We start from the raw sequence: 54,171 nt of genomic DNA on the forward strand, positions 1-54,171 counted from the left end.
TCCCGACCCGGCGGACCCGGACCCGTGGATCGGCCTGTTGATGGTGGGCGAGCACCGCAAGGGCCACGGACGCCGTATCGCACAGGTCGTCGAGGACACCTTCCGGGACGCCGGACGCGCAGCCGTCCGCCTCGCCGTCCTCGACGACAACCCGAACGGCATGGCCTTCTGGACGTCCCTCGGCTACGAGGTCATCGACCACCGCAGGGACCGCCAACGGGACCGCCCCTGCGCGGTGTTGCGCAAGCAGCTCACCAACTGACCTACGGACGAGCGGGCCTGCCCTCCCCGAACACCCACTCGTCCCACACCGCGTCCCAGTCCTCCTCCGGCGCCAGTCTCTCCAGGTGGCCCTTCAACTGGCCGGTGTCGGCGACGAGATGACGATGCTCGCCGGTCCACCCCTGGAGGAACTCGTAGAACAGGTCGTCCCCGAGAAGCTGACGGATCTTGTGGACGGCCATGGCGCCCCGGAAGTAGACGGGCGGGTCGGAGATGCGGTCGGCGCCCGGCGGGTCGCCCGGCGGGAACTCCCAGACGGCGTCGTTGTCCTCGGCGTCCTCGTAGTAGTCCCCGGCGTACACGGCGTCGAAGATCTCCTGAGCGGACTCCCCGTCGTGGTCCTCGGACCACAGCCACTCCGCGTACGTCGCGAACCCCTCGTTGAGCCACATGTCGCGCCAACTCCGGGGCGTCACCGAGTTCCCGAACCACTGATGGGCCAACTCATGGACGAACGTCCCGAGTTCGGGCGGCCCGGCGAAGAACGGCCGGGTCTGCGTCTCCAGCGCGTACCCCGCGTCACCGGGCCGCTCCACGATCGCCCCCGCCGAACGGAACGGATACGCCCCGAAGTTCTCGACACCCCACTCCAGCACCTCGTCAAGCCGCCCCAGCACAGCCCGACTTGCCGCGGCCTGCGTCGGATCGACAGCGACGTACGTGGGCAACTCCCCGCCGGTACGCCGCACTTCGAACCGTCCGATCGCCAGCGTCGCCAGATAGCTCGCCATCGGCTCCCCGCTGTGCCACACGAACGTACGCCCGCCCGCCACCGCCTTCTCGCTCCGCAACTCCCCGTTGGACACGGCCGTCAGCCCCTCCGGCACGGTCACCGTGAGGTCGTACGTCGCCTTGTCGGAGGGGTGATGGTTGCCCGGGAACCACGCCATGGACCCCACGGGCTCGCCGAGCGCGATCGCGCCGTCCGCCGTCGGCAGCCAGCCCTCCTTCGACCCGTCGGGATCGGTCAGGGTCCGCGGAACGCCGGAGTAGCGGACGGTCGTCGTGAAGACGTCCCCCTCGCCGACGCCGCCGCGCGGCCGGACCGTCAGCTCCTGACCCGCCCGGCTCGTGCGCGCGGGCTCCCCGTCCACCGTGACCTCTTCGACGTCCAGGCCCGTCAAGTCCAGGTTGTACGAGGTGAGTTGACGAGTCGCGCGCGCCGAGATCACGGCTGTGCCGGTGAGTTGACGCGTCGCGGGGGTGTAGCCGAGCGTCAGGCCGTAGTGCGTGACGTCGTACCCGCCGTTGCCGGCCCGCGGGAAGTACGGGTCGCCCACACCGTCCGCGCCCACGCCGTCGTCCCCGCCCGAGTCGCAGCCCGCCAGCAGCAGGAGGACGGCGAGGGCGGCGGCGCGGGTTCGTCTGGGCACGCCGTCGATCCTAGGCGCGCCGTGCCGGGCCGCCCCGGGAGAAGGGGGCATGACACCATCAGGGCGTGCTCGACATCGGCTATGCCCTCTCCAACCGGTTCCCGGACCCGCCGCAGACCGACTACCGGCGCGCGGACGTCCGCGCGCTACGCCACGACCTGTTCTGCGGGGACGTCTACCTCGCCGACACCAAGGCGGACCGCGAGGTGGCGACGGCGTGGGGGTGGGTGCCGGTGCTGGACTTCGCGTGGGCGCTGTGCGACATCGTCGAACGCGTCGACCAGGACCCGGCGGGCTCCCGCGCCTCCCGGCCCCAGTACGCCGAGCTGGACTTCACCGAGTCCACCGACCGGATGCTCTTCGAGCGGCGCTTCGGCTGGGTCGACATCGAGGCGGACTGGATGCGCGCCGACGAGCCCCCGCTCACCTTCTCCCACACCGAACTCCGCCGCGAGGCCCGCGACTTCCTCCACGACCTCCTCGCCGACCTCACGGACCTCCACGAGGACCTGGCCGAAAACCCGGCGATCTGGACCCTCCAGGCGAAGTTTCCTCGGGTGAGCTGAGGGGGGGCGGGCCGGGGGCGCGTATGGGGCGCCGGCCCGACGGCGGCTTCCGCACGGGGCGACGGCTCGACGGTGGCTTCCGCACGGGGCGACGGCTCGACGGTGGCTTCCGCACGGGGCGACGGCTCGACGGTGGCTTCCGCACGGGGCGACGGCTCGACGGTGGCTTCCGCACGGGGCGACGACCCGCCGGTGGCTCCCACACAGGGCTACGGCTCGACGGTGGCTTCCGCACGGGGCGACGACCCGCCGGTGGCTCCCACACAGGGCTACGGCTCGACGGTGGCTTCCGCACGGGGCGCTGCACCTCGCGGGCGGCGACGCGAGGGCTCTCGCACAGGGCTCGGCGTCGGCTTCCGCGCCGGGCTCGGCACCAGAGGGGGGCGCCCACAGAACTCGGCACCGGCGAGGGTTCTCCCACTGGGCTCGGCGTCGGCGGTGGGTTCCGCGCCGGGCGCGGTACCGGCAGTGGTTCCGGAGCCGGGCTCGGCACCGGCGGCGGCTTGCCCACCGGGCCCGGTGTAGGCGACGGCTCCCGTACCGGTGCCGGCACCGGCGACCCGTTCCGGACCCCCGCCCGACAACCCGCACCCGCCCACCGCCGCCCACCCAGCTACGGGCAGCAGCGCCACCACCCCCACCCACCCGCACCCGACCACTCCCTCCACCCCAGCTGCGGGCAGTCGTGCCTCCCCCAAGCTCTTCGAGCAGGGGGTACCCCCAGGCGGCACGGGTGGGCGCAGCGGCACCCCGCCAGCGCGGGCGGGCGACAAGGCCCCCACCCCAGCCCCCCACCAACCCGCAGACACCCACACCCCAGCCCGGCACGCTGAGCCAGCCAGCCTCAGCCCCGCGCGCTGAGCCGGCCTCACGCCCAGTCCCAGCCCCGTGTCCCTGAGCCAGCCCCGAGCCCTGGGTCAGCCTTACGCCCAGTCCCAGCCCCAGCCCGCGACCCGAGCCGGCTCAGCCCTCGAGCAACGTGCCCCTGATGCCCCGCCCTCAACGCCCCGCGCCCCTGAACGACGCGCCGCTGAAGAACCCGGCACCCGCACCCCCCGTCACACCCCCGAGGCCCCCGCCGGCGCACCCCCCGCCCAGAACGTCGCCCCGCCCAGCAGCCACAGCTCCGTGAGGGCCGTCCCCGGCGGCAGGTACCCCTGGGACAGCGCCCCGTACCCCGTGTTGAGCCGGGGCGCGGACAGCCCGAGCAGCGCCATGACGTCGTAGTGCTGCGCGTCCGCGAAGACGTACCGCCCGTCCTTGCCGTCCTCGCGCGCCAGCGGCACGCAGCGCAGGACCGACTCCAGGGCCGGCAGGTCGACCGGCGCGGCGGCGAAGGGGAGCAGCGCGGTCGGCGCGGCGCCGAGCGGTTCGGGCCAGCCGGGGGAGGGGTCGGACCAGGCGTCCGCACGCTCCTCGACGCTGAAGTAGCCCGGCCACGAGTCGTAGATGTGGCGCAGCTCGCCGCCGTCGTACACCTGCATGACCAGTACGTCCGAGTCGAAGACGTACATGCCCAGCGTCGGGACGGACAGGCGGCGGCTCACCGCTTCCGCGAGGGTCAGCGCCTCCGTCTCCTCGGCGGGATGAATCACGGTGTGCCGAGGGCCCACCGCGAGTGCGTAGCCGCGTATCGAGGGGCGGCCCGCCGCCGTCTCCTCGGAGAGCAGCGGCACCACTTCGTGGCACGGCCGCGCCACCAGTACGTTCCCGTAAAACGTGCCCATCCGGTCACTCCTCCACCCTGATCCCCAGTTCCCCCGCGAACACCGGCGCCAGATCGAGCAGCTGCGCCGTGCTGATCACGGCGCCGCGCAGTCGGTCGAGCCCGGCGGTGATACCCAGTTCGACGGCCCCCCTCAGATCGACGTCCGACAGAGTCGCCGCGCTGAAGTCCGCGCCCCTGAGGGCGCAGCCGACGAACTCCACCCGTTCCATACGCGCGCCCGCGAAGTCCGGTTCGACGAGAACGCAGTTTTCGAAAACGACATCTTTGAGCCGGGCCTGCCGGAGGTTCAGGTAGTCGATCTTCCCGCCCCTCACCACCACCCTCTCCAGCACGCTCCCGAACATCTGCGTGCCGCCCAGCCGCGCGTCGGTCACCTCCACGTCCCGCAGGGTCGCGTCCGCCAGATCCGTCCCCACCCCCCGGGGCGCGGTCAGCCGCGAGTCGAGGAAACGCGCGTTGCGCAACCGCGTCTCGTCCAGCGCGCACCCCGTCAGCGCGCAGTCCATGAACCGCGACCCCGCTCCGTCCTGCCCCGCGAGATCCAGCTCCCGCAGCTCGACCCCGTCGTAGTCCCCGTCCGGCTCCACCTCCCCGCCCTCGAACCCCCTCAACTCCGGCAACCGCACCTCGGGCCGCCGAGCCGCCTTGACCCCACCCTGCTTCCCGCCACCCTGCCGAGTCTTCGCCATGCCCCCATCCTGCACCCCACCACTGACAATCCCCCTGACCTGCACATTCCCCCGCGAGACCCCGCTCAGGCCGCCCCCGGAAGAAACCCGCCCGCACCCGGAATCCGCGCCGAGCGCGGGGCGGCGTTCCGCGTCCCCGGGGCGCTGCGGACGTGCCTCCGGACCGCCCGGGTTACGCGCTTAATTCACGTGAGCGGATGCGCGGAGGTCAGTATCGTCCGAGGGGTGATCGACATTCCGCGCGCGTTGGTGAAGTCGCAGCAGAGGGCGAACGGAGCGGCCGGGGTCGCTTTCCTGGAGGGGCTGCCGGGGCTGGCGGAAGGGTTCCTCGACCGGTGGGACCTGCGGCTGGACGGGCCGTCGATGCACGGCATGTGCGCGCTGATCCTGCCCGTCGTCCGTACGGACGGCCTGCGCGCCGTCCTGAAGCTCCAGTTGCTCGACGAGGAGAGCGAGGGCGAGGCGGTCGCCCTGCGGCTGTGGGACGGGGACGGGGCGGTCCGCCTCCTCGACCACGACGAGGACACCGGGACGATGCTCCTGGAACGCCTCGACCCCGCGCGCATGCTCGCGCACGTGGCCGACGTCCACACCTCCGTCGAGGTCATCGCCGGCCTCCTCGCGCACCTCACCGCGGGCCCCGCGCCGCAGGGCATGCGCAGCCTCGCGGACATCGCCGCGTCCATGCTGGAACGCACCCCGGCCGCCCTCGCGCGCGTCCCCGACGCCGAGCACCGCCGGATCATCACGGACTGCGCGTCCGCCGTCGCCGAGGTCCTGGACGAGCCCGGCGACCGTCTCCTGCACTGGGACCTCCACGACGAGAACGTCCTCGCCGCCGACCGCGCGCCCTGGCTCGCCATCGACCCCAAGCCCCTCGCCGGCGACCCCGGCTACGACCTCTGGCCCGCGATCGCCAACCGCTTCGACCCCGACGACATCCGCTGGCGCTTCGACGCCCTCACCGCCGGCCTCTCCCTCGACCGCGACCGCGCCCTCGCCTGGACCCTCGGCCGCCTCCTCGAGAACAGCCTCTGGAACATCGAGGACGGCGAACCCCTCGACGAAGAGGACCTGGAAATCGCCCGCCGCCTCAGGAACTCCTGAGGAATCCGGCACGTTGGACCGACAACAGACCGCACCTTGACACGACAAGAGAGCAACAGCCCTCCCCACACCACCCGCGTCACCCCCACCCCCCGAACACCCCGGCGTTGGCTTGCGCGTGGCAGATGTTGTAGCCCCCGGAGGCGTGCGCCTTCTCGGTGTGACCGTCGACGGTGACAGAGCAGTCGATGTCCCCGGCCCCCTGGAGCTGGGCGGTGACCGTGTAGTAGAGGGCGTCCCCGTCGAAGGGGAGGGTCGCGGTGAACTCGCCGTTCCTGAACCTGCCTTGGCGGTTGTCACTGTCGGAGCCGTAGGTGATGTCGAGCGGCCCGAGCGCACCAGCGGGCGCAGTGCCCCACACCTTGAAGGTGACGACCTTCTGCCCGGACCCCTCGCTCCTGCTCTTCCCCGGAGCCGCAGCGGAACCGCCCGACTCCACAGCACCAGCAGGACGCCCGGCCCGCGAGGCAGCAGAACCACCCCCGACGGAACCCCCGCTCTCCTCGCCGCCCCCACCCTCGCTGACCAGCGCGCCGAGCACGCCGAGGACGACGAGAAGACCGACGGCGCCCCCGCACCCGATACCGGCGATCTTCCCGAGGGACGTCTTCTTCGGCGGCTGCGGAGGCAGGCCGGGCTGCTGGGGGTTGCCCCAACCGGGCTGCTGCTGCGGATGCTGGTAGCTCATGGAATCCCCGAGGCGTTCGTCGTGATGTGTGGAGGGATGACACGGGGAGACCATGTGCGGTTGCGGCCGTCGGGGGGATTCACCAGAACGTGGCGTACCGGGCGTACGTGCGATGCGAGCCCGCCGTCGAAGGGGAGGCGGACACCCACCCGTACGACGCAAAGCGGCGGCCCGGTGAGTGGATCACTCGCCGGGCCGTGGGAGGGCCTGGGCGGGCCCTGGGAAAGCCCCCTGTCGGATTCGAACCGACGACCTACGCATTACAAGTGCGTTGCTCTGGCCAGCTGAGCTAAGGAGGCGTGGCGTACATGACCGCGTACGCGACCCGTGCAGTGTACCCAAGCCCCCACCCCGCCCTGTCGAAAATTTCCGCGAAGTTCACAGTCCTCCAGGTACTGACATACCGGAAAACGCGAGGTAGCGTCCTGAGGCAGTCCACCCGTGGACTACACCACCACCTTCCTACAACGGATCGTCCGGCACGTTCCTGCCGGTAGAAGGGGGCCTAGCACCATGGCCACTGTGTCTTTCGACAAGGCGACCCGGATCTACCCGGGTTCCGAGAAGCCCGCCGTCGACGCGCTCGACATCCAGATCGAGGACGGGGAGTTCCTGGTCCTCGTCGGCCCGTCCGGCTGCGGCAAGTCGACCTCCCTGCGGATGCTGGCGGGTCTTGAGGACGTCAACGGCGGAGCCATCCGCATCGGCGACCGCGACGTCACGCACCTGCCGCCCAAGGACCGGGACATCGCCATGGTGTTCCAGAACTACGCGCTCTACCCGCACATGTCGGTCGCCGACAACATGGGCTTCGCCCTGAAGATCGCCGGCGTCCCGAAGGCGGAGATCCGCGCGAAGGTCGAGGAGGCCGCGAAGATCCTCGACCTCACGGAGTACCTGGACCGCAAGCCGAAGGCGCTCTCCGGCGGTCAGCGCCAGCGTGTCGCGATGGGCCGCGCGATCGTCCGTGAGCCGCAGGTCTTCCTCATGGACGAGCCGCTGTCGAACCTCGACGCCAAGCTCCGTGTCTCGACGCGTACGCAGATCGCGTCCCTCCAGCGCCGCCTCGGCATCACGACCGTCTACGTCACCCACGACCAGGTCGAGGCCATGACGATGGGCGACCGCGTCGCCGTCCTCAAGGACGGTCTGCTCCAGCAGGTCGACACCCCGCGCAACATGTACGACCGCCCGGCGAACCTCTTCGTCGCCGGCTTCATCGGCTCCCCGGCGATGAATCTCGTCGAGGTCCCGATCGCGGACGGCGGCGTGAAGTTCGGCGCCTCGGTCGTCCCGGTCCAGCGCGACGCCCTCGCCGGCACCACCGACAAGACAGTCACCGTCGGTGTCCGCCCCGAGCACTTCGACGTCACCACCGAGGCCGGCAAGGGCCTCGCGGTCACCGTCAACGTGGTCGAGGAGCTCGGCGCCGACGCGTACGTCTACGGCACCGCCAAGGTCGGCGACGAGTCGAAGGACCTGGTCGTCCGCGTCAGCGGCCGCGAGGTCCCGGAGAAGGGCTCCACCCTCTCCGTCGTCCCGCGCGCGGGCGAGACCCACGTCTTCTCCACCTCGACGGGCGCCCGCCTGTCCGACTGACACAGGTCACCGCGAGGGCCCCGCAGCCGAGAGGGTGCGGGGCCCTTTCGCGTACGCCGCCGGAGCGCGGGGAGCGCACCTCGCGGGCACCCCGAAAACCCCGGCAATCCCGGCTTTTCGGGCGGCAGCGTCAACCCCCTACCCAAAAAACGCCACTCCATCGTCCCCCATTCGGGTGACTAAATGTCTCCAAATCATTACTGGGCGCTACCATCTGTCGCGTGAAGCACTCGAAGCGCTCCGTGGAGCACACCACCACGCGGACGCGACGCGGCGGCCGGGGTCCCGCCCGCCGGATCGGTCGCTCCCTCGCACTCGTCCTGCCCGTCGTCATGGTGCTCTCCGGGACCCTCGCGGTGACCCGGGTCAACTGGACCGGAGACCCGTCGGAGTCGGTGCTCACCGCGTCCGACGTCTCCGCCCCCCGCACCGGCCACGGCGGCGCCGCCCGCGCCCCCCAGGACGTCCTGCGCGACCAGCTCCTCACCGAGCTGCAGCAGAAGGACCCCGGCATCGCCCTGACCCACCTCCAGCAGGCGGTCAACGGCAAGCCGGCGCTCGCCAAGCACTGCGCGTCCATCGCCCGCGCCCTCGGCCGCGCCGCCGTTCGCGTCTACGGCCCGAGCCGCGCCCAGTCTTTCTCCCGCCCGGTCTGCGACACGTCCTTCGCCTCCGGCGTCCTGGCGGCCCACACGAGCTGACGACCGGCACCAAGACACCGACGACCGGCCCCGGGGACACGAACCCCGGGGCCGGTCCCGTATGCCACCCCTCACTCCCCGCCCTCTCACCCCCGTCTCGTACAGTGCCGTCCATGACCCACCCGCACGCCGCGTCGCGCCCCACGCAAGCCGTCATCCTGGCCGGAGGCCAAGGCTCACGGCTGCGTCCGTACACCGATGACCGGCCGAAGCCCATGGTCGAGATCCCCGGCACGGGCACGCCGATCATCGGGCACCAGCTGAACTGGCTCGCGGAGGAGGGCGTCACGGACGTCGTCGTCTCCTGCGGACACCTCGCGGACGTGCTCCAGCGGTGGCTGGACGAGACGGAGCTGCCGGTCTCCGTCACCACGGTCGTCGAGCACGAACCGCTCGGACGCGGCGGCGGCCTCAAGTACGCGGCGGCGCGTCTGCCGCACCCCGACCGCCCCTGGTACGCGACCAACGGCGACATCTGGACCCGGTTCTCGCTGCGCGAGATGGCCGACTTCCACACCGAGCGGGACGCCGTCGCGACCCTCGCGCTCGCCCGGCCCCGGATCCCCTGGGGCGCCGTGCAGACCGACGGGTTCGGGCACATCACCGACTTCATCGAGTCGCCGCCGTCCACGTTCGAGATCAACGCGGGCGTGTACGTGTTCTCGCCCGGCTTCGCCGGCCTCCTGCCGGAGCGGGGCGACCACGAGCGCACGACGTTCCCCCAGCTCGCCCGCGAGCTGCGCCTCGCCGGGTTCCCGCTGCCGCAGGGCGCGTACTGGCGGGCCATCGACACGGCGAAGGACCTGACCGAGGCGGCCAAGGAGCTTGCGGCACTGGCCCGTTGAGCCAACACGCCGTTGGGGCCCCCTCCCTGAAGAAGGGGGCCCCAACGGCGTACCAAAAGTGACCCCTACCCCAGCAGCCCGCCCACCAGGTTCTCCTCCCCGCCCGACGACTCCCCACCGGACCCGCTCGACGAGCTGCCGCCCGACGACGGCCCCGAGGACGTCGTACTGGGCGCCTCCTCCACCGAAGACGTGTCCTTGGACGGCGACTTGTCGGACGAGGACGAGGACGACGACCCGCCCGTCCCGTCCGTCCGGCTGGACGACCCGGACGTCGACGAGTCACGCGTGGACGACGGCGACGACTCACGGGACTCGGCCGGCGCCGAGGACGCGTCGCCGGACGGTGTCGCCGACGCCTCCGCGCTCGGCTCACCGGACCGCTCACCCTTGCCGGAGGCACTGGGCAGCGGCGACCCCGGCAGCTCGTTGCGCGGCGCCTCCCCGGGCCCGGGAACGACCACCCGGTCGGCGTCACGGACGGCCGCGCCGAGGAGCGAACCGAACAGCAGGGTCAGCCCGACGACGATCGCGGTGACCAGCGCCCCCCTGCGCAGCACGTACCGCCGCAGCTGCCACAGCGGCACGCGCGGACCGAGCCGCCGCCAGGCCCCGGACGCGAGCCGCCCGTCCACCGAGTACACCGGCGCACCCGCGATGATCAGCGGCGACCAGGCGGCGAGGTTGATGATGTCGGGGGTGTCGTAGACGGGGACGGTCTTCCAGCTGACGGTGACGATCAGCGCCGCCGACAGCAGCGCCCCCAGCGCCGCCGCGACCCGCTGCCAGCAGCCGAGGATCGTCAGGACGCCGACGACGACCTGGAGGAAGGCGATGACGAGGCCGGAGCCGACCGGGTGGTGCAGCGCGAACTGGCGCAGTGGCTCAGCCACTTCCCACGGGTGCAGCGTGTTCAGCCACTTCACCATCGAGCCCCGCTTGCCGCCGTCGAAGTAGACGGGGTCGCAGAGCTTGCCCATCCCCGCGTACACCGCGAGGAAGCCGAGGAAGATGCGCAGCGGGAGCAGCACGACGCCGAGGTTGAGCCGGCGGCCCGGGTAGTAGGCGTGGCGCGCGGGGTCGCCGGGGACCCGGCGGCGGGGCGCGTCGCCGTACCCGTCCTCGTACGCCGGAGCCGCGTACTCCGCCGCGTACCCCGCGTACTCCGGCTCGTCGTAGACGCTGTCGACGGACCGCATGTGGGGCAACAGCCGGTTGTCACGCGTGCGTTGGGCGCCGACGAGCGGGGTCTCCACCGTCCGCTCGGGCAGGTCCTCGACCTCGACGCGGGGGATGACCTGGGTGGCGCCCGCGTCGGCGGACGGCTGCTCGGCGTGGCCCACGCTGCCGGCCCGGACCGCCTGGAGGAGGCGGTGCGCGCCCGTGTCGTCCGGCGCGGAGTGCCCGCTCCAGACGACGGCCCGGCGCCGGGGCGCGGCGGAGCCCGCCGACACCCGTGCCGAGTCCTCGGCGGGGTTCAGGTGGCGGGCGACGCGCGGGGACTGGGCGCGTCGCGCCGACGCGCCCAACTGCACGCGGAAGGAGGCGTGCGTGACGATGACCTGGGCCGGATCGCTCGGCACCTTCACCATGCTCAGCGCGGGACCGTCGTCGAGTCCTGAGGCGAATCCCGACTGGCGGTCCCCCGTGGGTGTACGGGGTGTTCTGGTGTCCACACTCATCTAACCGAGTGACTTGTGTTTAGGACACTGCTTTGACTCGCCGGATGTGTCCGGACCCCGTCAAACCCCAGAACTACCCCGTACGGGTGAGCCCGTCACGCCCTGCGGCGCGCCACCTCGTACAGCACGATCCCCGCGGCCACACCGGCGTTCAGCGACTCCGCCCCGCCGGGCATCGGGATCCGTACCCGTACGTCGCAGGTCTCACCGACCAGCCGCGACAGCCCCTTGCCCTCACTGCCGACGACGATGACGACCGGGCCCTCGAGCGCTTCCAGGGCGCCGACCTCGGCCTCCCCGTCGGCCGCGAGCCCCACGACCGTGACGCCGGCCTTCTTGTACGCCTCCAGCGCCCGCGTCAGGTTCGTCGCCCGCGCCACCGGCGTGCGGGCCGCCGTCCCCGCCGACGTCTTCCACGCGCCCGCCGTCATCCCGGCCGCGCGCCGCTCAGGCACGACCACGCCGTGCCCGCCGAACGCGGAGACCGAGCGGACGACCGCGCCGAGGTTGCGGGGGTCGGTGACGCCGTCGAGGGCGACGATCAGGGGGTCCTCGCCGGCGTCGTACGCGGCGGCGGCCAGGTCCTCGGGGTGCGCGTACTCGTACGGCGGGACCTGGAGGACGAGGCCCTGGTGGTTCAGGCCGTTCGTCATGCGGTCCAGCTCGGGGCGGGGCGCCTCCATGAGGTTGATGCCGCCCCGGTCGGCCGCGAGCTGCAGCGCCTCGCGGACGCGCTCGTCGTTGTCGATGAACTGCTGGACGTACAGCGTCGACGCCGGCACGCCCTCGCGCAGCGCCTCGACGACCGGGTTGCGGCCGACGACCATCTCGGACGTGCCCTTGCCGCCGCGCCCGCGCGGAGTCGCCGGGCGGCCCTGGGCCTTGCGCGCCTGCGCGGTGGCGATGCGGTTCTTCTTGTGGCCCTTGCGCATCTCGGCGGGCGGGGTCGGACCCTTGCCCTCCAGGCCCCGGCGCCGCTGGCCGCCACTGCCGACCTGCGCGCCCTTCTTGCCGGACATGCGGCGGTTGTTGGCTGCCATGACCTACCAGTCCTTAAAAGGTTCCACTGCTCAAACAGCAGTACGTCTTATGAAGTGTGCCGCCCGGAGAGCCGGGCGGCACAATCGATCTTCGCGAAGCGGAAGCCCGGAAGCCCGCTACCGGGGTCCCAGCGTCCAGCGCGGGCCCTGCGGCCCGTCCTCGATGACCAGCCCCGCCTGCCCGAGCTGGTCGCGGATCGCGTCCGCCGTCGCCCAGTCCTTGCGCGCCCGCGCCGACTCCCGCTGGTCGAGGACCAGACGGACGAGGCTGTCGACGACGCCGTGGAGGTCTTCGCCCCGGTCCGACTCACCGGCCCAGTGCGGGTCGAGGGGGTCGAGCCCCAGGATGCCCAGCATCGCGCGCACCTCCGCGAGGCGGGCGACCGCGCCCTCCTTGTCGTCGGCGGCGAGCGCGCTGTTGCCCTGGCGGACGGTGGTGTGGACGATCGCGAGGGCCTGCGGGACGCCGAAGTCGTCGTCCATGGCCTCGGCGAAGGCGGGCGGTACCTCGGCGGCCGGCGCGACCGCCTCTCCCGCCAGTTCGACGACCCGCTGCACGAACCCCTCGATCCGCGCGAACGCGGACTCGGCCTCGCGCAGCGACTCCTCGCTGTACTCGATCATGGATCGGTAGTGCGGGGTACCCAGGTAGTACCTGAGGACGATGGGCCGCCACTGCTTGACCATCTCGGAGACGAGGACGCTGTTGCCCAGCGACTTCGACATCTTCTCGCCGCTCATGGTGACCCACGCGTTGTGCAGCCAGTACGTCGCGAAGTCGTCGCCGGCCGCCTTCGACTGGGCGATCTCGTTCTCGTGGTGCGGGAAGATCAGGTCGAGGCCGCCGCCGTGGATGTCGAACGCGGCGCCCAGGTACTTGCGGACCATCGCCGAGCACTCCAGGTGCCAGCCGGGCCGACCCCGGCCCCACGGCGTCTCCCAGTCGGGCTCGCCGGGCTTCGTCGCCTTCCACAGGGCGAAGTCGCGGGGGTCGCGCTTGCCGGTGATGCCGTCCTCGGCGGGCTGGCGCATCTCGTCGAGGTCCTGCCGGGACAACTCCAGGTAGGAGGGCCAGGAGCGGACGTCGAAGTAGACGCTGCCGTCGGCCTCGTACGCGTGCCCGCGCTCCATGAGCGTGCGGATCATCTCGACCATCTCGGTGACGTGGCCGGTCGCGCGGGGCTCGTAGGTGGGCGGGAGGCAGCCGAGCGCGCGGTAGCCGTCGTTGAACGCGCGCTCGTTCTCGAAGCCGATGGACCACCAGGGGCGGCCCTGCTCGCCGGCCTTCGCGATGATCTTGTCGTCGATGTCGGTGACGTTCCGCACGAACGTCACGTCGTAGCCCCGGTAGGTGAACCACCTGCGGATGATGTCGAAGTTGAGGTTCGACCGGACGTGCCCGATGTGCGGGGCCGCCTGCACGGTGGCGCCACAGAGGTAGATCGAGACACAGCCCGGCGTGAGCGGGGAGAAGTCACGGATCTGCCGGGCGCTGGTGTCGTACAGGCGAATAGTCACGGGTCCAAGGGTAGTGGGAGAAGGCGGCGGAAAAACACCGCTGTTGTTCAGGGTTTACGGACCACCAGCGCCGTCGCGATCGCCATCAGGCCCTCGTCCCGCCCCGGGAATCCCAGCCCGTCCGTCGTCGCCCCGGACACCGACACCGGCGCCCCGACCGCGTCCGACAGGACCTTCTGGGCCTCCTCGCGCCGCTTGCCGATCTTCGGGCGGGGCCCGACGACCTGGACGGCGACGTTCCCGATGACGAAACCGGCGTCCCGCACGATCCGCGCGGCCTCCGTCAACAGCGTGACGCCGGATGCACCCGACCACTCCGGGCGTCCGGTGCCGAAGTGTTGGCCGAGGTCGCCGAGGCCCGCCGCCGAGAAGAGGGCGTTGCAGGCGGCGTGCGCGACGACGTCCGCGTCGGAGTGGCCCGCGAGGCCGGTGCCGTCCCACTTGAGGCCGGCGCACCACAGCTCGCGGCCCTCCTCGAAGGCGTGGATGTCGGTGCCGATGCCGACCTGGGGCAGCACGAACTCAGAAGCCATCGTTGGCCCTCCTGCGCGCCAGGACCGCCTCCGCGAGGACCAGGTCCAGCGGGCGCGTCACCTTGAACGCCTCCTCGTGCCCGGGGACGACGACGACCGTCCCGCCGAGCTGTTCGATCATGCTCGCGTCGTCCGTGACGTCCTCGGTGACCGTCTCGTGCGCGTGCACCAGCGCCTTGCGGTCGAACCCCTGCGGCGTCTGCACGGCCCGCAGGCGCGCGCGCACGGGCGTGGCGACGACGGGCTCGGGCGCGCCCTCAGCCGGCTCGACCTCCTTGACCGTGTCGGCGAGGGGCAGCGCGGGCACGACGGCGACGGCGCCCTCGCGGACGGCCTCGACGACCGAGTCGACGGTGTCGACGGGGACGAGGGGGCGGGCCGCGTCGTGGACGAGGACGATGTCGTAGCCGTCCGGCAGCGCGTCGAGGCCCAGCTTCACGGACTCCTGGCGGGTCTCGCCGCCCGGCACGACCACGAACTCCGTCCGCTCGGGCAGCGCGTGCGCGTCGAGCAGGGAGCGGACCTCGGGGGCGCCGTCGGGCGGGGCCACGACGACGACCAGGGAGACCGCGCGGGACGCGGCCATCGCGCGCACGGCGTGGATCAGCATCGGGGTGCCGTTCAGCGCGCGCAGCGCCTTGGGGGCGCCGGGGCCGAGCCGGACGCCGCGTCCGGCGGCCGGAATCACCGCGGCGGTGCGGACGGCCGCCCTGGGGGAGTGTGATTCGTCAGACATGTTTCCTGTCAGGTTTGTGTGCTCGACCTACGTGGGTATGGCCTGGGAGGAGTGCCGGGTACCCCCCACCTCGACCTGCCCCTTCCGTGACGCGCGGGCCGGGAGCGGGAGCCCGGGACCTCGACAGGTACCGGATCCTTCCGGAGTCTTTTACGGGACCCGTTTTTCAGGGACCCCGGGGTTCGGCGTACGGCGCTGGGGACACGAACATGCCGCAGCGCCCGGCGACGGGAAATACGTCATCGGGCACCGCGGCATGTCGATGGGAGAGTCACTCCGGACGGAGGGGCTCAGTGCTCAGGAGGCGAGCACCTCGTCGAGCAGGGCTTCGGCCTTGTCCTCGTTGGTGTTCTCGGCGAGGGCCAGCTCGCTCACCAGGATCTGGCGGGCCTTGGCGAGCATGCGCTTCTCACCGGCGGAGAGTCCGCGCTCGCGCTCGCGGCGCCACAGGTCACGGACGACTTCCGCGACCTTGATGACGTCGCCGGAGGCGAGCTTCTCCAGATTTGCCTTGTAACGGCGCGACCAGTTCGTGGGCTCCTCGGCATACGGTGCGCGCAGGACCTCGAAGACCCGGTCCAGCCCGTCCTGACCGACCACATCACGTACGCCGACGAACTCCGCATTGTCCGCTGGCACACGTACCGTCAGGTCACCCTGGGCGACCTTCAGCACCAAGTAGGTCTTGTCCACGCCTTTGATCTGGCGAGTTTCGATGGCCTCGATCAGCGCGGCCCCGTGATGGGGATAGACCACGGTGTCGCCAACCTTGAACGTCATGTGACAGGTACCCCTTCCGTGGCTATCCAGGGTAACACGGAAACGACGGTTCCTGAATGGCGTTTTCGCAGGTCAGGGCATATCTCGGGGCTTGACAACAGCAACAGGAACGTGCTGGGGAAGGGGTCCGGAAGCGGGTATTCGCAGGTCGGAGCGGCTGTCCGGCGGGGGTGAAACGCGTACGTTACACGCATCCGGAACCGCGTCAACGCGGCCTAACGTCCCGATATGTCCCCTTCCTGGTGTGCGACTTCCGCTACTCCGTTCGGCGTCACGTGGCCGGTCTTCGACGTTTCCGGAATTGATCATCGAACATCCCCGCCCACCCCGATGATCGAATTCCCGCCCCCGCGCATTCGGAGTTCCAAAATCCATCGCGCGGGCCCCGAGGGGGTTATGTGAATGCGAGGGGTACACGAAGTGGCCAATGCGACCCAGGGGGCGAGTGGGGCGGGGGTGGCTGGTGGGGCGGACGGGTCCTTCGGGGGGTCGGGGCGCTCAAGGGGCGGGTCGGGTGTGGGGCGTTGTGCGTGGGTGGATACGCTGAGGGCGCTGACTGACCCTTAGGGCGGCTTTATATGGAGAGTCGCCCGTGCGTTCAAGGAGTTGCCGCCGCCGTGAGCAGCAGCCTTCGACGCGGCGCCCTCGCCGCTTCCGCCCTCGCGTTCTCGATCGCCACGCTCGCCGGCTGTGCGGCCGGAAACAACAGCCAGACCCTGGAGATCAAGCCGGACAACGCGGCTGTCACCGTGGGCGTGATCAAGATCCAGAACGCGGTTGTCATCACGCAGCCCGAGCGGGGCGCCGAGGGCCCGGCGGCGATCGCCGCGACCGTCTTCAACACCGGCACCACCGCGCAGACCCTCACCGGTGTCACCGTGGACGGCACGAGCCTGTCCGCCGTGCTGACGCCGGGCAAGGACGACACCGCGAGCAAGAAGGGCAGCCTGGTCGTGCCGGCCGGCGGCTCGGTCGTCATCGGCGGCCCGAACAACGCCTCCGCCGTCCTGGACAAGCCCGGTGACGCCGTCAAGAACGGCGACGCCCAGAAGATCACCTTCACCTTCAGCGACGCCGGTGACGTGAGCCTCCAGGCGTTCGTCGTCCCCGCGACCGGCTTCTACAGCGACTGGGGTCCGACGTCCGTCCCGAAGCCGTCCGCCTCCGGTGACTCCGGCAGCGCCTCCGCCGGCCCCTCGGAGTCCCCGAACCCGTCCGAGTCCCCGGCGTCGGGCAGCTCCGAGTCCTCCCACGCCCCGGCGACCTCGGAGTCCCCCTCCACGGGCACCGGCCACTGAGCCGCCCCGGACACGCCTGAGGGCGGCACCCCCGAGCTGGGGGTGCCGCCCTCGTCGTCGTGGTGGGGCTTTCTACGGCTCGAACTTGTAGCCGAGGCCCCGGACCGTCACCAGGTAGCGAGGCGCACCCGGGTCGGGTTCGATCTTGGCGCGCAGGCGCTTGACGTGGACGTCGAGGGTCTTCGTGTCGCCGACGTAGTCGGCGCCCCAGACGCGGTCGATGAGCTGCATGCGGGTGAGGACGCGGCCGGCGTTGCGGAGCAGCATCTCCAGGAGGTCGAACTCCTTGAGGGGGAGGTCGACCTTGGAGCCGGAGACGGTGACGACGTGCCGGTCGACGTCCATGCGGACCGGGCCCGCCTCCAGGGCCGCCGGGGTGACCTCCTCCGGCTCGCCCCGGCGGCGCAGCACCGCGCGGATGCGGGCGACCAGCTCGCGGGAGGAGAAGGGCTTGGTGACGTAGTCGTCGGCCCCTATCTCCAGGCCGACGACCTTGTCGATCTCGCTGTCCTTCGCGGTGACCATGATCACCGGGACGTTGGAGCGGCCGCGCAGCTGGCGGCAGACCTCCGTGCCGGGCAGGCCCGGCAGCATCAGGTCGAGCAGGACGAGGTCGGCGCCGTTGCGCTCGAACTCGTCGAGTCCGTCGGGGCCCGTGGCCGCCACGGCGACCTCGAAGCCCTCTTTGCGAAGCATGTACGACAGGGCGTCCGAGAAGGACTCCTCGTCCTCGACGACGAGCACACGGGTCACGGAAGGACCTCCGGGGCGGGAAGCGGTTCGTAAGGTGATTCAGAGGGAGCGGCCCGGTCCTCGGGGTCGGCTTCGTCGCCGTCCAGGTCGGGGTGCTGGTGCGCCCGGTCGCGGGCCGAGCCCGCCTCCGGCAGTCGCAGGGTGAAGGTGGAGCCCTGGCCCTCGGCGCTCCAGACCGTGACCTCCCCGCCGTGCGAGGCGGCCACGTGCTTGACGATCGCGAGGCCCAGACCGGTGCCTCCCGTGGCGCGGGAGCGGGCCGGGTCGACGCGGTAGAAGCGCTCGAAGATGCGCTCCTTGTCCTTGTCCGAGATCCCGATCCCCTGGTCGGTGACGGCGATCTCGATCAGGTCTCCGCCGGGCGCGGACACCCGGCGGGCGGCTATCCCGACGCGGGTGCGGGCGGGAGAGTAGTTGACGGCGTTCTCGACGAGGTTGCCGAGCGCCGCCGCGAGCTGGCCCCGGTTGCCCCAGACCCGCAGGTCGGCGGCGCCCCCGGCGGCCATCGTGATCTGTTTCGTGCCCGCCTGGTGCCGGCACCGGTCGACGGCCTCGGCGACGAGTTCGTCCACCCGGACCGGCTCGGAGTCCTCCAGCGGGTCGTCGTTCTGCACCCGGGAGAGGTCGATCAGCTCCTGCACGAGGTTGGTCAGCCGGGTCGCCTCGATCTGCATGCGGCCCGCGAAGCGCTGGACGGCCTCGGGGTCGTCGGAGGCGTCCATGACGGCCTCGGAGAGCAGGGAGAGGGCGCCGACCGGGGTCTTCAGCTCATGGCTGACGTTCGCCACGAAGTCCCGGCGGACCGCCTCGATCCTGCGGGCCTCCGTCAGGTCCTCGACCAGGAGCAGCACCAGCCGGGAGCCGAGCGGGGCGACCCGCGCGGAGACGGCCAGGGCCTCGCCCCGCCCGGTCCCGCGCCGCGGGAGGTCCAGCTCGACCTGGCGTATCTCGCCGTCGCGGCGGGTGTCGCGGGCCATCAGGAGCATCGGCTCCACGGCCAGCTTCCCGCCCCGGACCAGTCCCAGCGCGTAGGCGGCCGAGCTGGCCTTCACCACGGCGTCCGCCTCGTCGAGGACGACGGCCGAGGAGCGCAGGACCGACAGCACCGTGTCCACACCCGGGGGGAGGACCGGGTCCGTGTGCAGGGAGGTGCGGGTGGGGCGCTTCTGGTCGCGCTCGCTCCAGCGGAACGCCAGCATGGCGATGACGCCGGTGAGTACCCCGGCGATCGCTGCCGCTGCGGCGACCGCCGCGTTCACGTCCATGTCCTCAGGTTAGGCACGAGGTGCGACATCGCCACAGTCGTCGAGGGGTGACCTGCGAGACTCGTCGCCCAGAGTTCACCTTGGAGCCAGTAGTGATTCATTTGGGATGACGGAAACCGACGCGTGAGCGGCCGAACGTGTCACTGTAAGCGCGCGAGACTGAGGCACGAGAGGGAACGAGGGAACGCAGATGCGGGACGCGTACCACGAGGAACTGGATTCGATCGGCGACGGTCTGGTGGAGATGGCCAGGCTGGTCGGCTCGGCCATCGGGCGCGCCACGACCGCGATCCTCGACGCCGATCTGAACCTGGCCGAGAACGTGATCGAGGGCGACAAGAAGGTCGACGAGCTCCACCACGACCTGGAGGCCAAGGCGATAGCGCTGCTGGCCAGGCAGCAGCCCGTCGCGACCGACCTGCGGATCGTCGTGACGTCGCTCAGGATGTCCGCCGACCTGGAGCGCTCGGGTGACCTCGCCCAGCACGTCGCCAAGCTGGCGCGGCTGCGCTTCCCCGAGCGGGCCGTGCCGCGCGACCTGCACGCGACCATCCTGGAGATGGGCCAGCTCGCCCAGCGCCTGATGGCCAAGGCCGCCGAGTGCATCATCACCAAGGACGTCGACCTCGCGCTCCAGCTCGAAGCGGACGACGACGCGATGGACCTGCTGCACCGGACGCTGTTCCAGCACCTGATCGACGACCGCTGGAAGCACGGCATCGAGACCGCCGTCGACGTCACCCTGCTGGGCCGCTACTACGAGCGGTTCGCCGATCACGCGGTCGCCGTCGCCAAGCGCGTCGTCTTCCTCGTCACCGGGGAGCACGCGGACGAGATCCAGCAGGACCTGCCGCCGGAGATCCAGGCGTAGCCGTACTCTCGTGCGCCCTCGGCGCGCCCTTGTGCGCGGGGTGAGCGGTCCGTTGCCATGGGTGTACCTGCGTCGAGGAGGGACCCATGGCCGAATCCCCCAGCACGTCGCCCGACCCCACCCAGGAAACGCCCACCGAGCAGCCCGCCGAGATCAGGAACCTGATGCTGATCGGGGCGTGCGGGTGCGGTTCGGGGTGCGGGTGCGGGTGCCAGTCCGGCAGTCCGTGCCAGTGCGGTTGAGCTGAGCGGAGGGGCCCGGCTCTCGGTGGATGCCGAGGGCCGGGCCCCGCGCGCGTTCAGTGCACCAGGAACGCGACGCCGACGAACGTGGCGACGAACGACGCCATGAACAGGAGCACCTGAGGGGTGGTCGCGTTCTCCATGGGCTCGCCCGCGTCGCGCAGCCGGAACTGGCGTTTGAACCAGGGGTGGTAGACCGCCCGCAGGATCACCAGGCTGAGGCTGATCAGGGTGTAGAAGAACAGCGCCTGCCCGCTGTCCAGGGAGCTGAACGACGCCTGCGCCCACAGGTAGAGCGCCATGCCGCCGGGCACCAGCACGCCGATGACGCGGTGGGCCGGCTTGCGCCGGTCGGCCAGGGTCAGGGACGCCAGGCCCAGGGCCGCGCCCGAGGCGACGGCGAGGATCCACCAGCCGGTCATGGACAGGTGCTCGGTCAGCATGGGTGGATCCTCGCCCTCTCGTGCCGGGATTACCAGGTCAGCAGGCCGACGACCGTGGTCGTCACGTCACCGGCCAGACCGGCGATCTTGCCACCCACCGTGTCGGCGAGCTTCACCGCGTCGTCGGCGTAGTTGAGCCCCACGCGCGCGAGGGACGAGCCGATGCCGAGGCTGATGCCGCCGAGGGCGAACAGGCCGAACGCGGACAGGAACTGCTTGCTCTGCCAGTTCCAGTCGTTGCCCGCGAGCGCGAGGAACGCGCTCGCGCCCTGGAAGACCACGGAGGCGACGCCGACGCCGAAGGCGACCGGGGCCAACGGCGGGAAGAACAGCGAGGCGACGCCGAGGGCGACCGCGCCGCCGCCGGCGATGGTCGACCAGTGGCCGGTGACCGTCGACCACTCCTTGGCGCTGGTGACGTCGTCCGGCCAGATCCCGAGGTCGACGTACCAGGGCTTGTCGCTGTCGGCCGTCTGCGACGGGTTGGTGCCGCCGCTCTCGTAGCCCCGGGCCTTGTCGGCCGCGTCCATGGCCCGCTGCTTGGCCTCGGCGGCGACCTTCGCCGTGTAGATCCGCTGGGCCTCGGAGGAGGCGGCGGCAGCGGCGGCGGCGTCCTTGCCGGCCTGGATGGCGGAGGCGCGGGCGGCGCTCGCGGACGCCTGCGCGGAGGACGCCGAGAGGACGGCCTGGCGCGCGGAGGCGGTGGCCCGGCGCGCCGAGTAGTTCGCCGTGCGGGCCGCCGTACGGGCGACGGCGGCGGCCTGCTGGGCGGTGGCCGCCGAGCGCGCGGCGTCGGCGGCCGACTTGTCCGCCGCGTCCGCGTTGGTCTTGGCCTCGGCGGCGGAGTTCAGCGCGTCGGCGGCGTACCCGTCGGCCTTGTTCTTCCACTCGGTCGCCTCGGCGGCGGCCTGGCGGGCCTCGGCGGCGGCCTTGGAGGCGAGGGCGGCGTCCTGCTGGGCCTTCGCCGCGACCTTCGCGGCGTGCGCGATGGCCGCCCGAATCGCCGCGATGTGCGCGGCGGCGTCCTGGTCGAGGCGGGCCACGTCGTACTGGTCGTGGCTGACGAAGTTGCGCTGCATCCGCGCCGGGCCTTCGAGCACGATCTGCGCGGCCGACTTCATGTACTGCCCGCCGTTGGCCAGCAGCCGGAAGATCTCGACCCGGTCGTCCTCCTTGATCGCCTCCGGGAGGCCGATCTGCAGGAAGCGGTGCAGGGCGACGGCGCTGCCGTCGTCCAGGGCGGCCTGGGCCTTGGCCTTGACGGAGGCGCCCGGGTTGTCGCCGAGGAGGTTGAAGACCAGGACGCGGTTGTCGGCGCGGGCGGCCTCGACGGCGCCGGTCGCCAGGAAGGTGCGGCAGGCGTCCGGGGCGGCGGAGGAGAGCGCGTCGGCGGCGGCCTGGGCGACGGAGGAGCGGGAGATCTCGGCGACGCTGACGACGGTCTCCCGGTCGTCCTGGCCCTCGGCGAGGGCACGGTCGGCGTTGATCCAGTTCAGGACGTCGTACTCGGTGCCGGACAGGGCGTACTCGGCGGCCTGCCGGGTCCAGGAGCCGCCCGAGTCCAGCAGGAGCAGGGCGGCCCGGCGGCCCTTGTCGACGGCCGTGGCGGTGTCCCCGGCGGCGACGGCGGCCTCGGCGGCGGCGACCAGGTCCTTGATCTCGGACGAGGTGCGGTCGGCCTGGGTGCGCTCGCGGTCCACCTTGGCGAGGTCGGCGGCCTCCTCCTTGGCGGCCTGGCGGGCGAGTTCGACGCCGATCGCGGTGTCGGCCTCGATGCGGGCGGTCTCGGCGGCGCGGGCGGCCTTCTCGACCTCCTGGGCCTCCTTGACGGCGTTCGCGGCGGTGTTGGCGGCGTCGACGGCGGCGTTCGCGTACTCCGTGGAGCGCTTGGCGTACTCGACGGCCTGACCGGCGTGCGCGGCGGCGTCGTCGGCCGCGGCTGCCGCCTTCTCGGCGTGCGCGGCGGCGGAGTTGGCGGCGTCGCGGGCCACGGCGGCGGCTGCGGCGGCGCGTCCGGCGAGGGTGGAGGCGGTGTTCGCGGCGGCCGTCGCGCGCGCGGCGGCGGCATTCGCCTCGGCGGCCGCCGCGCGGGCGCGGGCGGCCTGCGCCTGGGCGACGCCGGAGGACGCGGCGGCCTGGGCGGCGGCGTTCGCGGCGGCGGCCGCGTTGTTCGCGGCGGACTTGGCGGCGGCCCCGGCCGAGTCGCACGCGGCGGCTGCCGCCCGCGCCTGGTCGGCGGCCTTCGCGGCGGTCCTGGCCTTGCTCGCCGCGTTGCGGGCGCCCTCGGCGGCCTGCCGGGCGGCGGACGCCTTCGAGGCGTCCTTGGACGCGGCGATCGCGGCGCCGTACGCGCGCGAGGCGGCGCTGCCGGCGGAGGCGGCGGCCGAGGCGGCGGCCTGGGCGGCGGTCGTGGCGCGGCCGGCGGCGGCCTGGGCGACACGGGACGCCGAGATCGCCGTCGCTGCGGCGCTGGCGGCGCCCTTCGCGGCGGACGCGGCGGCGTTGGCGGCGCGGGCCGACTTCGCGACGTCGTCCTTGGCGGCGGCGGCCTCGTCGGCGGCCCGCAGCGCGGCGGCCTTGGCCTTCTCGGCGGCCTCCTTCGCCTTGTCGGAGGCGGCGACGGCCTGCTCGGTCTGCAACTGGGCGCGCTTGCCCTCGCGTTCGACGATCGCGACGAGCTGGTCGATCGTCGCCGACTCCTCGTCACGGGCGCGCGCGATGTACTGACCCGAGATCAGGAACTGGCGGATCGCGGCCGGCGAGCCGTCGTCCAGGGCCCGCTGGGCGTACTTGGCGACCTCGGGGGAGGCGGTGGACAGGATCGAGAAGACGGCGACGCGCTCGTCCTCGGCCTGCGCGGTGAACTGGCCGTCGTCCAGGAAGGTGTGCAGCGCGGTGTCGGTGCCCGTGTCGAGGGCCTTGGTGCCGGCGCGCTTGACCGCCGCGCCGCTGTTGTTCATGACCGTGAGCACCGAGGCGCGCAGGTCGGAGCTGACGGCGGCCGTGTAGCTGCCGTCCAGGAAGGCCGATACCGCGTCATCCCCCGCCGACAACGCCGTATTGGCCGAACTCTGGACCGACCTGCCCGCGTAGGGGAGGGCCGACAGCAGGCCCACGCGGTTGTCCTCCGCACGCCGGGTGGGGAGTTCGGTGGTGAGGAACGCGGTGACCGCGGCCGTGTTGCCGAGCAGCGCCGCAGCGGCGGCCTCGCGGACACCGCGCCCGCCGGTCTTGTACGCCCACACGGCCCTGCCCCGGTCGGTGTCCGGGAGCCCGGTGTCGGCCGGTTCGTCGGCAGCGGCGGCCGGGGTGGCGGTCAGCGTGAGGATCGAGGGGAGGGCCGGTACGGCGGCCACGCCCGCGACGGCGGTGAGGACTCGGCGTCTGCTCCACAAAGAAGAGGGAGGCAAAAGGAATCACCCTTCCGGTGTTTTTGAGTTTTCCGGCATAGGTAAAGCACGCGCCATGATCGAAGTCAATGCCGGGCTCGCATATCGGACGTCGATTGCCGCTTGTTTACCAAACTTGCACAAACGGACCTTCACATTTCTTTGAGCGTGCCGAACGTCACATCCCGTGCTCTGGACAGGGGTTCGGCGTGCGGTCTTGGATGACATCCGCCGTGGGTGCGAGTTCTGACGGGGAGGACTCGTGCGTTTTCGCCGCCTTTTCCATGTCCTCCCCGGGGAACTTGCATTCACCCGGAAACCAAACACGAGGACATTAATGAAGTTGCAAAGAACCATCAGGCGCATCGTGGGCGCCGCCATGGCGGCGGGGGCTGTGGCGTGGCTCGCGATCGGCGCCTCGGCGCACTCCGGAGAGGCCGGCGAGGCGGGCCCCTCGGTCGCCTCCGTGGCCGACGAGGCCCCCGGATACGCGGTCGAGAAGTACGCCTATCCGCAGGCGGACAAGATCCTCGCGGAGAAGAACATCGTCCTGAAGCGCGGCGACGGGCACATCACCCTCGCCGACTGCGCCACGGACACCGGGCAGCTCGAGGTCTGGGCGCACGACAAGGACAAGATCTGCTTCGACGTCAAGGGCACCTCCGGCTGGCTCACCCTGGAGATCCCGGCCGTCTACGGCGTGCGCGGCAACGACTACACCACCCAGGTCGACATGACCGTCGGCACGGAGGAGAAGTCCTTCGACGTCGAGAAGAACACCTGGACCCCGGTCGGGCAGAGCGCGGACGAGCAGGGGCGGGAGCACATGCTCGTGGAGATCAGGAGCTCGAAGTAACCGCACCACCCCTGTACTCCAGTCCTTCTCGAGCTCTGAGGAAACACACGCCATGACACGACCCAGACCCCTCTCCCTGCGCATGACCGCGCTCGCCGCGGGCCTGCTCGCGGGCCCGGTCGCGCTGTGCGCCGCGCCCACCGCGTCGGCCGTCGGCGGCACGCCCGCGACCGGCACCACGTACGGCTACACCGCCCAGATCCTCGTCGGCGACTACGCGCGCGGCTGCTCCGGCGTCCTCGTCGACACCGAGTGGCTGCTCACCGCGGCCAGTTGCTTCGCCGCCGACCCGGCGTCCGCGCTGACCGTGCCCGCGGGCAAGCCCGCGCAGAAGACGGTCGCGACGATCGGCCGCACCGACCTCTCCGGCACCGACGGCGCCGTCCGCGAGGTCGTCGAACTCGTCCCGCGCACCGACCGGGACGTCGTCCTCGCCCGCCTGAACAAGCCCGTCGCCGGGGTCACACCGGCCGTCGTCTCGACCGCCGCGCCCACGGCCGGCGAGCAGCTGACGTACGCCGGGTACGGGCGGACCAAGTCCGAGTGGGTGCCGCTGAAGCTGCACACGGGGACGCTGACGGTTGACTCTGCTGGCAGCGGTACCGCTTCCGTCACCGGTGTCGGCGGTGCCGCCTGCCAGGGTGACTCCGGCGGTCCCGTCGTCCGGGGCGGACAGCTCGTCGGTCTCAACAGCCGCTCCTTCCAAGGCGGTTGCTTCGGTGTCGACGCCGCCGAGACCCGCACCGGCGGGATCGTCGCGCGCGTCGACGACATCGCCGCCTGGGTGACGTCGACCGTCGGCGCGCCGCGCGCCACCGACTTCAACTGCGACGGCGTCGAGGACATCGCGATCGCCGACCCCGGCGCGACCGTCGGCGGGGACGCGGGCGCGGGGTCCGTGCGGATCGTCTACGGCGGGGGCAAGGGCACCGCCGAGATCCAGCAGGACCTCGACTGGGTCAACGGCGGCGCCGAGGCGGGCGACGGCTTCGGCGACGCCCTCGCCACCGTCGACTACAACGCGGACGGCTGCACCGACCTCGTCGTCGGCACGCCCGGGGAAGACCTCGGGGACGCCACCGACGCCGGTATGACCGACCTCCTCTACGGCGCGCCCGGCGGGCTCGGCACCGGGGCCCTGAAGGACGCCAACTACCAGCAGGGCGCCGGGAACGGGTCCATCAAGGCGTCCGCGCCCGAGACCGGGGACCGGATGGGCGACGCCGTGGCCGCCGCCGTCACCAACGCCGGTGAGCCGTACGTCCTCATCGGCAACCCGGGCGAGGCGCTGGCGGGCGCCGCGAAGGCCGGTTCGGTCTTCTACCTCCAGGGCTCGACCAACGTCTCCGTCCACCAGGACAGCCTCGGCGTGCCGGGGGCCATCGAGGCGAACGACGCGTTCGGCAGCACGCTCGCCGCCGGCTCCAACCACTTCGCGGTCGGCGCGCCGAACGAGACGATCGGGGCGGACGCCAACGCGGGCAACCTGGCCGTGTTCAACCCGAACGTCCTCAACGCCGAGAAGCGGCCGACCGCGCTGTTCGGGCTCGACCAGGACCTCGACACCGTCGGCGGCGGCGCCGAGCCCGGGGACCTCTTCGGGAAGGCCCTCGCGATCGTCTCCTACCGGCCGTCCGGGGCCGCCTCCGCGACCGACTCCATCCTCGCGGTGGGCTCGCCCGGGGAAGACCTCGACATCAGCGGCACCAACAGCGTCGACACCGGGGGCGTGCTGACGTTCCGGATCACCCCCGCCGGTACCTACACGCAGCTCAACGGGTACTCCTCCGGGACCGCCGACGACGACGTCTCCGGCACCTCCGAGTCCGGCGACCTCTTCGGGTCCACGCTGACCGCCGTCAACACCGCGCCCAAGGCCGTCAGTTCGGCGGCGACGCTGAAGCTGGCCGTCGGCGTTCCCGGCGAGGCGATCGGCTCCACCGCCAAGGCGGGCGCCGTCCAGACCTTCTCCCTCCTCGGCGCCCCCGGCGCCGCCGACCGCTGGCTCGAAGTCGGCGACGGCGACGGCATCCCCGGCACGCCGGGTGCCAACCAGCAGCTCGGCTCCAGCCTCTGGTACACCGGCACGAACCTCTACGTCGGCCTGCCGTTCGGGCCCTCCACCCACGGCACCCTCTACTCCCTGCCGCTCTCCAACGTGACCGCGGGCGGAACCGTCGCTCCGGCCACGGTCTACCAGCCGGGGGCGGGCGGCCTCCCGGCCACGGGCGACCGCTTCGGCCACGCGGCTCGGTGAGTGAGCCTCCGCTCGTCTTGAGGTAGCTGTGTCGAACGCCCTCGCCCAGGGAATGCCGGGCGGGGGCGTTCGGCGTGTGCGGGTTGGGGCGACGGCTGCGGGGCGGGCTTCTTAAGGACGCCTGGGACGCGATACTGACGTGGACCGACCGACCAGGAGCCCCCATGACCCTGCCCCGCAAAGGCACCCGCCGGATCGTGGTCGCCGGGGTGTCCTACCGATGGCATCTGCGGCGCAGGCCGACGTACGCCCGGGGGCTCCTGTGGACGCCCTGCACGTACGTCGTGGAGCACGCCGATTCCCCGGGCGCGGTGTTGGTGGTGACGACGGGGCGACCGCACCCCGGCAACTGGCTCGGCGCCGAGGCCGTCGGCGTACGGCCGTCCGATGTCGCCGGTGCCGTGGAACGCGCACTGGACCAGGGCTGGGCCCCGACAACTCCGGGAGCGCCCTTCCACCTGCGCATGTCTCAGCCGTGATCGCTTCAAGGGGGCTCTGCCTCAGGGGCGGGAAAGAAAGGGTCACATGGACGCCGAGAAGCATCGACGCGCGCTCGAATTCGTCGAGTCGCACAAGAAGGACGGCTGCTTCCTGTTGCCGAACGCGTGGGATGTCGGTAGCGCACGTCTGTTGGAGTCCGCAGGTTTTCCGGCGATCGCGACGACGAGTGCGGGGATCGCGTTCTCGTTGGGCAGGCCGGATCATGGGTATGGCGGGGGGCGTTTGGGGCGGGCGGCGGTGCTGGGGCGGGTTGGGGAGATGGCGGCCGGGGTTGGGGTGCCGGTGAGTGCGGATCTGGAGGATGGGTACGGGCGGGCGCCTCAAGTTGTCGCGGAGACCGTTGAGTTGGCGTTGGGGGCTGGTGCGGCGGGCGGGAATATCGAGGACTTCACGGGGGACCGGCGCGCCCCGTTGTATGACGCGGCGCTCGCGGTGGACCGCATTCGTGCGGCTCGCGGGGCGATCGACGCGAGTGGTAGGCCGTTCGCGTTGGTCGGGCGGACGGACGTCCTACTCACCGGCGGCACTCTCGATGAGGCGGTGCGTCGGGCGAACGCGTATCTCGGGGCGGGGGCGGACTGCGCGTTCGTGCCGGGTGCGGCGGATGGGGCGACCATCGGTGCGTTGGTGAAGAGGATCGACGGCCCGTTGAACGTCGTGATGGGCCTGACCGGCGGGGAGTTGACGATGGCGGAGCTGCGGGAACTGGGGGTGCGGAGGGTCACGGTGGGCGGCAGTATCGTCCGCGCGATGTACCGGCAACTGGCCGATGCCGCGCGGGAGTTGATGGAACAGGGCACTTTCACCTACGCCGCGAACCAGCTTCCGCAGGACGAGATCAACGCGCTCTACCGGGGCGGGGCCGAGCGCCAGTAACGCGCCCACTCCCCGGCGGCCCGCGCCACCCCCTCGCGTCCGCTTCTCGCGTTCTCCACACGGGAGTTGGCCTCGGAGAACACGCCCACACCGGCGCGCGGCGCCGCAGCCCAGGACGCGAACTGCTCCCGCGCCCAGGCGTCGGCGTCCCGCGCGCCGTGCCCGGCCTCCATGAGGCGGAGGATCAGCAGCGCGGGGTCGATCCACGCGGCCCCGACGGTGGCCTGCGTCCAGTCGACGAGGTGGGCGCGCCCGCCGGTGACGAGGACGTCGTCCGGGGCGAGGTCGGTGTGCAACAGGGTGGTTCCGGCGAGGAGTTGGACGTCGCCGTCGCGGACCCACGCGGCCCAGCGCCGTTCGGCACGACGCAACTCGACGCCGGGGCGGGGCAGTTCTGGAGTTCCCGCAACGCCTGTGCCGCCGGCGGGAGATCGGGGGAGCCGGGGGTGTACGCGGCCGGGCGGCCGTCGATGTGGTCGTACCCGAGGAGGTCCCAACCCCCGGCCCGCACCCGCCACTTGAGGCGGGGGCAGAGGGCCGGGAGCCAGGGGTTGACGGCGGCTTCGCGGTCGTGGAGGTGGACCTGGACGCGGTCGTCCGGAACTCCCTTGATGAACACGGGAGTTGTCGCGGTGAGCGCCAGGACGCCGGACCGCTCCGGGGTCGCGCTCAGGACTGGGCCGGTGTGCCGCTCCACCGCTTCACGGGCGGCGCCGGGAAGGTCGTGCCAGCGGAGGTGGAACACGGATGCTCCCGTCAGACGGACGTCGTCCTGTCACTGCTGTGCCCCGCGTCGGCGGATCGCTCAACTCCCTTGTCCTCCAGGGGCATTCGCCGCATCAGCAGCCAATATCCCACCCCCGCGGCCGTCCCCACCACCGCGCACACCCCCCACAGCCAGTCCGCCCCGAAGTGGTCGATGACGAGGCCGGACATCAGGGGGGCGACGAGGGCGGCGGCGGACCAGGAGAGGGAGTACATGCCCTGGTAGCGGCCACGGCCGTGGGCGGGGGAGAAGCGGACGACGAGGCTGGTCTGGGTGGGGGCGTTGACGATCTCGGCGAGGGTCCAGACGCAGACCGTCAGCGCGAAGACCCCCACGGACCCGGCGAACGCCGTGAGGCCGAAGCCGTACCCCGCGAGGAGCGAGGAGATGACCAACAGGCGCATGGGATCGCGGTGTTCGATGAAGCGGGTGACCGGGATCTGGAGGACGACGATCAGGATGCCGTTCATCGCGATCGCCAACCCGTAGTCGGACGGCGAGAATCCGGCCTCGCCCATCGCCACCGGCAGCCCCACGGAGCCCTGTTGGAAGATCAGCGCGACCAGGAACGACAGCCCGACCAGCGCCATGAACCGCCGGTCGCGGACGACCGTGGCGAGCGAGACGTTCTCCTCGGCCGCCGTCTTCGTCCGAGTCGGCCGGGACTCGGGCAGCTTGACGAAGACGACGATCGCGCAGGCGAACGTCATCCCCGCCTCGATGAGGAACCCGGCGAGGTAGCTGGCCTCGGCGATCAGCCCCGCGGCCATCGAGGAGACCGCGAACCCCAGGTTCAGCGCCCAGTAGTTGAGGGAGAACGCCCGGACCCGGTCCTCCGGGCGCACGATGTCCGCCATCATCGCCTGCACCGCCGGGCGCGAGGCGTTGCTCGCGGCGCCGACGAGGAAGGCGACGGCGGCGATGGCGACCGGATCGGTGACGAAGCCGAGCAGGGCGACCGAGAAGGCCGTCGAGAGCTGGGCGATCAGCAGGGTCGGGCGGCGCCCCAGGCGGTCCGCCATCACCCCGCCCCCGAGGGACGAGACCACGCCGCCGAGGCCGTGCAGCGCCGCGACCAGGCCGGCGTACGAGGCGGAGTAGCCGCGGTCCAGGGTCAGGTACAGGGCCATGAACGTGGCGACGAACGCGCCGAGGCGGTTGACCAGCGTGCTGATCCACAGCCACCAGAACGCGCTGGGGAGACCGGAGACGCTCTCGCGGGTGGCGCGTCTGAGGGAGGCGAGCGACATGCGGGGACCCCTGGTGTAAGTGGTGCGGGCGGTATCCGTACGTTACGAAGGGAGGCGGGGCGGGGGCCACTCGATTAACAGATCCCGTCAATGCGGAGGGATGCGCGATGGATGCGCGGCGGATGCGTGACGGGTGCGCGGCGGTTCAAACCCTTCGATTACGCTCATACGCATGGCCGACGCACCGTACAAGCTGATCCTCCTCCGCCACGGCGAGAGCGAATGGAACGCGAAGAACCTGTTCACCGGCTGGGTGGACGTCAACCTCAACGAGAAGGGCGAGAAGGAGGCGGTCCGCGGTGGCGAGCTCCTGAAGTCCGCCGGTCTCCTGCCCGACGTGGTCCACACGTCGCTCCAGAAGCGCGCCATCCGCACCGCGCAGCTCGCGCTGGAGTCCGCGGACCGGCACTGGATCCCCGTCCACCGCAGCTGGCGTCTCAACGAGCGCCACTACGGTGCCCTCCAGGGCAAGGACAAGGCGCAGACCCTCGCGGAGTTCGGCGAGGAGCAGTTCATGCTGTGGCGCCGGTCCTACGACACCCCGCCGCCCGCCCTTGAGGACGGCACCGAGTTCTCCCAGTCCGGTGACCCCCGCTACGCCTCCATCCCCCCGGAGCTGCGGCCCCGCACGGAGTGCCTCAAGGACGTCGTCGTCCGCATGCTCCCCTACTGGTACGACGGCATCGTCCCCGACCTCCTCGCCGGGCGGACCGTGTTGGTGGCGGCCCACGGCAACTCCCTGCGCGCCCTCGTGAAGCACCTCGACGGGATCTCCGACGCGGACATCGCCGGCCTCAACATCCCCACCGGGATTCCGCTGGCCTACGAGCTGGACGCGTCCTTCAAGCCGCTCAACCCCAGCGGGACGTATCTCGATCCTGCGGCTGCTGCGGCTGCTATTGAGGCGGTCAAGAATCAGGGGAAGAAGAAGTAGGTTTTTGACCACGTCCCCGACCTACGCGTACTGCGTGGGCGGGGACGTTCTTTTCGAGAGTTCCGCGCACACGGTTTCGACTGCCGAGTGAACGATTTAACCTGAGCCTTGATCGAAGACTTCGGGTACCCACGGACATCCTTGTCTGACTTTCTTGGGGTGGTGGATTTTATGCACCTCCTGTATTACTCGACGCCTTATTCTTCTGAAAGTGCTAGGCGTGCCGCTCTAGCGAAATCTTGTATGTGAATGCCCAGGTCGCGCATGCGATCACCTATGTGGGCGTAAACTTCAGGGAGGGGTGCGTAGCGGAAAACGTGTAGATGAAGTTCTAGTGATGCTACGTCGTTGATCCTGATGTCTCTTGGTTTGAAGTGCTCGTCATATACGGCCCTCAGATGGTAGCGTATAATAAGTGCGGGCTGAAGAAATTCTTTGTACGCCTCTTCGCGTGGTCCGACTCTTTCTCTGCGGTGTTCGGCTCGGGCGGCGGCTCTCATTTGACTGTGTGCCAACCAGCTAATGCAGTCACCGAAGCGCCGAGTATTGCAGCCCAACCAGAATCCATGGTGCAAGATTGGACTACTGAAGCCCTTGATGTCAGGTGAATGGACTAAATTCTGCCCCGTGTGACGACTTGCTCTGCTATCGATCTTTGGTGGCGCTCAGTAGGTTGCGATTCGGTCTTGAGCTGATCTTGTGGAGTTAGGTGGCCGTGTGATTGGCGTGCAATCTCTCTCTCGGGAGGGCTGCTCAATTCGAAGGGATGGGTGCGGGCTGTTGGTTCAAGTTCGGCATGTCGCGCAGGACATTCGGGGGTGAGGGTTCTACCCCTCGTACTCCCACGGGTTCAGCAGGGGGGCGCCCGTTCGGGCCAGGTGTTTAGTGTTTCGGCTGACCAGGGTCCAGTCGTTCGCGAGGGCCGTGGCGGCGATCAGGGCGTCGGGCGGGTCGATGGTCGTGCCGGTGTTCTTGAGGTGTTTGTGGAGGGTGAGGTAGGCGAGGGCTTCCCTCTCTCCGATGGGGCGATTCGGTCGCGGTACTCATGGCGGATGCCGTCGAGGACCTGCTGGAAGGCGGATCTGCGGACGGTGTCCGAGGCCGCCGCGACGCCGGCCTCGATTTCTGCGACGGTGATGACGCTCAGGCAGAGCGCGGGGGACGGGACCGAGCGCGCCCAGGCGAGCACCGCGGGGGCAGGCTTCGGGCGGGTGGTGAGTTCGGCGACGACGTTCGTGTCGAGCAGGTAGATCACTCGCCGCCCGCCGCGTCGTCGTAGGATCGCCGGCCGAACTCCAGGCCCTCGAAGGGGGTCGAGAGCAGGTGTTCCAGGAATCCGTCGTTTCCGAGGGTCGCCCAGCGGTGGAGCATGTCCGGCAGGGCGTCGATGTCGGTGTCGGCGAGTTCGGCGTCGAAGTGGGCGACCTGGTGCACGGGGAGGGAATCCCGGATCTCCCGGATCGTCCGCAGCGGGTGACGGGGCTCTTCGGGCCGGTGCGGCGGTGGATTCGGGGCGGTGCTCATGATCGGCTCCTTCGCGACGTGACCCTTGGGCTGGTCCCTCGTCCAGGGTAGGACGGGGGAGATGCGAGAAGGGTTGATCAGTCCGTGAAGTGGCCGAACCCATCCGCTCAGGAAGATCGCCGGACGTATCGTCGGGCCGCATGGACTGGCATGAGTGGCACAACGCCTACGACAACCCCGACTCGTACCTCGCGCGGAGGCTCGTATTGGTGAAGGAGCGGATTCGGGAGGCGTTGGATGCCGCCCCGGAGGGGGAGGTGGGGCTGGTGAGTCTGTGCGCGGGGCAGGGGCGGGATGTGATCGAGGTGGTGGCGGAGCATCCGAGGCGCCGGGATGTGAGGGCGAGGCTGGTCGAACTGGACGCGCGTAACGCCGAGTTCGCCCGGCGGCTGGCGGAGAGGACCGGGCTCGGTGGGGTCGAGGTCGTCGCCGGGGACGCTTCGCTCACCGATCACTACGTCGACGTCGCGCCGGCGGACGTCGTCGTGTTGTGCGGGGTCCTCGGGAACGTCGTCGATGCGGACGTCCGGCGGATCTTCGACTACTGCACGGCGCTCTGCCGCCCCGGCGGGACCTTGGTGTGGACGCGGACGCGGCATTACGACACGTTCGTCGGACCGTGGCTGGAAGAGCGGGAGTTCGAGGCGGTGTGGGTGTCGGGGCCGGAGGTCGAGTACGGGGTGGGGGCGCATCGGTACCGGGGGGACGGGAAGCGGCTAATGACTGGGGAACGCATGTTCGAGTTTGTGGGGTATGACGTATTGCGCAACGCGGACCGCCGATCTCACGTCTGGCAGGGGGAACAGCCAACCCCCTGAAACGGAGCCGCACGGTGCTCATAGGACTTCTGACGGCCGTCGCGGCGTCGATCTGTTACGGCACGGGCTCCGTGTTGCAGGCCGTGGGATCGCGCAAGGCGGCCCGCGCGGCGACGGAGGGGCAGGTGACCGCGCACGGTGGGCCCAGCCTCTCGTCCACCGCGCAGGCCGCGATGACCTGGCAGTTCATCGTGGGGACGGTGCTGGACTTCGTCGGCTTCGGGCTCGGCGCGCTCGCGGCGCGGCTGCTGCCGCTGTTTCTCTCGCAGACGGTGATCAGCGCGAACCTCGTCATCACGGCCGTCCTGAGCGTGAGGATGCTCGGCATCCGGCTCAGCCGGGCGGAGTGGAGTTCGATCGCGGTCGTCTGCTCGGCGCTGGTGCTGCTCGCGAGCGCGGCGGGCCCCGAGGGCGGCGGGCACACGCCGGTCTCCACGCACTGGTGGCTCCTCGCGATCTCGGTGCTGCTGATGGTGGGCGGGACGGTTGTCGTCCGGCTGCTCGGCGCGCGCGCCGCGATCCTCGCCGGTCTGCTGTCCGGCCTCGGGTTCGGGGCGCTCGGTGTGGGCGTGCGGGTGCTGAACGGGGTCGACCCGTTCGACCTGGGCACACTGCTCGCCGACCCCGCCCTGTACGCCGTCCTCGTCGCCGGGGTCGGCGGCATGTACCTGCACACCGTCGCGCTCCAGCTCGGCTCCGTGAACGGGGCGACGGCCGCGCTCGTCGTCGGCGAGACCGTGCTGCCCGGCATGATCGGCGTCTGGTGGCTCGGCGACGCGTCCCGCCCCGGCTTCGGCTGGCTCGCGGTGCTCGGGTTCGTGCTGGCGGTCTCGGGCGCGGTGGCGGTGGCCTGGTTCGGGACGGAGGGTGCGGCCGACGCGGACGCCGGACCGGACGCCGGTCACGCGGACGCCGCCCCCGAACTCGCCGGGGAACGCGCCTAGTTACGTCCGGTCGCAAACCACTTCGTGCCCTGGGCGTCGTCAACCCGCCGCAGTACAGGGCACGTTGCTCAAGAAGATCCGCCGTTTTCGCTTTGCGGAGCGAATCTTGGTGCTAGCGTGATACGCAACAACAGAAAAAGTGGCCCCATCAGAGCTCGGAGTGCGGGAACACTCCGCTGACGGGGCCATGACGACAACCACCTGGTAAGGAAACTCTGTCGCCATGCGTCAGTCTATCGCGCGTGCCCTTTCGGCATGCCTGCGCACCCTGCTCGCCCTCCTCCTCCCGGGGACGGGGCAACGCCGCAAGCCGTGCCACCCCACACCCACCCCGGCCGACCCCGTCATCCCCGTAAGCCCCTGGTCCCGTCCCTGGACCTCACCCTCCAAGGAAGAAGCCGCCGAGCTCTTCCGCCTCCAGGCCGACCGCCACGCCCATGCCGAGGCCGCCTGGGAACTCCGCCTCCAATGGGAACGCCGCCGCGCCGCCACCCTCGCGACCATGGGCGTCGACTACCCCTACACCTACGAAGGCGCACCCTTCGGCCTGGACGACTTCAGGGCCAGCGCATGAGGGATACCTGAGAGTGACCCCGGGCGGGTGGCGTCATGACGTCCCCGCCCCTTCTCCGGGGCAGGCCGTCCGGGCAAACCCACGACCACGGCCCCGACGAGGGGGTCTAGCGCCACCCCCTCGGAAGGTTCGTCATCTGTTCCAGGATGTCCCAGCCCTCCGGGCTGAACTCGGGGGTGTACCAGGGGCGCCCTTGGCGACCCGGTAGCCGCGGCAGAAGTACTCCGTGAGGTCCTTCTCCCCGGCCGGCATTCACCCACCTCCCGTCAGATGCCCGAACGCATCGAGGTTCCGCGTCGACTCCCCCCGCGACACCCGCCACGCGTACTCCTTGCGGATCGCCGAGGCGAAGCCGAGTTCGAGGAGGGTGTTGAAGGCGCCGTCGGCGGCTTCGAGGGTCTGGCCGAGGAGGCGGTCGATCTCGGTGGGGGTGATGGCGGTGAGGGGGAGGCGGGCGGTGAGGTAGATGTCGCCGAGGGGGTCGACCGCGTAACTGACGCCGTAGAGCTTGAGGTTGCGTTCGAGGAGCCAGCGGTGGACGCCGGGTTCGTTCTCGTCGGGGTGGCGGATGACGAAGGCGTTGAGGGAGAGGGAGTGGCGGCCGACCTTCAGGGACACCGTCGTCTTGAGCTTGCGCGTGCCCGGTAGCTCCGCGACGTACGTGCCCGGCGACGGGGACTCCCAGGAGACGCCCGCGTCCTGGAGCGCCGCCTCGATCACCTCGTACGCGTCAGCCATGGTGCGAGCGTACGGGACGCCGGTGGGACTGGACGGCGGCGGTGTAGACGTCGGCGGTGGCGGAGGCGGCGGTGTCCCAGCCGAAGGACTGGGCGTGGTGGGCGGCGGCGCGGCCCATGCGGGGGGCGAGCGCGGGGTCGTCCGCGAACCGTTCCAGCACGCGCGCGTAGGCGGCCGGTTCGTGGCCGTCGACCAGGACGCCCGTCTCGCCGTCGCGGACGGCGACGGGGAGCCCGCCGACGGAGGCCGCCAGGATCGGCGTCCCCGTGGCCTGCGCCTCTATCGCGACGAGCCCGAAGGACTCGCTGTAGGACGGGACGACGAGGACGGAGGCCGCGCGGAACCAGTCCGCGAGCTGTTCCTGCCCGACGGGCGGCCGGAAACGGACGACGTCGGCGATGCCGAGGCGCGCGGCCAGCTTCTGCAGCCCCTCCGGCTTCGCGAGGCCGCTGCCGCTGGGCCCGCCGACGACGGGGACGACGATCCGCCCGCGCAACTCGGGACGGTTGTCCAGGAGCACGGCGACGGCCTTCAGGAGGATGTCCGGCGCCTTCAGGGGCTGGATACGGCCCGCGAACAGGGGGATCAGGGCGTCGGGCGGGAGGTCCAGGCGTGCGCGCGCCGCCGCACGGCCGTCGCCCGGCGTGAAACGGTCCAGGTTGACGCCGGGATGCACGACGGCGATCTTCGCCGGGTCGGCGTGGTAGTGATGCGCCAACTCGGCGGCCTCTTCAGCCGTGTTGGCGATCAGCCGGTCCGCCGCCTCGACGATCTGCGTCTCCCCGATGACACGTGCCGCCGGTTCCGGAGTGTCGCCGTCCGCGAGGTTCGCGTTCTTGACCTTCGCCATGGTGTGCATCGCGTGGACGAGGGGCGCGCCCCAGCGCTGCGCGGCGAGCCAGCCGACGTGGCCGGAGAGCCAGTAGTGCGAGTGGACGAGGTCGTAGTAGCCGGGCCGGTGGCCCGCCCACGCCTGCATGACGCCGTGCGTGAAGGCGCACAGCTGCGCGGGCAGGTCCTCCTTGTTCAGGCCCTCGTAGGGGCCCGCGTCGATGTGGCGGACGAGGACGCCGGGGGCGAGCTCGACGGTCGGCGGCAGACCGCCCGTCGTCGCGCGCGTGAAGATCTCGACCTCGATGTTGATCGCCGCCAGCCGCTGGGCCAGCTCGACGATGTAGACGTTCATCCCGCCGGCGTCCCCGGTGCCGGGCTGGTGCAGAGGTGACGTGTGCACGGAGAGCATCGCGACTCGGCGCGGCCTGCGGTGCGGCAGCCGCAGACGCGGGGACTGGGCCGGGGAGCGACGCCCGAGCCTGGTGACGTACTGGCTCACGTGGCGTTTCCTCCTTGCTGGCGGTGCTGCGGGCATGTCAGAAGGAGGGGGTGAGCGCCCTCCGAGCCGGTGCAACGCCGGGAGGCGTCCCTTCCATTCCGGAAACGGGGGCCCGATGAGGGTGTTTTTACCTACGCGTTACCGATAGTCGCTCAACCGTTCGATCGCGCGAGGCGTCCCGCTACCCTCGTACGCATGACCTCCTCCCGTCCCGTCGGCACCGTCACGCGCGGGACGACCAACCCGAACCGGCTGCGACGGATGGACCGGTGGATCGCGGCCGCGCACGGCGCCGAGCTGCGGCGGGCGGGCGACCCGGTGGCCGTCGACCTCGGGTACGGGGCCGCGCCCTGGACGGCCGTCGAGCTGCTGGGGCGGCTGCGGGAGGTGGCCCCGCGCGTGCGCGTGGTGGGCGTCGAGATCGATCCCGCGCGCGTGGCCGCCGCGCAGGCGTACGCGCGCGAGGGGCTGGTGTTCCGGCACGGCGGGTTCGAGGTGCCGGTGGCGGGGCGGCCCGTGCTGGTGCGGGCGGCGAACGTGCTGCGGCAGTACGACGAGGACGCCGTCGCGGGCGTGTGGGAGCGGGTCTGCCGGCGGCTCGCGCCGGGCGGGCTGTTCGTCGAGGGGACCTGCGACGAGATCGGGCGGCGGCACGTGTGGGTGGCGCTGGGGAGCGAAGGGCCCCGGACGGTGACCTTCGCGGCCCGGCTGGCGTCGCTGGAGCGGCCGTCCGACCTCGCCGAGCGGCTGCCCAAGGCGCTCATCCACCGGAACGTGCCGGGGGAGCCGGTCCACGCGTTCCTGCGGGACTTCGACCGGGCGTGGGCGGCGGCGGCGCCGTACGCGTCGTACGGGGTGCGGCAGCGGTGGATCCGGGCGGTGCGGGATCTGGCGGGGGTGTGGCCGGTGGTGGGCGGGGTGCGGAGGTGGCGGGAGGGGGAAGTGAGCGTGGAGTGGGGGGCGTTGGCGCCTCGGTGAGGGGTTGAGGGTCGGGGAGGGGGCGGGTGGGTTCACTCGAACGAGTGAGCGGTGGGGGGAACGTCTGGGCGGCACCGTTCGTCTCACAGGCATCAGGAGGAAGTGGCGGGGAAGGGGTGTCGAGGGCGGGGTGAGGGCGGGGTGAGGGCGTACAAACCCTGTCGTTTTCGGTCGGGTCGTGACAGGATCCGCTGGGGATTTTTAAGTTACTGACGGTAAATCAGTTGGGGGAGCGGTATGGGAACGGGCAAGCGCGCCCTGGTGACGACAGCGGTGACCGTCGTCTGTGCGGTCACCCTCCTCGCGGCCCCCGGCACGGCCTTCGCCGCCCCCGACCCCGGCCCGAGCGTGCCCGTCGCGGCAACTCCCGCACCCAGCAAGGACCTTCAGGCCGTCCGCGCCCGCCTGGACGCGCTGTACCACGACGCGGCGGTCGCCACGGACGCGTACAACGCCGCCGAGGAGGCGTCGAAGGAGCAGTCCTCGACGATCGTCGCGCTGGCGCAGCGCATCGTGGACGGCCGCGAGCGGCTGGCCGAGCTGAAGGACCGCGCGGGGGCGGCGGCCCGCGCGCAGTACCGGAGCGGCGGCCTGCCGGACGAGGCGAAGCTGATCCTCAGCGAGGACCCCTCGCGGTTCCTCGACGACGCGGGGCGCGTGCGCCAGGGGCAGAAGGCGACGACGGGACTGCTCGCCGAGCTGACGACCGTCCAGGCGGACCTGGAGCAGTACGCGCGTGACGCCGCCGTCCAGTGGCAGAAGCTGGAGGCCGGGCGCAAGGCGAAGGCCGCCGCGCAGAAGCGGATCGAGCAGCAGATCGCGGCGGCGAAGAAGCTGGAGGCCGAGCTGGCGCAGGAGGAGCGTGTCCGGCTCGCGGAGCTGGAGCGGCAGGCGGCTCAGCAGGCGCAGACGCGGTGGGCCGCGGAGGTGGGGGACACGGGCGTCCTCGGCGGGGGCGCGAGCGGGGCGACCGCGCAGGGGGAGAAGGCCGTCGACTACGCGCTCGCGCAGCGCGGCAAGCCGTACGAGTGGGGTGCCGAGGGGCCCCTCTCCTACGACTGCTCCGGGCTCACCTCCCAAGCGTGGGCCGGCGCGGGCACGCCGATACCGCGCACCTCGCAGGAGCAGTGGCGCCGGCTGAAGCACGTCGACGTCCAGGACATGCGGCCCGGCGATCTCATCGTCTACTTCTCGGACGCCAGCCATGTCGCGATGTACATCGGCGAGGGGAAGATGGTGCACGCGCCGCGTCCGGGGCGGTCGGTGACGGTCGCGGGGGCGGGGTCGATGCCGATTCTGGGGGTGGTGCGGCCGGACGCGTGAGGGTTCGCGAGGGGGTTCGCGCGGGCTCGTTCGGGGGCGTGAAACGGGCCACGTGACGCATCGCACGCGGCCTTGATCCCAAACCCCGTGCCGACGTGACGTTCGTCATCCCCGCACCTCACCCGCACTGCCCAACTGCGGTACGGAACGCGGCATATGCCATTGACGCGAGATCAACCTGGGTGCCGTACACCATTCCGCTCCGGCGCTCTCTGCCGCTAGGGTCCCGCTCGGTGGGACGACTCCCTCGTCACCACCGCGCCCTCGGGGGGAGGGGAAGGAACCCAGGACATGCCCGTACCCGTACCGCGGCAGAGACCGATCCCAGCCGTGGAGTGTGGACACCCGGCCCCCGCCCCGCCCACCAGCCTCCCGGAGGACCCACCCGTGCTTGAGGAAGGCCGAGCCAACGGGAACCCGCCGGGGACGGAGGACTCCGCCGGGACTGGCGAGCCGAGAACGACCGGCTCCGCCGGGGTGACCGGGACAACTGGGGCGACCGAGCCTGCTGGAGTGACCGGGACCGCCGGGGTGGCTGAGTCTGCTAGGACGACCGGGGCCACCGGGGCCACCGGGGCCACCGGGGCCACCGGGGCCACCGGGGCAACTGGGACTGCTGGAGTGACCGGGACCGCCGGGGTGGCTGAGGCTGCTAGGACGGCCGGGGCCACCGGGGCCACCGGGGCAACTGGGACTGCTGGAGCGGCCGGGGCCGCCGGAGTGGCTGAGGCTGCTGGGGCGGCCGGGGCCGCCGGGGCAGCTGAGGGGCTTGACCTGGTCGGCTCCGCCGGAGTCGCGGGGGAGCCCGACGTGCTTGGAGCAGCCGGAGCCGTTGGAGCGGCTGGGGAGGCCGCTGCGTTCGGCCCCGCCGGTCTCGTCGGCCCTGCCGGGCGGCCTGACGCCCTGGGCTCCATCGGCTCTGCCGGGACGGCCGGCACGCTTGGCCCGGCCGGAGTTGGCGAGGCCGCTGGCATCGCCGGCGTTCCCGGTTCTGCCGAGGCCGCTGGTGTGCTCGGGCCCGCCGTGTCCGCCCCCGCAGGCTCCGCCGGATCTGCCGGGGCGGCTGATGCTTCTGGTTTCGCCGGTCCCGCGAGAAACACCGCCTCCGACTCTGTCGGGACCGCCAACGGCCCCGGCTTCGCCGACCTCGCCGGGACGGCTGACACTCAGGGCGCCCCCGGCGCCGGAGGCCCGGCCGGGGCTGGCGTTCCCGACGGCGTCCCCGGTGTCCCCGGCGCCGCGTCGGCCGTCGACGTGGCCGTCCCCGGTGGCGCACCCGGCGTCCTTGCCGGGGCCTCCGTCGCGCCTCACCTCACCCTCCTCCTCATCCAGGACGACCCCGCCGCCACCCCCCTCGTTCCCGATCTGCGGGATTCCACGGGGCGGCCGATTCGGGTGCGGGCGGCGCGGAATCTCACGGAGGCCGAGCGGCTGCTGACGGATGATGTGCACTGCATCCTGCTGGACCTCGCGCTGCCGGCGCCGGGGTGCACGGGGGAGGACGGGAACGAGGACGAGCTGGCGGTGTTGCGGCATGTGCTGCGGCTCGCGCCCCGGCACGCGGTGCTCGCGCTGACGGCGTCCGGGGACGCGGACCGCGCCGCCGAGGCCGTCCGCGTGGGCGCGCAGGACTACCTGTTCCGGGACGAGCTGGACGGGCGGCTGCTGAGCCGGGCGATCCGGTACGCGGTGGAGCGGAAACGTTCCGACGCGGCCGAGCGCAGGCTCGCGGAGGGCCGGCTGCGGGCGCAGGAGAACGCGCGCCTGGAACGCGGACTGCTCCCGACGCCCCTGCTGGACGGCGCCCCGCTGAGGTTCGCCGCGCGCTACCGCCCCGGCCGCTCGCGCGCGCTGCTCGGCGGCGACTTCTACGACGTCGTCCGCACCCCGGACGGCATCGTCCACGCGATGATCGGCGACGTCTGCGGACACGGCCCCGACGAGGCCGCGCTCGGCGTCGAACTCCGCATCGCCTGGCGGGCGTTGACGCTGGCCGGGCTGTGCGGCGACGAACTGCTCGGCACCTTGCAGGAGGTGCTGGAGCACGAGCGCGACAACGAGGAGCTGTTCGCGACGCTGTGCACCGTCGACATCGATGCCGACGGCTCGCGTGCGCGCCTGTGCCTCGCCGGGCACCCGGCCCCGCTGGTCGTCCGCGAGGGCCGCGCCGACCTGCTGCCGTACGACGAGAACGGGCCCGCGATCGGGATGCTGCCCTGGCGGAACTGGCCCCGGATGGAGGTCGAACTCGGCGCCGAGTGGAGCCTGTTGATGTACACGGACGGGCTGATCGAGGGCCGCGTCGGGGACGGCGGCCGCGAACGCCTCGGCCAGGACGGCATGGCCGGGATGGTCGGGCGGCTGTGGGGCGAGGGCGTCCGGGGCGAACGGCTGCTGAGCGCGGCGGTGCGCGAGGCGCGCGAGCTGAACGGGGGCGAGCTGACGGACGACGTCGCGGTGCTGCTGCTGGAACGGGGCTGAGCCGGGCCCGTACGAAACGGAACCGGCTCAGCGTTGCCCTGGCCGTCGTCCTACCGGCCCCCGTTGTACGGACCGTACGGGCCGTCGCTGCTGGATCCGCCGCGTCCGCCGCGGCCACCCTTTCCGCCGCCCGGCAGCGTCCGCAGGGCGGGGCGGACGTCGACCATGTAGACGATCGTCGCCACGAGGCCGATGATCGGCAGGAAGGACAGGATCGGGAAGATCAGGTTCACGACGAAGGCGAGCCCGAGGATGATCATCCAGAAGGGCTTGGTCTGCTTGTCGACCGCGCGGTAGCCGTCCTCACGGCGCAGCCCGGCGTCGATGAGCGCGAAGCCGCTGAAGGCGATCAGGGCCAGGCTCAGCAGAGCCATGAAACTGCTGAATCCTTGCATCAGCACAACGTCCACCACCCGGTTCGACTGCTCGTCCCTTACGCGGTCACCGTACCCGCAACCCCCGGCCCGCTACCCCTACAACGGGCCGGACACCGCGAGAGTGCCCGGCCCGCCGTACCTACCTCCGAGGCCGCTCACTTCGCGGGCGGCGTCGTCTTCTTCGCGGCGGTCTTGCGCGCGGGCGCCTTCTTGGCGGGGGCCTTCTTCGCGGGCGCGGCGGACTTGGCGGCGGGCTCGGCGTCGGCGTTCTTGGCGGCGGCCTTGTCGTCGTCCGCCGTCCGCGCGGGCTCTTCCTTGACCTCGACGGCGACGGCCAGCTCCTGGATCTCCTCGGCCGCCTCGCCCCGCCAGGTCTTCACGGTCTGCTCGCCGCGCTCGGCGACCTTCTCGTACGTCTCGCGCGCCTTGACGGCGTACTCCGCGGCGACGCCGACGCCGCGCAGCGCGAGGTCCTGCGCGGACTCGCCGAGCCGCTTGAGGTCCGCGTCGAGCGTGGCGCCGAGCTTCTTGAAGTCGCCGTCGAGCGCGGTGACGAACTCGCCGACCTTGGTCTGCAGGGTCTCCTGCGCCTCCTTCGCGCGCGCGTTGGCCTTGGCGCCGGCCTCCTTCGCCTTGGCGCCCGCCTCCTTCGCGCGCGCCTTGGGGTCGCTGTCGCGGACGGCCTCGAAGCGCGCGGGCGCCTCCGCGCGCAGCTGCTCCACGAGCGCGGGGACCTTCTTGACCTCCTGCAACGCCAGGTCGGCGGCACCGGCGGCGAAGTAGAGGGGGGTCGGGTCGCTCAGGGTCTTGCGCAGATCGTCGGTGATGGCCATGGTGAGTGTTCCTCCCGGTTTCGCGTTCACGTTCGTCGACATCGGCCGAGGCGCGGATCCGCAGCGGGCCGGCCGGCCCCTTGGACCGGTCAACCGGCCGCCCCCTGCGGATCGCTGTCCTCGTCACTTCTCGGTGCGCCGCTCGCGGCATCCGTCTCGTCCCGCGTGCCCGGCGTCCGGCTCGCGTCGAAGCCGTTCTCCTTGCGGAACGACTCGTAGATCTGGAGCAGCGCCTGCTTCTGCGGCTCGGTCAGCGTCGGATCCGCGAGGATCACCGCCCGCGTCTCCACCTCGTCCCGGTCCCGCTCGGCGTCGAGGATGCCCGCGCGCACGTACAGCGTCTCGGCGGAGATCCGCAGCGCCTTCGCGACCTGCTGCAGCACCTCCGCGCTCGGCTTGCGCAACCCCCGCTCGATCTGGCTCAGATACGGGTTCGACACCCCCGCGGCCTCCGCGAGCTGCCGCAGCGACAGCTGCGCGTTCCGCCGCTGTTCCCGCAGGTACTCGCCGAGGTTCCCGACGTTGAGCGATGCCATGCCTCCACCATGCACCCACCCCGCTAACTATTGCAAGCACCCGCTTGCAAAAGTGCGCCGCGTCACGCCTGAGTACGACAGCTCCTGAGTACGACAACTCATGTGCCACGTGCCCCTCCCTGGCACCCTCCCCTCCATGACGAGTGGCAGGGTTCCCCAGGTGGTGCGGCATCTTCTTCTGGTGTGGGTGGCGATGGCCGTCGTGGGGCCGGTGGTGGGGGTAGGGGTGTTCATGGCGGGGTGGGGTGGTGGGGGAGGGGCCGCGCTGGTGGTGGCGGGGGTGGGGGTGCCGGTGGTGGTGGGGTTGTTGGTGGTACTGGCTCCTGAGGGGGATGTGGTGCCGTGGTGCGGAAGTAGGGGTGGTCGGGTGGGGTGGGCCGTGACGGTGTTTCTGGTGGGGACCGCCGGGGTGGCGGCCGGGGTGGGTGCTTACGGCGGGGACGTCGATCTGGGTGGGCCTGCGATGCGGGTCGCGCTGGTCGGGGTGCCGTACGCCGTCGTCGCCGCGTTCTTCGTGCCGGGGCGGTGGGTGCGCGCCGCCGGGGTGGGGGTGCTGGCCGCCGGGGTCGCGTACGGGGGGTTCGTCGGGCCCGCGCAGGCGCGGGAGCGGGAGCGGGCGGCGGAGGTCGCGGCGTACCGGGAACACCCCGAGGTGCTGTACGTGATCGACACGCCGCCGGGGATGCGGATGGTCCGTGCCACGATCGGGGTCTACGTCTCCTTCGAGTACCACTCCCTCGACGGGAGCACGCCGGGGTACGTCGGGCTGACCGTCCGCTCTCCCCTCTCGCAGCCCGTGAACTGCGCCGTCTTCACGGACGCGCGCGACAGGTGTACGCGTGAGGCCGACGGCGACGTCCGCGTCGCCCGTGGCGACGGCACCCGCAGTCTGTTCCGCCGCCACCTCGGAGCCGAGGCCGAGATCAGCAGCCGGACCCTCGACGACGCCGCCCTGAACAAGCTTCTCGGCACGCTTCACCCCGTGTCCGACGGGGAGTTGGACGCGATGATGCGGGAGGGGGTGATCGGCCGTCTGTGAGATGCCGACCTCGTCAACGAGACGTCGGCCACTGGACGACGGCCCCGTCAGCGGGACGTCGCCCCCTCCGCCTCCCCCGTCGCCGTCCTCAGCGCGTCCCGCAGCCGCGTCAGCCGCCCGATCTCCGCGTCCAGCGCCGCGATCCGCCGGCGCACAACGTCCCTGCCACCGGCCCCGGTTGAGCCGGACGGAGGGGTGCAGGACGGGGCCACCGCGAGGAGGGGGAGCCGGTCGGCGATGTGGTGCACGTCCTCGACCGTCAGGCCGGTGGAGAGGAGTGCGCGGATGGCGCGCAGGACGTCGATGTCGGCGGCGGAGTAGTCGCGTTGGCCGGTGGATGTGCGGGCCGGGGGCGGGAGCAGTCCGCGTTGCTCGTAGAAGCGCAGGGCTCTCGGGGTCGCTCCGACGGCCGCCGCCGCGTCACCGATCCGCATCCCGGTCGGCCTCCTATTCCGCCAACTCCACTACCGCCGTGCCGAATTGCTTCCCCTCGAACAGGTCCCGCAACGCCTGCGGGGCACGTTCGATGCCGGTCGTCCGCGTGACGGGGAACCGGATCTCGCCGGCCCGCAGCCAGTGGGCGAACCGTGCGATCCACTCCGCCTCCACGCCGGGATGGTCGACGCCGAGGTACCCCCTCAACGAGACGCCCTTCAGGACGAGTTGGTACGCGTCGAACGCGACCGGCGCCGTCGCCCCCGTCCCCTCCGCCGCGAGCTGCCCGGAGAGCGCGCCGACCAGCGCGAACCGCGCGCCGCGCCGGGCGACGTCCACGGCCGCCGCGAGCTGCGCGCCGCCCACCGTGTCGACGAGGACGTCGATTCCGTCCGCGAGCCGTGCGCCCCAGTCGTCGGTGCCGGTCAGGACGTCGTCGTACCCCAGCTCCGTGACCAGCCGCCCGGCCTTCCGGGGTGAACTCGTCGTGCCGATCACCCTTTTCGCGCCCAGCAGCCGGGCGATCTGCCCCGCCAGCGAACCCACGCCGCCGGCCGCGCCGGTGACGAGGACGATGTCGTCCTCACGTACGCCGGTCAGCCGGGTCAGCGCGCCGAACGCGGCGCCGCCCGAGGAGAGTTGGGCGAGGGGGTCGGGCAACTCGGGGGCGACCGGGGTGCATTGGGACGCCGGGGCGAGGGCGTACTCGCGCCAGCCGAGGAAGTGGGTCACCAGGTCGCCGGGGCGCAGCGGGCTGTCGTCCGGGGCGTGGATCACCTCGGCGAGCGCGGGGCCGTACAGGGTGTCGCCGGGGGCGAGGGCGGGGACCGGGGTGTTCCGCGCGGCGCCGCCGAGGAGGGTGCGCAGGCCCGCGAAGAGGAGGAACTGGTGGTTGCGGAGGAGGAGTTGGCCGTCGACTGGGTCCGGGAGCCGGGTCTCCGTGACGGTGAAGTCGGTGGGCGCGGGCAGCCCTCGGGGTGTGGCGGCGAGCCGGATCTCGCGGCTGAGGACGGACATGGGGGCCTCCGTGGTGTCAACTGGCGTGCGGAGGTTAGCCCTTGACCCGCGCGTCAGGGTCAACTCCGGTCGGGAGGGTCGTCCGGGGGACGTGGGGGAGGGGCGTGTCTCCCGCAGCTCCCCTCGCTCCCGGCGACGCGCGTCTCCCGGCCTCCCCCGCCCCCGGCGACGCGTGTTCCCCGCCGCCCCCTTCTCCCCTTCGCCCCGCATACCCTCTCCCTGTGCCCGCCGACACGCCCACCCCTGCACCCCGCCTGAACCACGTCGCCGTGCTCGTCCTCGAAGGGGCGAAACCCCTCGACGTCGGCATCCCCGCGCAGGTGTTCACGACCCGCGCGAGCATGCCGTACGAGGTGCGGGTGTGCGGCGCGGCGCCCGGACTCGTGACCGGCGGGGACGGTCTGTCGTACGCCGTCGCGCACGGGCTTGAGGCGCTGACCTGGGCGGACATCGTGTTCGTGCCCGGCTACCGGTTCCCGGACCGGGAGGATCCGCCGGGGGCGGTCGTCGACGCGCTGATCGCCGCGCACGCGCGGGGCGCGCGGCTCGCCGCGATCTCGACGGGCGCGTTCGCGCTCGCCGCGACGGGGCTGCTCGACGGGCGGCGGGCCACCACGCACTGGCACTACACGCGGGCGCTCGCGGCCCGGCACCCGCTCGTGCGGGTCGACGAGAACGTGCTGTTCGTCGACGAGGGCAGCGTGCTGACGTCGGCCGGCGCCGCGTCCGGGATCGACCTGTGCCTGCACATCCTGCGCGGGGACCTCGGCGTCGCCGCGTCCAACCACGCGGCCCGGCGGCTCGTCGCGGCGCCCTACCGCAGCGGGGGCCAGGCGCAGTACGTGCCGCGCAGTGTTCCCGAGCCGCGCGGCGAGCGGTTCGCGGTGACCCGGGAGTGGGCGCTGCACCATCTCGCCGAGCCGCTGAGCCTCGGCCGGCTGGCGCGGCGGGCGGGGGTGTCGCCGCGGACGTTCTCCCGGCGCTTCGTCGAGGAGACCGGGTACACGCCGATGGAGTGGGTGACACGGGCCCGGGTCGACCTGGCGCGTGAGCTGCTGGAACGGTCCCAGCACGGGGTCGAGCGGATCGCCGCCGAGGTGGGGCTGGGGACGGGGGCGAATCTGCGGCTGCACTTCCAGCGGGTGCTGGGTACTACGCCGAGCGAGTACCGGCGGACGTTCACGCGGGGGGAGTGACCCCGTAGTACTCAGGAGTGAGACCCCCACGGCGGCGCGATCCTTTCACACCCTGGCGATCATGCCACTGTCCCGGCGCCCGCCCCGCGCGCGACAGTGGCGGGGAAGCGACAGGGAACCGAAGGGACACGACCCATGACGCGCATCGCCATCAACGGATTCGGCCGCATCGGACGCAACGTGCTGCGCGCGCTGCTGGAACGCGACAGCTCCCTGGAGGTCGTCGCCGTCAACGACCTCACCGAGCCCGCCGCCCTCGCGAGGCTGCTCGCGTACGACAGCACGGCCGGCCGGCTCGGGCGTCCCGTGACGACCGACGGGGACGCCCTCGTCGTCGACGGCCGCCGGATCGCCGTCCTCGCGGAGCGGGACCCCGCGAAGCTGCCGTGGGCCGAACTCGGTGTCGACGTCGCGCTGGAGGCGACCGGGCGCTTCACCTCGGCGAAGGCCGCCGCCGCGCACATCGCCGCCGGGGCGCGCAAGGTGCTGGTCAGCGCGCCGTCGGACGGGGCGGACGTCACGCTCGCGTACGGCGTCAACACCGGTGCGTACGACCCCGTCGCGCACACCGTCGTCTCCAACGCCTCCTGCACCACCAACGCGCTCGCGCCGCTGGCGCACGTCCTCGACGAACTCGCCGGTATCGAGCACGGGTTCATGACCACCGTGCACGCCTATACCCAGGAGCAGAACCTTCAGGACGGGCCGCACCGCGACCCCCGCCGGGCCCGTGCCGCCGGCGTCAACATCGTCCCGACCACCACCGGGGCCGCCAAGGCGATCGGCCTCGTCCTGCCCAACCTCGACGGCAAGCTGTCCGGCGACTCGATCCGCGTGCCGGTGCCGGTCGGGTCCATCGTCGAGCTGAACACGACGGTCTCCCGCGACGTCACCCGCGACGACGTTCTCGCCGCGTACCGCGCCGCCGCCGACGGCCCCCTCGCCGGCGTCCTCGAATACTCCGACGACCCCCTCGTCTCCTCCGACATCGTCGGCAACCCCGCCTCCTCCATCTTCGACTCCGCCCTCACCCGCGTCGACGGCCGCCACGTCAAGGTCGTCGCCTGGTACGACAACGAGTGGGGCTTCTCGAACCGGGTGATCGACACGCTGGAGCTGATCGCGGGGCGGTGACGGGGACGGGGGCTGGGCGACGGTCTCGGGGGCGGGGCCGACGGGGTGAGGGCGGGGCCGGGGACTGGAGCCGAGGGGGCGCGGGGGCGGTTCACGGGCTGAGGCCCGCTGAGCGGGATCCGCCGGGGGCGGGGTGCTGGGACCGGCGGCGCTGGGACCGGCGGCGCTGGGGCTGGGGGCGTATTGACCGGCGGCGCCGAGGCCGGTGCCGGGGGTGTTCGGACCGGCGGTGCAGAGGCCGGGGGCTGCGGGCCGGGGGCTGGGGCTGCGGGGCCGGTGGTTCCGGGGCCGGGGGCTGCGGGGCCGGGGGCTGCGGGGCCGGTGGTTCCGGGGCCGGGGGCTGCGGGGCCGGGGGCTGCGGGGCCGGCGGTTCCGGGGCCGGCGGTTCCGGGGCTGAGGGTTCCAGGGCTGACGGTTCCGGGGGCTGAGGGTGCTCGGGCCGCCGGCCCTGAGCCACGCCCCTCGGGCGGTACTCCCCGGGCCGGTGCTTGAGCCGGTGGCCCTGACGCGGTGCCCCTCAGGCGGCGTTCCCGGGGACGGCAGCCCTTGACCTGCGGTTCTCGGGGGGCGCTCCTCAGCTCATGGGCCTTGGCGGGCGTCCCTCGGACGACGGCCCTCGGCGGTGCCCGGTGCCCCGCGCCCTCCGGCCTGACGGCTTCAGCCGGTGCTCCTCAGGCGGACGGACCTCAACCGGCGATTCCCGGACGGGCGGCCCTCCGCCGGCGGATCGGTCAGCGGCTCGCAGCCGGCGATTCCCGGACGGACGCCCTCAGCCGGCGGATCCCGCTCAGCGGTCCTCAGCCGGCGGATCCCGCTCAGCGGTCCTCCGCCGGCGGATCCCGTTCAGCGGGCCTCAGCCCGTGAACCGCCCCCGCGCCTCCTCGATCTCGCCCAAGTGCCGCTGCGTCCACTCGCACAGCACGTCGACGGTCGCCCGCAGGGCCCGCCCCGGTGCCGTGAGGGTGTACTCGACGCGGGGTGGGATCGTCGGGTGGACGGTTCGTTCGACGAGGCCGTTGCGTTCCAGCATGCGGAGGTTCTGGGTCAGCATCTTGTGGCTGATGCCCTCGACCTGGTCTCTCAACTCGCTGAAGCGCAGGGTGCGTTCGGCCAAGGTCTCGATGATCAGCAGGGCCCATTTGTTCGCCACGTCGGAGAAGATCTCCCGCGCGAGCGAGTCGGCCCGCCGAAGGTCCGCGTGCGGCGGCAGCCCGTCCAACTGCTCCTTGGTCCCCATGAACTCCCTCACCGCCGGTCGTGTGGTCCCCACCAACGATAGGAGCCACCACTGACAGCCCCACCGAAGCCAGAACACCGGACCAGCCCCCATCGCCGTAGGGTCCCCCCATGCCCCCGCTCACCGACCACCCTCACGTCACCGTCCGCTGCCAGGAGAATCCGGCCGTGGAGGTGCGCCTCGCCTGGCCCGGGGACGCCGACCTGCCCCACTTCCTCAAGGAGACGGCCGCCCTGTACCGAGGCTGGACCGGCGAGCGCCACTGGCGCACCGCCGACGGCGATCTCGCCCTGTCGGCCGTCTTCCGCTCGGGCGGCCACGTGACCCTGACCTGGACGACCCGCACCCGCGCCCCCTGGACGGCCTCCCTGACCACCTGCCTGGAGGCCGGCGAACGGATGGCCGCCCTCGCGGCAGAGGTCGACTGGTTTCTCGCTGATGGTTCGGCATGCGTCTGACCTGGACTCTTGCCGGTGCGGGGTGGGCCGATGGGGTGGTTGAGGGGGAGCTGGGGCGGGCGGAGTTTTCGGTGTCGTGCATCGCGCCGGGGCCGGAGCGGGCGCAGTTCGAGGCGGAGCCTACGGCTTTTCGGTGGGTGTTTTATCGGGAGGGGGAGATGGTGTGGGTGCGGGTTCTGGAGCTGCCGGATGGTGGCGCTCATGACGGGCGGGGAGTCGAGATCTGGTCGGGCGTCGTCGGCGTGGAGGAGCTGGGACGGGCTGCGATCAGGTGTTTTGACGAGGTGGAGCGTGTGTACGGGGTGAGTGGCTATCGGGGGAAGTGGGGCGAGCACTTTCCGAGTGTGGAGTTGGAGGCCCTGCGGAGGCTCGTCGATGGGCTCCCGTAGGGGTGATGTGGGTCACAGGTGTCACAGCCTTCGTTCGTTCGGTGTCTTGAGGGCGAACGCATCGGGAGTGAGCGAAGGAGATGGCGATGGGCGGGAACACCGGGGTGGTCGTGGTGGGTGGCGGGTACGCCGGGGTGATGGCGGCGAACCGGCTGGCGCGGGCGGAGGGCGTGGAGGTCACGCTGGTGAACGCGCGGGCGGAGTTCGTGCAGCGGATCAGGCTGCACCAGGTGGCGGCGGGGACGCACGAGGCGGTGGTGGAGTACCGCAAGGTGCTGAGTGAGAAGGTGCGGTTGGTGGTGGACTCGGTGATGGAGATTGATGCCCGGGGGCGGGTGCTGCGCACCGAGAAGGGGGTGATCGGGTACGACTACCTCGTGTACGCCGTCGGGAGCGGTGCGGCGGGGCAACAGGCGCCCGGCGTAAGGGAGTTCGCGTACCCGCTCGCGTCGCTGGAGGAGGCGCGGGAGGTGCGGACGGCCCTGGAGGCGGCCCCGGACGCCCGTGTCGCCGTCGTCGGCGGCGGAGCCACCGGCATCGAGATCGCCGCCGAACTCGCCGAACAGGGACGGCGGGTGACGTTGATCTGCGGCGGCGTCCTGAACCCGTACCTGCACGAGAAGGGCCGCGAGACGATCAGGGAACGCCTGGTCGGACTCGGCGTGACGGTGCTCGACGAGGCGAAGGCGGCCGAGGTGACGGAGACGTCCGTGAGGCTGGCGGACGGAACCCTGATCCCCAGTCAGATCACCGTGTGGACAGCGGGGTTCAGCGTCCCGGACCTCGCCCTGCGCAGCGGCCTCAGCACGGACGCCACCGGCAGGCTCATCACCGATGACACCCTGACCAGCATCGACGACGAGCACATCGTCGCGGCCGGCGACGCGGCGGCCCCGAAGGACGCGTCGTACCGCATGGGTTGCCAGTCGGCCGTCCAACTGGGCCCGCAGGCCGCCGAGACCGTGCTGAGCCGCATCGCGGGAACCCAACCCGCCCCGATCCACGTGGCGTTCGCCGGCCAGTGCCTCAGCCTGGGCCGCAGGACGGGCGTCTTCCAGATCTCGGAGCGGGACGACACGGCGAAGGCGTCGCACCTGCGGGGCCGCACCGGCGGCGTCGTGAAGGAGTTCATCTGCCGCAGCACGGTGTGGCAACTCGCCTTCGAGGCAAGGAAGGCGGGGAAGTCCAAGAACTCCAAGGGCCAGGGCGAGAAGCCGAAGGACTCGCACCGCCAACAGCCCGTCGCCGCACACTGATCGACAGCACACACCGATCAACAGGGGGAACCACAGACATGACCGACCAGGCCACAGACGCGTTCGTCGCCCACCGCAACCTCCTCTTCACCGTCGCCTACGAAATGCTGGGCTCGGCGGCGGACGCCGAAGACGTGCTCCAGGAAACGTGGTTGAGATGGATGAAGGTCGACCTGGACACCGTCCGCGACCACCGCGCCTACCTCGTCCGCATCACCACCCGCCAGGCCCTCAACCGCCTGCGCACGGTCTCCCGCCGACGCGAGTCGTACGTCGGCCCCTGGCTCCCCGAGCCCCTGCTGACCGCGCCGGACGTCGCCCAGGACGTCGAACTCGCGGAGAGCATGTCGATGGCGCTGATGCTGGTCCTGGAGACCCTGGCACCCACCGAACGTGCGGTGTTCGTCCTGCGCGAGGTCTTCGACGTCGGGTACGACGACATCGCGGCGGCCGTCGACAAGACCCCCGCCGCCGTACGGCAGATCGCGCACCGCGCCCGCAAGCACGTCGACGCCCGGCGCCCCCGGCAGACCGTCTCCGCCCGGGAGACGCAGGCGGCGGTGGACGCGTTCCAGGCGGCCCTCGAATCCGGCGACTTCCAGGGCCTGTTGGACGTCCTCGCCCCTGACGTCGTCCTCATGACGGACGGCGGCGGCGTCAAACTCGCCGCGCGCGTACCGCTGTTCGGCGCCGACAAGATCGTCCGCTACATGGCCGGGATCAGCAGGAAGAACGGCGCCGCGATCACCTCCCACCCGACCCTCGTCAACGGCGCGCCGGCGCTCGCGATGCACCTCGACGGGGAGTTCGACGGGGTCATCGCGTTCAGCGTCGAGGAGGCCCGCATCACCGGGATGTACTACGTCCGCAACCCCGAGAAGCTGACCGGGTACACGTCGGGCGAAACCCTCAACCTGCCGTAGAGCGGGGTGAGTTGAGAGCTGAGAGGCGGGCCTGCCGGGGGGCTCGCCTCTCTCCTTGCGCTCAGGGCGCCGTTGTCGGGTCACTCGCCGGTGACGGGACGGCGGACGGCGCCATGGACTCCTTCGTCTCGGGTTCCTTCGCCGCGGACTCCTTGGTCCCGCTGTCGACGGACGGGGACGGCGTGGGGAGTTGGTGGTCCGGCGGCGCGAGGGTCGGGGACGCCGTCTCGTCCACCGGGGTGGGCGTCGGGGACGGTTTCTCCGTGTCCCGGGCGGGACTCGGGGCCGGTGAGATGGTCGCCGGGGGCGGGGCCAGCGGCGGGGACTCGTGGGCCGGGGGGTGCGACGTCGACGTCAGCGGGAGGGCGATCAGGAACGCCGCCGTGCAGGCCGCCGCCGTCGCCAGCACCGTACGGGCCCTGCGGCGGCGGGACTTGCGGCGCAGGGCGGTGAAGTGGCCCTGGGGCGCGGCGAGATGGGAGGCCGGGGGGCGCAACAGCTCGACCAACGGGTCCTCTTGGCCGTCGCCGGTGGTGCCGTCGGCGTTGTCCTCGGCGTCAAAGCGTGTGGTCAAGGCTTCTCCTCAGGTGGGCTCGGAGCAGCTCGCGGGCCGCGTGGAGGTCGGCCTTGACGGTGCCCTCCCGGCGTCCGGTCAGGGCGGACACCTGGCGGATCGGCATGTCAGCGTAGTAGTGGAGCAGGATCGGGACGCGCAGCCGTTCCGGCAGGGACTGCACGAGCAGGCGCACCGACGGGTCCGTCTGCTCCTGCGCCGGGCGCAGGGCCTCCTCCGTCTTCGCCCGTCTCATCGCCCTCCTCTCCCGCTCCACCTTGCGCCAGTGGTCCCGCACGATGTTCGCCGCCGTGACGTACAGGAAACCCTGCGGCTCCTCCACCTTCGTCCACCGTGACCACAGCCGCGTGAACGCCTCCGACGCGATCTCGTGCGCCGTCTCGTCGTCGTCCACCAGCCGCCTGCACCAGCCGGCCAGGCGGGGGTACACCGCCGCGAACAACTCGGCCGCCGCCTCCTCCCGCGAACGGGTCCGGGGGCGGCTC

Annotated in this window: 55 protein-coding genes and 1 tRNA gene (2 of these 56 running past the window's edge); 27 read left to right on the top strand and 29 right to left on the bottom strand. The window is 71.8% G+C overall.

The genetic code is table 11. From position 1 onward, the window contains the following. Positions 1–262, top strand: the 3' portion of a protein-coding gene (locus IAG44_RS22270) for a GNAT family N-acetyltransferase (RefSeq protein ID WP_187748828.1). It extends 251 nt beyond the left edge of the window; 262 of the gene's 513 nt are visible here — the last part of the coding sequence; its start codon lies beyond the left edge, outside the window; the stop codon is at positions 260–262. A gap of 1 nt (position 263) precedes the next feature. Here the strand turns inward: IAG44_RS22270 and IAG44_RS22275 are convergent, their stop codons facing one another. Continuing rightward, positions 264–1,655 carry a M1 family metallopeptidase gene (locus IAG44_RS22275; protein WP_246561978.1) on the bottom strand — a complete coding sequence of 464 codons (1,392 nt, stop codon included), beginning with the start codon at positions 1,653–1,655 and terminating at the stop codon, positions 264–266. Between the two features lie 65 nt (positions 1,656–1,720). Between IAG44_RS22275 and IAG44_RS22280 the strand changes: the two genes are divergently transcribed. Beyond that, the gene (locus IAG44_RS22280) at positions 1,721–2,221 is read left to right on the top strand and encodes a hypothetical protein (RefSeq protein WP_187748830.1); all 501 of its coding nucleotides are present in this window, start codon (positions 1,721–1,723) and stop codon (positions 2,219–2,221) included. A gap of 1,058 nt (positions 2,222–3,279) precedes the next feature. On the opposite strand, the gene IAG44_RS22285 is transcribed toward IAG44_RS22280, so the two are convergent. Together IAG44_RS22285 and IAG44_RS22290 are read right to left on the bottom strand one after the other, a co-directional pair. After that, positions 3,280–3,948: a hypothetical protein gene (locus IAG44_RS22285; protein WP_187748831.1), complete on the bottom strand. Its 669-nt coding sequence runs from the start codon at positions 3,946–3,948 to the stop codon at positions 3,280–3,282. Between the two features lie 4 nt (positions 3,949–3,952). Beyond that, on the bottom strand, positions 3,953–4,639 hold the full coding sequence (locus tag IAG44_RS22290) for a pentapeptide repeat-containing protein (RefSeq protein WP_246561981.1): 687 nt from the start codon (positions 4,637–4,639) through the stop codon (positions 3,953–3,955). Positions 4,640–4,852: 213 nt separating this feature from the next. Here IAG44_RS22290 and IAG44_RS22295 point away from each other — a divergent pair, with 213 nt between their 5' ends. Next, on the top strand, positions 4,853–5,746 hold the full coding sequence (locus tag IAG44_RS22295; RefSeq protein WP_425508531.1) for an aminoglycoside phosphotransferase family protein: 894 nt from the start codon (positions 4,853–4,855) through the stop codon (positions 5,744–5,746). A 79-nt stretch (positions 5,747–5,825) separates the two neighbouring features. On the opposite strand, the gene IAG44_RS43665 is transcribed toward IAG44_RS22295, so the two are convergent. Both IAG44_RS43665 and IAG44_RS22305 read right to left on the bottom strand, forming a co-directional pair. After that, the gene (locus IAG44_RS43665) at positions 5,826–6,434 is read right to left on the bottom strand and encodes a hypothetical protein (RefSeq protein ID WP_246561982.1); all 609 of its coding nucleotides are present in this window, start codon (positions 6,432–6,434) and stop codon (positions 5,826–5,828) included. Positions 6,435–6,659: 225 nt separating this feature from the next. Then, positions 6,660–6,733 (bottom strand) — tRNA-Thr (locus IAG44_RS22305). 214 nt (positions 6,734–6,947) lie between these two features. Here IAG44_RS22305 and IAG44_RS22310 point away from each other — a divergent pair. The 3 genes from IAG44_RS22310 (at position 6,948) to IAG44_RS22320 (ending at position 9,579) form a co-directional block, all read left to right on the top strand. Continuing rightward, on the top strand, positions 6,948–8,033 hold the full coding sequence (locus IAG44_RS22310) for an ABC transporter ATP-binding protein (protein ID WP_187748833.1): 1,086 nt from the start codon (positions 6,948–6,950) through the stop codon (positions 8,031–8,033). 242 nt (positions 8,034–8,275) lie between these two features. Then, positions 8,276–8,734 (top strand): hypothetical protein, encoded by a 459-nt coding sequence (locus tag IAG44_RS22315; protein WP_187752820.1) that lies wholly within the window; start codon positions 8,276–8,278, stop codon positions 8,732–8,734. A 113-nt stretch (positions 8,735–8,847) separates the two neighbouring features. After that, on the top strand, positions 8,848–9,579 hold the full coding sequence (locus tag IAG44_RS22320) for a nucleotidyltransferase family protein (RefSeq protein ID WP_187748834.1): 732 nt from the start codon (positions 8,848–8,850) through the stop codon (positions 9,577–9,579). Between the two features lie 65 nt (positions 9,580–9,644). On the opposite strand, the gene IAG44_RS22325 is transcribed toward IAG44_RS22320, so the two are convergent. From IAG44_RS22325 to IAG44_RS22350, 6 genes are all read right to left on the bottom strand, one after another. Then, positions 9,645–11,261, bottom strand: a complete 1,617-nt coding sequence (locus IAG44_RS22325) for a DoxX family membrane protein (RefSeq protein ID WP_187748835.1) — start codon at positions 11,259–11,261, stop codon at positions 9,645–9,647. A gap of 95 nt (positions 11,262–11,356) precedes the next feature. After that, positions 11,357–12,301 carry a 23S rRNA (guanosine(2251)-2'-O)-methyltransferase RlmB gene (gene rlmB / locus IAG44_RS22330; protein WP_187748836.1) on the bottom strand — a complete coding sequence of 315 codons (945 nt, stop codon included), beginning with the start codon at positions 12,299–12,301 and terminating at the stop codon, positions 11,357–11,359. 117 nt (positions 12,302–12,418) lie between these two features. Continuing rightward, positions 12,419–13,819: a cysteine--tRNA ligase gene (cysS, locus tag IAG44_RS22335; protein ID WP_187748837.1), complete on the bottom strand. Its 1,401-nt coding sequence runs from the start codon at positions 13,817–13,819 to the stop codon at positions 12,419–12,421. A 47-nt stretch (positions 13,820–13,866) separates the two neighbouring features. Then, positions 13,867–14,352: a 2-C-methyl-D-erythritol 2,4-cyclodiphosphate synthase gene (gene ispF, locus IAG44_RS22340; RefSeq protein ID WP_187748838.1), complete on the bottom strand. Its 486-nt coding sequence runs from the start codon at positions 14,350–14,352 to the stop codon at positions 13,867–13,869. Then, positions 14,342–15,088, bottom strand: coding sequence for a 2-C-methyl-D-erythritol 4-phosphate cytidylyltransferase (gene ispD / locus IAG44_RS22345; RefSeq protein WP_187748839.1), 747 nt, complete (start codon positions 15,086–15,088; stop codon positions 14,342–14,344). The genes ispF and ispD overlap by 11 nt, the downstream gene beginning before the upstream one ends. Before the next feature lie 297 nt (positions 15,089–15,385). Next, positions 15,386–15,868: a CarD family transcriptional regulator gene (locus IAG44_RS22350; protein WP_003953493.1), complete on the bottom strand. Its 483-nt coding sequence runs from the start codon at positions 15,866–15,868 to the stop codon at positions 15,386–15,388. A gap of 617 nt (positions 15,869–16,485) precedes the next feature. Here IAG44_RS22350 and IAG44_RS22355 point away from each other — a divergent pair. After that, the gene (locus IAG44_RS22355) at positions 16,486–17,166 is read left to right on the top strand and encodes a copper chaperone PCu(A)C (RefSeq protein ID WP_187748840.1); all 681 of its coding nucleotides are present in this window, start codon (positions 16,486–16,488) and stop codon (positions 17,164–17,166) included. Between the two features lie 72 nt (positions 17,167–17,238). Here IAG44_RS22355 and phoP read toward each other — a convergent pair whose 3' ends face one another. Together phoP and phoR are read right to left on the bottom strand one after the other, a co-directional pair. Continuing rightward, positions 17,239–17,910 carry a two-component system response regulator PhoP gene (gene phoP, locus IAG44_RS22360; RefSeq protein ID WP_018568744.1) on the bottom strand — a complete coding sequence of 224 codons (672 nt, stop codon included), beginning with the start codon at positions 17,908–17,910 and terminating at the stop codon, positions 17,239–17,241. Between the two features lie 5 nt (positions 17,911–17,915). Further along, entirely contained in the window at positions 17,916–19,184 is a 1,269-nt protein-coding gene (gene phoR / locus IAG44_RS22365; RefSeq protein ID WP_187748841.1) for a two-component system sensor histidine kinase PhoR, read from the bottom strand. 190 nt (positions 19,185–19,374) lie between these two features. On the opposite strand from phoR, the gene phoU reads away from it, so the two are divergent. Next, positions 19,375–20,055 carry a phosphate signaling complex protein PhoU gene (gene phoU / locus IAG44_RS22370; protein ID WP_187748842.1) on the top strand — a complete coding sequence of 227 codons (681 nt, stop codon included), beginning with the start codon at positions 19,375–19,377 and terminating at the stop codon, positions 20,053–20,055. Between the two features lie 298 nt (positions 20,056–20,353). Here the strand turns inward: phoU and IAG44_RS22375 are convergent, their stop codons facing one another. Both IAG44_RS22375 and IAG44_RS22380 read right to left on the bottom strand, forming a co-directional pair. Next, on the bottom strand, positions 20,354–20,740 hold the full coding sequence (locus tag IAG44_RS22375) for a hypothetical protein (RefSeq protein WP_187748843.1): 387 nt from the start codon (positions 20,738–20,740) through the stop codon (positions 20,354–20,356). A 29-nt stretch (positions 20,741–20,769) separates the two neighbouring features. Beyond that, complete coding sequence (locus IAG44_RS22380) at positions 20,770–24,150, bottom strand: ALF repeat-containing protein (RefSeq protein ID WP_187748844.1); 3,381 nt, start codon at positions 24,148–24,150, stop codon at positions 20,770–20,772. Positions 24,151–24,466: 316 nt separating this feature from the next. On the opposite strand from IAG44_RS22380, the gene IAG44_RS22385 reads away from it, so the two are divergent. From IAG44_RS22385 to IAG44_RS22400, 4 genes are all read left to right on the top strand, one after another. Next, positions 24,467–24,985, top strand: coding sequence for a hypothetical protein (locus IAG44_RS22385; protein ID WP_187748845.1), 519 nt, complete (start codon positions 24,467–24,469; stop codon positions 24,983–24,985). Between the two features lie 52 nt (positions 24,986–25,037). After that, a complete protein-coding gene (locus IAG44_RS22390) occupies positions 25,038–27,242 on the top strand; it encodes a trypsin-like serine protease (RefSeq protein ID WP_187748846.1) in 2,205 nt (734 codons plus the stop codon). A gap of 164 nt (positions 27,243–27,406) precedes the next feature. Continuing rightward, positions 27,407–27,721, top strand: a complete 315-nt coding sequence (locus IAG44_RS22395; RefSeq protein ID WP_187748847.1) for a hypothetical protein — start codon at positions 27,407–27,409, stop codon at positions 27,719–27,721. A 46-nt stretch (positions 27,722–27,767) separates the two neighbouring features. Then, on the top strand, positions 27,768–28,619 hold the full coding sequence (locus IAG44_RS22400) for an isocitrate lyase/PEP mutase family protein (protein WP_187748848.1): 852 nt from the start codon (positions 27,768–27,770) through the stop codon (positions 28,617–28,619). Here the strand turns inward: IAG44_RS22400 and IAG44_RS22405 are convergent. Continuing rightward, positions 28,592–28,990: a phosphotransferase gene (locus IAG44_RS22405; RefSeq protein WP_187748849.1), complete on the bottom strand. Its 399-nt coding sequence runs from the start codon at positions 28,988–28,990 to the stop codon at positions 28,592–28,594. The genes IAG44_RS22400 and IAG44_RS22405 overlap by 28 nt on opposite strands. Positions 28,991–29,375: 385 nt before the next feature. Then, on the bottom strand, positions 29,376–30,635 hold the full coding sequence (locus IAG44_RS22410; RefSeq protein ID WP_187748850.1) for an MDR family MFS transporter: 1,260 nt from the start codon (positions 30,633–30,635) through the stop codon (positions 29,376–29,378). A gap of 172 nt (positions 30,636–30,807) precedes the next feature. Here IAG44_RS22410 and IAG44_RS22415 point away from each other — a divergent pair, with 172 nt between their 5' ends. After that, a complete protein-coding gene (locus IAG44_RS22415; protein WP_187748851.1) occupies positions 30,808–31,569 on the top strand; it encodes a phosphoglyceromutase in 762 nt (253 codons plus the stop codon). 827 nt (positions 31,570–32,396) lie between these two features. On the opposite strand, the gene IAG44_RS44560 is transcribed toward IAG44_RS22415, so the two are convergent. After that, a complete protein-coding gene (locus IAG44_RS44560; RefSeq protein ID WP_343075770.1) occupies positions 32,397–32,591 on the bottom strand; it encodes a PIN domain-containing protein in 195 nt (64 codons plus the stop codon). A gap of 30 nt (positions 32,592–32,621) precedes the next feature. On the opposite strand from IAG44_RS44560, the gene IAG44_RS42985 reads away from it, so the two are divergent. Next, positions 32,622–32,819, top strand: coding sequence for a hypothetical protein (locus IAG44_RS42985; RefSeq protein ID WP_223006801.1), 198 nt, complete (start codon positions 32,622–32,624; stop codon positions 32,817–32,819). A gap of 1 nt (position 32,820) precedes the next feature. Here IAG44_RS42985 and IAG44_RS22425 read toward each other — a convergent pair whose 3' ends face one another. Further along, a complete protein-coding gene (locus IAG44_RS22425; RefSeq protein ID WP_187748852.1) occupies positions 32,821–33,093 on the bottom strand; it encodes a hypothetical protein in 273 nt (90 codons plus the stop codon). 140 nt (positions 33,094–33,233) lie between these two features. Between IAG44_RS22425 and IAG44_RS22430 the strand changes: the two genes are divergently transcribed. The 3 genes from IAG44_RS22430 (at position 33,234) to IAG44_RS22440 (ending at position 35,429) form a co-directional block, all read left to right on the top strand. After that, positions 33,234–33,911, top strand: a complete 678-nt coding sequence (locus IAG44_RS22430; protein ID WP_187748853.1) for a methyltransferase domain-containing protein — start codon at positions 33,234–33,236, stop codon at positions 33,909–33,911. A gap of 14 nt (positions 33,912–33,925) precedes the next feature. Beyond that, on the top strand, positions 33,926–34,855 hold the full coding sequence (locus IAG44_RS22435; protein ID WP_187748854.1) for a diguanylate cyclase family protein: 930 nt from the start codon (positions 33,926–33,928) through the stop codon (positions 34,853–34,855). A gap of 223 nt (positions 34,856–35,078) precedes the next feature. Next, positions 35,079–35,429 carry a hypothetical protein gene (locus IAG44_RS22440; RefSeq protein WP_187748855.1) on the top strand — a complete coding sequence of 117 codons (351 nt, stop codon included), beginning with the start codon at positions 35,079–35,081 and terminating at the stop codon, positions 35,427–35,429. A gap of 252 nt (positions 35,430–35,681) precedes the next feature. Here the strand turns inward: IAG44_RS22440 and IAG44_RS22445 are convergent, their stop codons facing one another. Together IAG44_RS22445 and mshA are read right to left on the bottom strand one after the other, a co-directional pair. Further along, a complete protein-coding gene (locus IAG44_RS22445) occupies positions 35,682–36,167 on the bottom strand; it encodes a type III secretion system chaperone family protein (protein ID WP_187748856.1) in 486 nt (161 codons plus the stop codon). Then, the gene (gene mshA / locus IAG44_RS22450) at positions 36,160–37,500 is read right to left on the bottom strand and encodes a D-inositol-3-phosphate glycosyltransferase (RefSeq protein WP_187748857.1); all 1,341 of its coding nucleotides are present in this window, start codon (positions 37,498–37,500) and stop codon (positions 36,160–36,162) included. The genes IAG44_RS22445 and mshA overlap by 8 nt, the downstream gene beginning before the upstream one ends. A gap of 195 nt (positions 37,501–37,695) precedes the next feature. Here mshA and IAG44_RS22455 point away from each other — a divergent pair, with 195 nt between their 5' ends. From IAG44_RS22455 to IAG44_RS22465, 3 genes are all read left to right on the top strand, one after another. Continuing rightward, entirely contained in the window at positions 37,696–38,478 is a 783-nt protein-coding gene (locus IAG44_RS22455) for a class I SAM-dependent methyltransferase (RefSeq protein WP_187748858.1), read from the top strand. 237 nt (positions 38,479–38,715) lie between these two features. Next, a complete protein-coding gene (locus IAG44_RS22460) occupies positions 38,716–39,801 on the top strand; it encodes a C40 family peptidase (RefSeq protein ID WP_187748859.1) in 1,086 nt (361 codons plus the stop codon). Positions 39,802–41,055: 1,254 nt separating this feature from the next. Further along, positions 41,056–42,282 carry a PP2C family protein-serine/threonine phosphatase gene (locus IAG44_RS22465; RefSeq protein WP_246564274.1) on the top strand — a complete coding sequence of 409 codons (1,227 nt, stop codon included), beginning with the start codon at positions 41,056–41,058 and terminating at the stop codon, positions 42,280–42,282. A gap of 50 nt (positions 42,283–42,332) precedes the next feature. Here the strand turns inward: IAG44_RS22465 and IAG44_RS22470 are convergent, their stop codons facing one another. The 3 genes from IAG44_RS22470 to IAG44_RS22480 form a co-directional block, all read right to left on the bottom strand. After that, entirely contained in the window at positions 42,333–42,677 is a 345-nt protein-coding gene (locus tag IAG44_RS22470; protein ID WP_187748861.1) for a DUF2516 family protein, read from the bottom strand. A 137-nt stretch (positions 42,678–42,814) separates the two neighbouring features. After that, the gene (locus tag IAG44_RS22475) at positions 42,815–43,492 is read right to left on the bottom strand and encodes a hypothetical protein (protein WP_187748862.1); all 678 of its coding nucleotides are present in this window, start codon (positions 43,490–43,492) and stop codon (positions 42,815–42,817) included. 89 nt (positions 43,493–43,581) lie between these two features. Continuing rightward, entirely contained in the window at positions 43,582–44,028 is a 447-nt protein-coding gene (locus tag IAG44_RS22480; RefSeq protein ID WP_246561983.1) for a helix-turn-helix domain-containing protein, read from the bottom strand. Between the two features lie 136 nt (positions 44,029–44,164). Here IAG44_RS22480 and IAG44_RS22485 point away from each other — a divergent pair, with 136 nt between their 5' ends. Beyond that, a complete protein-coding gene (locus IAG44_RS22485; protein WP_187748863.1) occupies positions 44,165–45,067 on the top strand; it encodes a hypothetical protein in 903 nt (300 codons plus the stop codon). A gap of 47 nt (positions 45,068–45,114) precedes the next feature. Here the strand turns inward: IAG44_RS22485 and IAG44_RS22490 are convergent, their stop codons facing one another. Together IAG44_RS22490 and IAG44_RS22495 are read right to left on the bottom strand one after the other, a co-directional pair. Then, a complete protein-coding gene (locus IAG44_RS22490; RefSeq protein ID WP_187748864.1) occupies positions 45,115–45,501 on the bottom strand; it encodes a MerR family transcriptional regulator in 387 nt (128 codons plus the stop codon). A 13-nt stretch (positions 45,502–45,514) separates the two neighbouring features. Next, on the bottom strand, positions 45,515–46,519 hold the full coding sequence (locus IAG44_RS22495; RefSeq protein ID WP_187748865.1) for an MDR family NADP-dependent oxidoreductase: 1,005 nt from the start codon (positions 46,517–46,519) through the stop codon (positions 45,515–45,517). A gap of 221 nt (positions 46,520–46,740) precedes the next feature. Here IAG44_RS22495 and IAG44_RS22500 point away from each other — a divergent pair, with 221 nt between their 5' ends. Next, positions 46,741–47,715 (top strand): GlxA family transcriptional regulator, encoded by a 975-nt coding sequence (locus tag IAG44_RS22500; protein WP_187748866.1) that lies wholly within the window; start codon positions 46,741–46,743, stop codon positions 47,713–47,715. 135 nt (positions 47,716–47,850) lie between these two features. Then, on the top strand, positions 47,851–48,849 hold the full coding sequence (gene gap, locus IAG44_RS22505) for a type I glyceraldehyde-3-phosphate dehydrogenase (RefSeq protein WP_187748867.1): 999 nt from the start codon (positions 47,851–47,853) through the stop codon (positions 48,847–48,849). 853 nt (positions 48,850–49,702) lie between these two features. Here the strand turns inward: gap and IAG44_RS22510 are convergent. Then, the gene (locus tag IAG44_RS22510; RefSeq protein ID WP_187748868.1) at positions 49,703–50,086 is read right to left on the bottom strand and encodes a winged helix-turn-helix transcriptional regulator; all 384 of its coding nucleotides are present in this window, start codon (positions 50,084–50,086) and stop codon (positions 49,703–49,705) included. A gap of 110 nt (positions 50,087–50,196) precedes the next feature. On the opposite strand from IAG44_RS22510, the gene IAG44_RS22515 reads away from it, so the two are divergent. From IAG44_RS22515 to IAG44_RS22530, 4 genes are all read left to right on the top strand, one after another. Further along, positions 50,197–50,544 carry a DUF6228 family protein gene (locus IAG44_RS22515; protein ID WP_187748869.1) on the top strand — a complete coding sequence of 116 codons (348 nt, stop codon included), beginning with the start codon at positions 50,197–50,199 and terminating at the stop codon, positions 50,542–50,544. Then, entirely contained in the window at positions 50,535–50,933 is a 399-nt protein-coding gene (locus IAG44_RS22520) for a hypothetical protein (RefSeq protein ID WP_187748870.1), read from the top strand. Before IAG44_RS22515 ends, IAG44_RS22520 begins: the two co-directional genes overlap by 10 nt. An 86-nt stretch (positions 50,934–51,019) precedes the next feature. Continuing rightward, positions 51,020–52,189 (top strand): NAD(P)/FAD-dependent oxidoreductase, encoded by a 1,170-nt coding sequence (locus IAG44_RS22525; RefSeq protein WP_187748871.1) that lies wholly within the window; start codon positions 51,020–51,022, stop codon positions 52,187–52,189. Between the two features lie 38 nt (positions 52,190–52,227). After that, the gene (locus tag IAG44_RS22530) at positions 52,228–53,112 is read left to right on the top strand and encodes an RNA polymerase sigma-70 factor (RefSeq protein ID WP_187748872.1); all 885 of its coding nucleotides are present in this window, start codon (positions 52,228–52,230) and stop codon (positions 53,110–53,112) included. Positions 53,113–53,173: 61 nt separating this feature from the next. Here the strand turns inward: IAG44_RS22530 and IAG44_RS22535 are convergent, their stop codons facing one another. After that, a complete protein-coding gene (locus tag IAG44_RS22535; RefSeq protein ID WP_187748873.1) occupies positions 53,174–53,686 on the bottom strand; it encodes a hypothetical protein in 513 nt (170 codons plus the stop codon). Further along, on the bottom strand, positions 53,670–54,171 hold the 3' portion of the coding sequence (locus IAG44_RS22540; RefSeq protein ID WP_187752821.1) for an RNA polymerase sigma factor. The gene runs 44 nt beyond the window's last position; 502 of the gene's 546 nt are visible here — the last part of the coding sequence; its start codon lies off the right edge, out of view — the gene reads right to left on this strand; its stop codon occupies positions 53,670–53,672. Before IAG44_RS22540 ends, IAG44_RS22535 begins: the two co-directional genes overlap by 17 nt.

The organism is Streptomyces roseirectus, from assembly GCF_014489635.1.
GTDB classification, from domain to species: domain Bacteria; phylum Actinomycetota; class Actinomycetes; order Streptomycetales; family Streptomycetaceae; genus Streptomyces; species Streptomyces roseirectus.

What these genes read in the sequence shown, in the direction of transcription:
- IAG44_RS22285 (WP_187748831.1), bottom strand. Translation starts at nt 3,948, where the DNA reads ATGGGCACGTTTTACGGGAACGTACTGGTGGCGCGGCCGTGCCACGAA.
- IAG44_RS22290 (WP_246561981.1), bottom strand. Translation starts at nt 4,639, where the DNA reads ATGGCGAAGACTCGGCAGGGTGGCGGGAAGCAGGGTGGGGTCAAGGCG.
- IAG44_RS43665 (WP_246561982.1), bottom strand. Translation starts at nt 6,434, where the DNA reads ATGAGCTACCAGCATCCGCAGCAGCAGCCCGGTTGGGGCAACCCCCAG.
- IAG44_RS22310 (WP_187748833.1), top strand. Translation starts at nt 6,948, where the DNA reads ATGGCCACTGTGTCTTTCGACAAGGCGACCCGGATCTACCCGGGTTCC.
- IAG44_RS22320 (WP_187748834.1), top strand. Translation starts at nt 8,848, where the DNA reads ATGACCCACCCGCACGCCGCGTCGCGCCCCACGCAAGCCGTCATCCTG.
- IAG44_RS22325 (WP_187748835.1), bottom strand. Translation starts at nt 11,261, where the DNA reads ATGAGTGTGGACACCAGAACACCCCGTACACCCACGGGGGACCGCCAG.
- rlmB (WP_187748836.1), bottom strand. Translation starts at nt 12,301, where the DNA reads ATGGCAGCCAACAACCGCCGCATGTCCGGCAAGAAGGGCGCGCAGGTC.
- ispF (WP_187748838.1), bottom strand. Translation starts at nt 14,352, where the DNA reads ATGGCTTCTGAGTTCGTGCTGCCCCAGGTCGGCATCGGCACCGACATC.
- ispD (WP_187748839.1), bottom strand. Translation starts at nt 15,088, where the DNA reads ATGTCTGACGAATCACACTCCCCCAGGGCGGCCGTCCGCACCGCCGCG.
- IAG44_RS22350 (WP_003953493.1), bottom strand. Translation starts at nt 15,868, where the DNA reads ATGACGTTCAAGGTTGGCGACACCGTGGTCTATCCCCATCACGGGGCC.
- phoR (WP_187748841.1), bottom strand. Translation starts at nt 19,184, where the DNA reads ATGGACGTGAACGCGGCGGTCGCCGCAGCGGCAGCGATCGCCGGGGTA.
- phoU (WP_187748842.1), top strand. Translation starts at nt 19,375, where the DNA reads ATGCGGGACGCGTACCACGAGGAACTGGATTCGATCGGCGACGGTCTG.
- IAG44_RS22375 (WP_187748843.1), bottom strand. Translation starts at nt 20,740, where the DNA reads ATGCTGACCGAGCACCTGTCCATGACCGGCTGGTGGATCCTCGCCGTC.
- IAG44_RS22385 (WP_187748845.1), top strand. Translation starts at nt 24,467, where the DNA reads ATGAAGTTGCAAAGAACCATCAGGCGCATCGTGGGCGCCGCCATGGCG.
- IAG44_RS22390 (WP_187748846.1), top strand. Translation starts at nt 25,038, where the DNA reads ATGACACGACCCAGACCCCTCTCCCTGCGCATGACCGCGCTCGCCGCG.
- IAG44_RS22395 (WP_187748847.1), top strand. Translation starts at nt 27,407, where the DNA reads ATGACCCTGCCCCGCAAAGGCACCCGCCGGATCGTGGTCGCCGGGGTG.
- IAG44_RS22400 (WP_187748848.1), top strand. Translation starts at nt 27,768, where the DNA reads ATGGACGCCGAGAAGCATCGACGCGCGCTCGAATTCGTCGAGTCGCAC.
- IAG44_RS22410 (WP_187748850.1), bottom strand. Translation starts at nt 30,635, where the DNA reads ATGTCGCTCGCCTCCCTCAGACGCGCCACCCGCGAGAGCGTCTCCGGT.
- IAG44_RS22415 (WP_187748851.1), top strand. Translation starts at nt 30,808, where the DNA reads ATGGCCGACGCACCGTACAAGCTGATCCTCCTCCGCCACGGCGAGAGC.
- IAG44_RS42985 (WP_223006801.1), top strand. Translation starts at nt 32,622, where the DNA reads ATGCCGTCGAGGACCTGCTGGAAGGCGGATCTGCGGACGGTGTCCGAG.
- IAG44_RS22425 (WP_187748852.1), bottom strand. Translation starts at nt 33,093, where the DNA reads ATGAGCACCGCCCCGAATCCACCGCCGCACCGGCCCGAAGAGCCCCGT.
- IAG44_RS22430 (WP_187748853.1), top strand. Translation starts at nt 33,234, where the DNA reads ATGGACTGGCATGAGTGGCACAACGCCTACGACAACCCCGACTCGTAC.
- IAG44_RS22440 (WP_187748855.1), top strand. Translation starts at nt 35,079, where the DNA reads ATGCGTCAGTCTATCGCGCGTGCCCTTTCGGCATGCCTGCGCACCCTG.
- IAG44_RS22445 (WP_187748856.1), bottom strand. Translation starts at nt 36,167, where the DNA reads ATGGCTGACGCGTACGAGGTGATCGAGGCGGCGCTCCAGGACGCGGGC.
- IAG44_RS22455 (WP_187748858.1), top strand. Translation starts at nt 37,696, where the DNA reads ATGACCTCCTCCCGTCCCGTCGGCACCGTCACGCGCGGGACGACCAAC.
- IAG44_RS22460 (WP_187748859.1), top strand. Translation starts at nt 38,716, where the DNA reads ATGGGAACGGGCAAGCGCGCCCTGGTGACGACAGCGGTGACCGTCGTC.
- IAG44_RS22470 (WP_187748861.1), bottom strand. Translation starts at nt 42,677, where the DNA reads ATGCAAGGATTCAGCAGTTTCATGGCTCTGCTGAGCCTGGCCCTGATC.
- IAG44_RS22475 (WP_187748862.1), bottom strand. Translation starts at nt 43,492, where the DNA reads ATGGCCATCACCGACGATCTGCGCAAGACCCTGAGCGACCCGACCCCC.
- IAG44_RS22480 (WP_246561983.1), bottom strand. Translation starts at nt 44,028, where the DNA reads ATGGCATCGCTCAACGTCGGGAACCTCGGCGAGTACCTGCGGGAACAG.
- IAG44_RS22485 (WP_187748863.1), top strand. Translation starts at nt 44,165, where the DNA reads ATGACGAGTGGCAGGGTTCCCCAGGTGGTGCGGCATCTTCTTCTGGTG.
- IAG44_RS22490 (WP_187748864.1), bottom strand. Translation starts at nt 45,501, where the DNA reads ATGCGGATCGGTGACGCGGCGGCGGCCGTCGGAGCGACCCCGAGAGCC.
- IAG44_RS22495 (WP_187748865.1), bottom strand. Translation starts at nt 46,519, where the DNA reads ATGTCCGTCCTCAGCCGCGAGATCCGGCTCGCCGCCACACCCCGAGGG.
- gap (WP_187748867.1), top strand. Translation starts at nt 47,851, where the DNA reads ATGACGCGCATCGCCATCAACGGATTCGGCCGCATCGGACGCAACGTG.
- IAG44_RS22510 (WP_187748868.1), bottom strand. Translation starts at nt 50,086, where the DNA reads ATGGGGACCAAGGAGCAGTTGGACGGGCTGCCGCCGCACGCGGACCTT.
- IAG44_RS22515 (WP_187748869.1), top strand. Translation starts at nt 50,197, where the DNA reads ATGCCCCCGCTCACCGACCACCCTCACGTCACCGTCCGCTGCCAGGAG.
- IAG44_RS22520 (WP_187748870.1), top strand. Translation starts at nt 50,535, where the DNA reads ATGCGTCTGACCTGGACTCTTGCCGGTGCGGGGTGGGCCGATGGGGTG.
- IAG44_RS22525 (WP_187748871.1), top strand. Translation starts at nt 51,020, where the DNA reads ATGGGCGGGAACACCGGGGTGGTCGTGGTGGGTGGCGGGTACGCCGGG.
- IAG44_RS22530 (WP_187748872.1), top strand. Translation starts at nt 52,228, where the DNA reads ATGACCGACCAGGCCACAGACGCGTTCGTCGCCCACCGCAACCTCCTC.